Below are 55,834 nucleotides of genomic sequence, written 5' to 3'. Positions count from 1 at the left end.
GTGACGCGCCGCCCAGCAACAGGCCCACCATCGCCGCGTGTTCGAAACCGCCGATCGCGGCCAGGACGCCGATCGGGTCGGCCGGGTCCGGCTGGTGGAGTTCCAGGGCGCGGCGCACCACCTCGGTCTTGCGGGCGAGGGTATCGTCGTTGATGCCGGTGCCCCGGCCGGTGACCTCGGCGGGGTCGGCGCCGGTGAAGACGGAGATCAGGGCCGCGGACGCGGTCGTGTTCGCGATGCCCATCTCGCCGGTGAGGAGCGCCTTGTTGCCGGCGGCCACCAGGTCGCGGGCCGTCTCGATGCCCACCTCGATGGCCTGCTTGGCCTCCTCGCGGGTCATCGCGGGGCCGGTGGTCATGTCGGAGGTGCCCGTGCGGACCTTGCGGGGCAGCAGGCCCGGCGTGGCGGGCAGCTCGGCCGCGACGCCTACGTCGACCACGCAGACCTCGGCGCCCACCTGGCTCGCGAACGCGTTGCAGACCGCTCCCCCGCCGAGGAAGTTGGCCACCATCTGGGCGGTGACCTCCTGCGGCCAGGGGGTGACGCCCTGGGCGTGCACCCCGTGGTCGCCGGCGAAGATCGCGACGGCCGCGGGCTCCGGGATCGGCGGCGGGCACTGCCGGGACAGGCCGGAGAGCTGCGCTGAGATGATCTCCAGCATGCCGAGCGCGCCGGCCGGCTTGGTCATCCGCTTCTGCCGCTCCCACGCCTCGCCGAGCGCCTTGGCGTCCAGCGGGCGGACGCTGGCGACGGTCTCGGCGAGCAGGTCGTGCGGGTCCTCGCCCGGCAGGGCGCGACGGCCGTACGTCTCCTCGTGGACGACCCACGACAGCGGGCGCCGCTTGGACCAGCCGGCCTGCATCAGCTCGGGCTCGTCCGGGAACTCGTCGACGTAGCCCACGCACAGGTAGGCGATGACCTCGAGGTGCTCGGGCAGGCCGAGGGCGCGGACCATCTCGCGCTCGTCGAAGAAGCTGACCCAGCCGACACCGAGGCCCTCGGCGCGCGCGGCGAGCCAGAGGTTCTCGACGGCGAGGGCGGCGGAGTAGGGCGCCATCTGCGGCTGCGTGTGCCGGCCGAGGGTGTGGCGGCCGCCGCGGGTCGGGTCGGCGGTGACGACGATGTTCACCGGGGTGTCGAGGATGGCCTCGATCTTGAGTTCCTTGAACTGCTTCGCGCGGCCCTTGGGGAGGGACTTGGCGTAGGCGTCGCGCTGGCGCATGGCCAGTTCGTGCATCGAGCGGCGGGTGTCCGCCGAGCGGATGACGACGAAGTCCCAGGGCTGGGAGTGGCCTACGGAAGGCGCGGTGTGCGCGGCCTCCAGGACGCGCAGCAGCACCTCGTGCGGGATCGGGTCGCTGCGGAAGCCGTTGCGGATGTCACGGCGCTCGCGCATGACCTTGAGGACGGCCTCGCGCTCGGCGTCGTCGTAGGCGGGCGCGGCCGGGCCGGTGGACTGACGTGCTTCTGCCACGGGGGCCGTGCTCTCTTCCTGGTCGGCGGCCCTGGTGTCCAGGTCCTCCGCTTGCTGTACGACATCGGGGTGCTCCGGCAGCGGAGCGGGCTCGGCCTCACGCGGGGCGGGGACCGTCGCGGTCTGTTCGGGCGCTGCCGGTCCGCCCTGGTCCTGGCTGGGGAGGACCAGCGGGTGGGGCGGGGTGGGGGCGAGGTGCGGGGTGGTCGGCACCTGGCCGTCGACGGGGACGAACTCGCCGAGCGGCTGGTCCGCGGCCGGTTCCGCGGGGGCCTCCTCGGGGGCGGGCACCGAGCCCTGGGTCTGCGGGCCCGCGAGGGGGGCGTCGACCGGCTGGGCGAACTCGGCGAAGTGCGCCTCGGGGGTCTCGGACGGCGGCGGTACCACAGCGGCCACGGGTACGTCGGCCTCGGCGGGCGGGGTGACCTGCTCGCCCTCCTGGACGGCGGGCGTGAGGACCTCCGCAGGCTGGGACGGCTGGGGGATCTCGGCGGCGACGACGAGTGCGGGGGGCACCGGGGCGGACGCCTCGGCCGCGTACTCCTCGGGCTGCAGCGGCACGGCGGCCACCGGCTGGACGCCCTTTAGGGGTTCGGCAACGGCTGGCTCGGCCACGACCGGCTCTGCCACGACGGCCTCCACAGCCGGGACGGCCCCGGGCGCGACGGCCTCGGCAGCCGGGAGGGCCCCGGGCGCGGCGGCTTCCGACACGACGGCTTCCGGAGCGGCGGCGTCCGACACGACCGCCTCCGGTGCAACCCCCTCCGGTGCGACCGCCTCCGGTCCCACCGCCTCCGGTGCCGGACCCGGCTCGGGCACCCCGGCCTCCACGGCCTGCTCCGACCCCGCCGGCGCCACGGCCTGCTGCTCCGGCGCGGCCGCCAGGGCCTCGGCGGCCGTCTCCGGCTCCGCAGGCCGGTGCCCGGCCTGCTCTGGTACCGGCGGGACGCCGCCGTCCACGGCCGCGCCGGCGCCGGGAGCCTGACCGGTCTGCGGACCCACGGCCGCCACCGGAGCCGGCACCACCGGAGCCGCCTGCGCCGGCACCGCGTCCGGCCCGTGCGGAGCCTGCGGGACCTCGGCGGCTCCGGGAGCGTCCGGGAACTGCGGGACCTGCGCCGGCTGAGCACCGTCCGGCACCTCTACGGCCTGCGGCGCCGCCGGTACGGTCACCGGTTCGGCCACCGGCGCCGGAACGCCCCCGTCGACCTGCCGACCGACGCCGTACGGCTCGCCCGCGGTGCCCGTGGCCGTGGCGGCCGTGGTGAGGCGGGCGACGGCCGCCTGGGCGGCGCCGGCCTGGTCGGGAGTGCCGGGTTCATGGGCGGCCACGGGCTGCGGCTGCGGCTCGGGGGCCGCGGCGAAGGGAGCGGCCGCAGCGACGGGAGCGGCCGGGGCGGCGGGAGCCGCGACAGCGACCGGCTCCGGTGCCGTGCCGACCGGAGCAACCGTTTCGGCAGCCGGGGCCTGCGCGGCGACCTGTGCCACCGGAGCTGCCACCTGTGCCGCCTGCGGGACGGTCTGCGACGCCGTCTGAGGCGCCCCCCAGGGTGCGGCGGACGGCGGTACCGCCTCGTGGGGCGGCTGGACGTCGAGGTACTCGGGACCGGCCGCCGGTGCCCCCGGCTGCCGTACCGGTGCGCCGGTCGGGCCGCGGTCGGCGAGGGAGCGGACCGGGCTGGTGGAGGCGTCCGGGATCGGCGGGCCGAGGTGCAGCGGACGGCGCGCAACCGGGGCGGCCGCCGGGTCGTGCGGCACGGAGAGGATCGGGGACGCCGGTACCGAGCTGGGCAGCCGGACGGCGGTGAGGTCGACCGAGCCGCTGTCCCGGCCGCCCATCTCGTGCGGGCCGGGCTCGTGGACGGCCTCGACGACCGGCTCCGGGGCCGGCGGCGGCACTTCGTTCCCCCAGGCGCCCTGGGCGCCGGGGAGCAGCAGGTCCTCTTCGTCCTCGGCAGGCGACTCGGAGAGGTAGGTGTACGCGCCGTGCGCGGTGACGCCCGGCTGTTCCACCATGCCTGCGCTCTCCGGCAGTCCCTCGCCCGGGACCTGGCCGGTGTCCGTCATGCGTACCCCTCGCCCATCGGTTAGTGCCTTCTACGGCCAGCTCGCCCGGGACGGCGCACCGACCGCCCCGCAGTGAAGAACGAGCGTGCGTGCCCAGCGGCACGAACGACCCGCCGGAAAAGGCGACAAAGCCACTCACTGGCATTGTCCCGGCCGTTCGACCGTCGCGACAGCGTGATCCGCGACAGCCCGCTGTGGACTGCGCCACGTTGCGCGTCCCCGGTTATGCCGTACCACACCCGCCCCAAAAGAGGCGTGTTTTCCGGACATTGAGGAACAGATTTCCGGGCCACCGGTGCGGTGCAGCGATCGGCCAGCCTACCGCGCGCAGTATGACTACCGGATCACGGGGCACGCTCGGGCAGAACACCGCTGAGCAGGAACGCGACGTTCCGCTCGGTCTCCGTCCAGGCCCTGGTGTCGAGTTCGACGGACTGCAGCAGGGCGCACTCGACCTGGTATCCGTGCTCGGTCAGGTCTCGTCCGACGAGTTCGGCCGCGTCGCGGGTGGCGGCGTGGGTGACGATGCGCTGCGGGCGCCGGTCGGCGACCGCGTTCACCACCGCCGCTCCCCCGCCGCCGACCCGGACGACGTCGGGTTCGGGAAGGTTCTCCAGCACGTGCGGGGCAGCGCCGTTGACGATCTGGAGCTGGACACCGAACCTCCGGGCGGCCGCGTCGCTGCGCACGCAGGCCGCGAGGTCCCGGTCGACGGCGATGACGGCGGCCCCGGCGCGCGCGGCCTCCGTGGCGAACGCACCGCTGCCGCAGCCGATGTCCCAGACGAGGTCGCCGACCCGGGGCCCCAGCCGGGCGAGTTGGGCGGCCCGCAGCAGATCCGTTTCCCCTTCGCCGAGCGGGGCACCGTCGCCGTACTCCGCGTCGGGCAGCACCCAGCCGCGCGGGCCGGCGGCCGGATCGCGGCCGGCGATCCAGCCGCCGCCCTCGGGTGCCGGCACCGCTCCGGTCGTGCCGCCGATGACGATGACGACGTTGGGGTCGCGCCAGGCGTGGTCGGCGGCCTTGTCGGAGGTCACGACGTGGACCTGCTCGCGTTCGGTGCCGAGTTCCTCGCAGATGACGAAGGTGCGGTGGACGCCATCCATGAGGAGGCCGAGTTCGGCGGGCCCGGCGCCGGGCGAGGTGAGGACGGCGACCTTGGTGTGGGCGCGGCACACGTTCACCGCGCGTCGCAGGGTGCGCCGGTGTGCGACGACCACCTGTGCGTCGTCCCAGGGCATCCCGGCGCGGGCGAAGGCGGCGGCCACCGAGGAGACGGCGGGCACGACCTCGACCTCCAGGCCGAACTCGGGGGCGCGCAGGGTCCGTACCACGCCGAAGAAGCCGGGGTCGCCGTCGGCGAGCACCACGGCGGTGCCGCGGTGGCCGGCGATGCGGCGGGCGGCGAGGGCGACGCTGCCGAGGCGGATGCGTTCCGCGCCGGGCGGCACTTCGGGAAGGGCGAGATGGTGGGCCGCGCCCGCGACGAGCGTGGCGGCGCCGAGTGCGCCGCGCCCTGCGGCGGTCAGGGGCGAGCCGTCCCAGCCGATCACCGTGACCCGGTCGGCCATCGTCGTCAGTCTCCAGGGTTTTCGCAGGTCTGTGGGGTCCGGGCCCGGCGGACGGGCTCCGTGAGGGTACCTGGTGGAGGTGTACGGCGTGCGACGGGGTGAGTCCCGCCGCCGTCAGTTCCAGGAGGTGAAGCCGTCGCTGCCGGCGAGTTCCTCGCCCGCGCCCTCCAGGTCCTCCGGGAGCAGGCTCCACACGATGTAGTCGCTGCGCACGTCGGCCCAGGTGCCGTCCTCCGTGCGGACGTGGACTATGCAGGCATTGCGCAGCACGCCCTCGCTGATGCAGCCGATCTTCTGCGCCACCTGCTGTGCGGCGGCGTTGTCGGCGGCGGTGCGCAGTTCGATGCGCTCCAGCTTCTGGTCGCCGAGCAGCCACTGCGCGGTGGCGAGCGCGGCCTCGGAGGCGTAGCCCTCGCCCCGGGCCCAGGGGGCGATGATGTACGACAACTCGGTCGACCGGATGTGCCAGTTGGTCCTGGCGAGCCGGACGACGCCGACCAGGCGCTGGGTGAGGAACTCCGTGACGGCGAGGTCCAGGCCCCGGCCGGCGAGCCGTTCGGCCGGGGCGTGCTCGGTGATCCAGCGCCGGGCGGTGTCCTCGCCGTACGGCTGCGGGACGCTGGTCCAGGCCGCCACCTGCTCGTCGTTCATCATCTCGGCCAGCGCGGGCACGTCGTCCTCGTCGAGGGGACGCAGCACCAACCGCTCCGTGCTGATGGAGATGTTGGGGAAGGTGCTAGTCATGCGCCGCTCCGTAACCTTCGGAAATCCTTCAGGGCCTGCGAACTGCCCAGCATGCAGCATGAAACCACTGAACCGCACGACGGGGCCCACCCGTGGTGACCGAGTGGACCCCGTGCGTGGCGATACGCCGTATACGTGCCGTCAGAAGGACGGGATGACCGAGCCCTGGTACTTGTCCTCGATGAACTTCTTCACCTCGGGCGAGGTGAGCAGCTTGGCGAGCTTCTTCACCCGCGGGTCCTTCTCGTTGCCCTTCTTCACCGCGAGGAAGTTGCCGTACGGGCTGTTCTTCGCGGACTCCAGGACGAGGGCGTCCTTGGCGGGCTTGATGCCGGCCGAGATGGCGTAGTTGCCGTTGATGACCGCGGCGTCCACGTCGTCCAGGGACCGCGCGGTCTGGGCCGCCTCGACCTCCTTGAACTGGAGGTTCTTCGGGTTCTTGGCGATGTCCTGCGGGGTCGCCTCGCTGCCGGCGCCGTCCTTGAGGGTGATGAGGCCGTTGGCGGCGAGCAGCTTGAGGGCACGCGCCTCGTTCACGGCGTCGTTGGGGACGGCGATCGTCGCACCGCTCTTCAGCGCGTCGGCGCTCTTCACCTTGTGGGAGTAGAGGCCGAGCGGCTCCAGGTGGACCGTGACGATGGGCACGATGTGGGTGCCGCGCTTCTTGTTGAAGTCGTCGAGGTACGGCTTGTTCTGGAAGTAGTTGGCGTCCACCGAGCCGTCCTCGGTCGCCGTGTTCGGCGTGATGTAGTCGGTGAACTCCTTGACCTCCAGGTCGAGTCCGGCCTTCTTCGCCAGGTTGTCCTTGATGTAGTCGAGGATCTCGGCGTGCGGGGTCGGGCTCGCGGCGACGACCAGCGGTCCGCTGTAGTCGCCGGAGCCGGAGGCGGAGTCCTTGTCCGAGCCACAGGCGGTGAGCCCGAAGGTGAGGGCTCCGGCGGCGAGGACGGCGGTGGTGAGCTTGGCGGTGTTACGCACGAAAAGTGCCTTTCCTTAAGGGTGGAGCGGCCCCGCGGCGGGTGGTGCGGGGAGTTCTAAGGAGGGGTGGCTCAGACGGTCTTGCTCGTCGCGGTGGCCGCTTTGAGCAGCCGGAGCCTCGGCGCCGGGCCCGACTGACCGCCCCGGCGGTGCAGCGAGCGGGCCGCGTAGTCGCCGGCGAACTGGATGACCGAGATGACGACGGCGAGGATGGCGACCGTGATCCACATCAGTTCGGTCTCGAACCGCTGGTAGCCGTAGCGGATGGCGATGTCGCCCAGCCCGCCGGCGCCGACCGTGCCGGCCATGGCGGAGTAGCCGATGAGCGCGACGACCGTGGTCGTGGTGGAGGAGATGAGCGAGGGCAGCGACTCGGGCACGAGGACCTTCCGTACGACGGTCCAGGTGTTGCCGCCCATCGCCTGCACGGCCTCCACGAGCCCGCCGTCCACTTCGCGGACAGCCGTCTCGACGAGGCGCGCGAAGAACGGGATGGCGCCTATGGCGAGGGGCACGATGGCGGCCTCGCGGCCGATGGTCGTCCCCGTGATCCAGCGGGTGAAGTTCATCAGCGCGACCATCAGGATGATGAACGGCATCGAGCGGGCGACGTTCACGATCTGCCCGATGACCTTGTTGGCCAGCACGTTCTGGAGCAGGCCGCCCCGGTCGGTGAGGACGAGCAGGATGCCGAGCGGGAGGCCGCCGACGACGGCGATCAGCGTGGACCAGCCGACCATGTAGAGGGTGTCCCAACACGCCTGGGACAGCAGGGGCTGCATCTCGGACCAGGTCACTTGGCACCGTCCTTCACCAGCGCGGGCTCCTGGCCCAGTACGTCGATCTGCAGGCCCTGCTCGCGCAGGAAGCCGATGGGCACGACGTTGTCCTCGTAGCGGCCGGGCAGTTCGATGCGCATCCGGCCGACCTGGAGGCCGCCTACGGTGTCGATGGCGGCGCCGAGGATCGATATGTCGATGTTGTAGGTGCGGGAGAGCTGGGAGATGACCGGCTGGGTGGCGGCCTCGCCGTGGAAGGTGACGTCGAGGACGGTGCGGTCGTCGCCGGATGCCTCGCCGCCGACCGGGAAGAGCGCGGCGGCCAGTTCGGAGCCGGGGGCCGCGAGCAGTTCGCTGACGGTCCCGTGCTCGACGATGCGGCCGCGTTCCATCAGCGCCGCGGAGTCGCAGACGGCCTTCACGACGTCCATCTCGTGCGTGATGAGCAGGACGGTCAGGCCCAGTTGCCGGTTCAGGTCGCGCAGCAGCTGGAGGATGGAGCGGGTGGTCTCCGGGTCGAGGGCGCTGGTGGCCTCGTCGGAGAGCAGCACCTTGGGGTCGCCGGCCAGGGCGCGGGCGATGCCGACGCGCTGCTTCTGACCGCCGGAGAGCTGGGCGGGGTAGGCCTTCGCCTTGTCGGCGAGCCCGACGAGGTCGAGCAGCTCAAGAGCCTTCCGGGAACGTTCCTTCCCCGACGTGCCGAGGATTTCCAGCGGCAGCTCGACGTTGTCCTGGACGGTCCGGGAGGACAGCAGGTTGAAGTGCTGGAAGACCATGCCGATCCGGCTGCGCGCCTGCCGCAGCTCCCGGCCGGCCCGGGGGCCGCGTCCGGCGAGTGCGGTGAGGTCCTGTCCGTCGACCGTCACGGTGCCGCTGGTGGGGCGCTCCAGCAGGTTGACGCAGCGGATGAGCGAGGACTTGCCGGCGCCGGACTGTCCGATGACGCCGTACACCTCGCCTTCGCGGACGTGCAGGTCGACGCCGTCGAGGGCGGTGACCTCTCGGCCGCGGGTGCGGTAGACCTTGGTCAGGCCCGATGTGGTGATCACTGGGATTCCATCGCTGTCGAGTACGCGGGCGTGGGTGTGCCCTGGTACGGGAGGAAGAATGTGCGCGGGGCAGCCGGGTCACATACGGCTCAGGGCGTACGGACATACGGACAGGCCACGGCGGCTCGCTTCGGGGCGCGAGGCTCTGGGGTGGTGCGGGGGCCCTCTAGAAGGCGCACATTCGACACATACAACGAGCACCGGGCGTCATGGTCGCCTCGGTCGCAGGGGTGCGGTCGCTCGTCGTGGTCATGCGATCAGTAAACCAGACCTACGGTCCTGACAGGCCGCCGCTGTCCGCATGCTGGACAGCGGCGGACACGTTTCAGCCGCGGGGCGCTATCGCGACGCCGCGGTCGGTGACCAGCGCGGACAAGGCCGAGAGGTCCTTCACCACGAGGTCCGCGTCCAGCTCGTGCGCCTGGTGGGTTGTGGTCAACGCCACGGTGGTCATACCGGCCGCGCGGCCCGCCTGGAGGCCGGCGGGGGCGTCCTCGAAGACGACGCAGTGCGCCGGGTCGACGCCGAGCTGCCGGGCGGCGAGGAGGTACGGCTCGGGGTCGGGCTTGCCGCGGGTGATGTCGTCGGCGCAGACCAGCGTCTTCGGCCGGATCCCGACCGCCTCCAGGCGGGCCTCCGCGAGGCGGCGGGTGGCGGAGGTGACGACGGCCCAGCGGTCGGCGGGCAGCGAGTCCAGGAAGGCGGCGGTGCCGGGCAGCAGGTGGACGCCGTCATGGGGGACGTCCTCCACCTCCAGTTGTTCGACCCGGGCGACCGCTTCCGGCACGAGGTCCGGCGGGAGCAGGTCGGCGACGATGTCCGCGGCGGGCCGTCCGTGCAGTTCGACGCGGGTGAACTCCTCGGTCACGCCGTACTCCGCCGCCCAGCGGGTCCAGCAGCGGTCGACCGATGCGAGGGAGGACACGAGGGTGCCGTCGTTGTCGAACAGGAGGGCTTGTGCGTGGATCGTCATGGTCTCGACCCTACGGTGTACGGCAGGGGCGACGGCATCGGGCCGTTTCGGCCGTAATAAGGTCACCGCATGCTCAATGCCCTGCTGACGGTGACCGGAGTCGCCGCGCTGCTGCTCGCCGCGTGGTGCGGCTGGGCGGCGTACCGGGACCAGCCGACGAAGGACTGGCACTTCATCGGGATGGCCGTGGTGTCGGCGCTGGCGGTGATCCAGCTGATCGCCGGGATCGTGCTGTTGGCGCGGGGCGAGAAGCCGGACCAGGGGACGGTGATCTTCGTCGCCTATCTGCTGGGCGCGTTCGCGTGCGTGCCGGCCGCGGGGTTCATGTCGCTCGCCGAGCGGACCCGGTGGGGTTCCGTGACGGTCGCCGCGGGCGGTGTGGTGCTGGCCGTGCTGGAGGTGCGGCTCCATGACATCTGGGGAGGGTGAGATGACGGCCGTGGAAGAGAGGCCGAAGCGGCTGACCAGTGGGCCGGGGACGCTGCTGGTGTGGTTCTACGGCGTGATGGTAGTCGGGGCGGTGTCGCGATCTGCCTACCAGATCGCGACCGAGTTCGACCGGGCGCCGCTCGCGTACTCGTTGTCCGCCGTCGCCGGGGTGGTGTACGCCTTCATCACGTACACGCTGGTGCGGGGCGGCGAGACCGCGCGCAGGGTGGCGCAGGTGTGCTGCGCCGCCGAGTTGGCGGGGGTGCTGGTCGTGGGGACGTGGACCCTGGTCGACTCTTCCGCCTTCCCGGACGCGACCGTGTGGTCGGACTACGGGATGGGGTACGTGTTCATTCCCGTGCTGTTGCCGATCTCCGCCCTGTACTGGTTGCGGAAGGGCGCCCAGCGGGAAGCGGCTTGAGGAACCTGCGCGACTGCCGGTGCGTAGCGGCTGGTCGCGCAGTTCCTTCCCCAGCCTTCGGCCGGGAGTACCCCCAGCGCCCCTGGGTCAGTTGTCAGGCCGTAGTTGCATAAGTACTGGCCGGCTTTTCCAGGACGATCATCGGGACGCCGTCCGCGCCCTTGGAGGTGCCCACCGTCTCGTAGCCGACCCGGCGGTACAGGCGGAGGTTGCCCTCGCTGCGGTGGCCGGTGAAGAGGCGGAACCGCTTGGCGCCGCGCTGTTCGGCGAGCGCCTCCTCGGCCGCGCGCAGCAGGCGGGCGCCGATGCCGTGGCCCTGGAGACGGGGGTGGACGCAGAGTTTGCCGATGGCGGCGGCGCCGTCCTCGGTGACCGAGCCGCGGACCGAACCGACGACCTCCTCGCCGAGTCGGGCGACGAAGACGCAGTCGGTGGCGAGCTCCTGGCGGACCGAGTCGAGGCTCTGGACGAGCGGGTCGATCCGGTAGTTGCCGTACAGCGCCGCCTCACCCTGGAAGCACAGGTACTGGAGCCTGAAGATCTGCTCTGCATCCTGCTCGGTCGCCACCGAGATGGTCACGCTCATGCCCATGTGCGCACGCCTCCCGCTCACCTGATCGCCTGTCGTTCTCACTCCTATCCCCGCCCTTCGCGGGGCGCAACCTCCGGCGTCAACAATCGCCGCAGACAACCAAGACATCTGGAACGTTCCGGGCCGAGACTGCCCTGTGAGATACCCAACTCCCCCGCGATTTCCCGGTATGTCAGGTCCTTCGGTGAGAGCAGGGCCTGCAGGAGCCGGGGGCAGCGGCCGGGGAGGCGGGCGACGGCCTCGCGCACGGCGCGGTGGCGGGCGGTGGTGAGGACGCGTTGTTCGGGGGTGGGGGTGGTGGGGTCGGCCGGATCGGCGGTGTACGGGTGTTCCCGGCGGGCGGTACGGCGGGTGCGGCGGGACTCGGCTCGGACCGCCCTGCGCAGCCAGTCCTCCGGAGCCCTGGGCGGGCCGTGGGTCTCCAGGCGCTCCAGGAGGCGGACCCAGACGGTCTGCTCCAGGTCGCGCGGGTCGCTGCCGCAGGCATGCGCCTCGGCGGCGGCCTCGGCGGTGAGCAGCGGGCGCAGGGCGGCGACCAGGTCGTTCGTCATATGCGGAACGACGCGGCCGCCCCGGCACGGGTTGCCGGGGCGGCCGGGAGACACCCCGAACGGGGTGCGTCGGCTCAGCCGTTGACGAAGTCGGCGCGGGCCAGCAGGGCGGTGTCGGCGTTGTCGGTGAAGACACCGTCGATGCCGGTCTCGAAGTACTTCCGGAAGACCGGGAAGACGTTGCCGTAGGCGTCCGCGTCGCTGCCGACGCGGTAGGCCGGCGGCAGGAAGGGGTTCTCGTTGCGCATGGTGTACGGGTGCAGGATCAGACCCACCTTGTGCGCGTCCGCGACCAGCGTGCTCGGCGTGCTGAAGTTGCCGTTCGCGTCCTTCGGGATGATCAGGTCCACGGTCGGGCCGATGCCCTGCGCGTAACCGGCGATCTCCCGCAGGCCCTTCGGCGTGATCAGGTCGGCCACCGTGCGCGGGTCGCCCGTCGCGACGAAGTCGTAGGGCTGGGTGTTGGCGGCGGAGAGCAGCACGACCAGCGGGTTGTCTATCAGCTTGTTGAGGCGCTGGATGCTGGTCGGCTCGAAGGACTGGACGAGGACCGGCGAGTTCCGCTTGTCCTTGCCGTACTTGCGCAGCAGCTTGGCGATCCGCTCCTCGACGCCGAGGCCGAGCCTGCGGAAGTACGTGGGGTGCTTGGCCTCCGGGTAGATCCAGACCTGCTTGCCGCGCCTGCGGGTCTGCTCGTCCTGCCACTTGAGGACTTCCTCGAAGGTGGGGATCTCCCAGCGGCCGTTGTAGAGCATGTTGTGCGGGCGGTTGGCCGGGATGCGCTCGATCGCCCGCAGCGTCTTCAGCTCGGCGAGCGTGAAGTCCTCGGTGAACCAGCCGGTGGTGGGGACGCCGTCCAGCGTCTTGGTGGTCTTGCGGTCGGCGAACTCGGGATGGTCGGCGACGTTCGTGGTGCCGCCGATCTCCGGCTCGTGGCGGCAGACCAGGTGGCCGTCCTTGGTGGGGACGAGGTCGCCGGCCTCGACGATGTCGGCGCCGAGGTCCAGGGCGAGGTCGTAGGAGCCGAAGGTGTGCTCCGGGCGGTAGCCGCTGGTGCCGCGGTGGCCGATGATCGTCGGCTTCGGCAGGCTCTGCAGGCCGCCACCGTGACCGGCCTGACCGGCCTCGGCCGCCCTGGCCGCGCCCGGCAGTCCGAGGACCGCGCCCCCGGCGCCGAGCACCGCGGCGCCGAGCAGCGCCCGCCGTCCGGTCGTACCGTTCGTCCGCGTTCGCTCGTTCGAGTCATGCGCGTCCATGAGCGCCCTCCTGACCTTCGCCGTCTGATGCCGGCTGATCGTAGGACTGCACAGGTGACCGAAGGGAGGCCGCCGGCCCAACAGCCGGGTGACGCCGTATGGCTGATGGACGGCGGGTCATGACGGTCCGTCGGCGACATCCGTCACACCGCCCGAACTCGTGACGGCCCGATTTCGGGACGTCACCGCAGGTAAACCAGCGTCAACAGTACGTAAGACCTCGGTGAACCGGCCACTCCCGATGTGCGCTTCCCGTGGAGCCGCGAGTAATGTCCTCACCTGCACAGACTCATACCGCCCCTCGACATCGGAGGACCCGTTGTCCCGCTTCGCGCTCATCAAGGCAGTGCTCGGACCGATCATGCGCCTGATGTTCCGCCCCCAGGTGGAGGGCGTGGAGCACATCCCGGGGGACGGGCCGGTCATCCTCGCCGGCAACCACCTCACGTTCATCGACTCGATGATCCTGCCGCTCGTCAGCAAGCGGCAGGTGTTCTTCATCGGCAAGGACGAGTACGTCACCGGGAAGGGCTTCAAGGGCCGGCTGATGGCCTGGTTCTTCACCGGAGTCGGCATGATCCCGGTGGACCGGGACGGCGCGAGCGGTGGCGTCGCCGCCCTGATGACCGGCAAGCGGATCCTGGACGAGGGCCGGATCTTCGGGATCTACCCAGAGGGCACCCGCTCCCCCGACGGCCGGCTGTACCGGGGCCGTACCGGCATCGCCCGGCTGACGCTGATGACCGGCGCGCCGGTGGTCCCCTTCGCGATGATCGGCACGGACAAGCTGCAGCCGGGCGGCGCGGGCATCCCGCGGCCCGGCAAGGTCACCGTCCGGTTCGGCGAGGCCATGGAGTTCTCCCGGTACGAGGGGATGGACCGGGACCGCTACGTGCTGCGGGCCGTGACCGACTCGGTGATGGCCGAGGTGATGCGGCTGTCCGGGCAGGAGTACGTGGACATGTACGCCACGAAGGCGAAGGCCGCCTGACGGAGAGGGACGGCGCGGCACTCGTTCGGCGCAAGGGCGTGGACCGGTGGTCCGCGCCCTTCTGTCTGCCATCCGCCTGACGCCCGTTCGGCGTCCGCCTGCCGGTGGAATCTGCCCCGACACATCGCCCTTTCATTCACATTTACCGGCCATATGAGCACACAGCATGTCTTATTCAGACATGCAGAAACCTTCTCGGCGTACCCTGCTCCGTGCTCCGTTCGCTGCCGCCGGCGCCGGACTCCTCGCGGCATGTACCGACTCGGGCTCAGAACCCCGTTCCGGCCCGCAACACACGGCCGTCACCTCGGCGTTCGTCCCGCAGGGGCCCAAGGGGTTCGTCAACCCGTCGGACCCGGAGGTGCTCGCGGCCGAGCGGAAACGCGGGTCCGGCCCCGTCCGCATGATCAGGTTCACGGCGGCCAGGAGCATGCTGGACCTGGGCGGGCGCACGGTCCACAGCTGGGCGTACAACGAGTCGGTCCCCGGGCCGCTGGTGCGCGTCACCGCCGGTGACGTCCTCAGCCTGACCCTCTCCAACCAGCTGGCCGAGAAGACCTCGCTGCACGCGCACGGGGTTCGCCTGCGCTGCGACATGGACGGCGTCCCGGACCTGACCCAGCCGGCCATCGCGCCGGGCACGGACTTCATCTACCGCTTCGTCGCCGCCCACCCGGGCACGTACCTGCTCCACTCGCACGTCGGCATGCAGCCCGACCGGGCTCTCTACGCGCCGTTCATCGTCGACGACCCGAAGGAGCCGCTCGCCTACGACCAGGAGTGGGTCGTCGTCCTGGACGACTGGGTCGACGACATCGACGGCTCCAACCCCGAGCACGTGCTCGACCAGCTCAAGCCGGGCGGGTCCATGGCGATGCACATGGGGATGGGCATGGGCCCCGGCCCCGGAAGCCCGAGCCCGCACGGCTCGGCGCATGCCTCCCCGTCGCCGTCCAAGTCCGCGTCCAAGGGCAAGTCGAAGACGACGACCGGCCCCGACCGGGTGCTGCGCAACTCCCACAGCCAACTGCTGCACGGCGAGGGCGGCAACGTCGCCTACCCGCACTACCTGGCCAACGGGCGGCTGCGCACCGACCCCTCGGTCTTCCGCTGCCGCCCCGGCGACCGGGTCCGGATCCGGATCATCAACGCGGGCTCCGAGACGGCGTTCCGGGTGGCGCTCGGCGGCCACGAGATGACCGTGACCCACACCGACGGCTACCCCGTGCAGCACAAGAGGACCGACGCGCTGCTGATCGGCATGGCCGAGCGGTACGACGTCCTCGTCACCGTCAAGGACGGCGTCTTCCCGCTCGTCGCGCTCGCCGAGGGCAAGCCGGGCAAAGCGCTCGCGATCCTCCGCACCGACAAGGGGAGAAACCTTCCGGCGCCGGATGTCAGGCCGGCCGAGCTGGACCGCGAGATCGTGCCGGCGCGCCGCCTGCTGCCGGCCGAGTCCGTCGCCATGGACGACCGCGTCCCCGACCGTGACCTGCTCATCCGGATCACGGGCACGATGCAGAGGTACGACTGGGGCTTCGACCACAAGCAGTACGACGTGCGGCAGCGGCATGCGGTGCGGGCCGGCGAGCGGGTGCGGCTCACGCTCGTCAACGCGACCGACATGTGGCACCCGATGCATCTGCACGGGCACACGTTCTCGGTCACCGGGATCAGCTCGGCGGGGGCGCGCAAGGACACGACGATCGTGCTGCCGCACCGCAAGCTGGTGCTCGACTTCGACGCCGACAACCCCGGGTTGTGGATGCTGCACTGCCACAACCAGTACCACTCGGAGAGCGGGATGATGACGGTGCTCGGTTACCAGAAGTGATGCGGGGTGCTTCGGCGGTCCTGCGGGCGCGGGTGCGTCGTGGTTGCTCGCGCGGTTCCTCCCCCAGCCTTCGGCCGGGGGTGGCCCCAGCGCCCCTACGGGGCGCTCTCCAACCGTTGGTTCCGGAGCAGGAACCAGGCTGCCGCCGCCGTTGCCAGGAGGACCGCGGCGCCTGCGCCCGAGGCCAGGTGGAGGCCGTGGGTGAAGGAGTCGCGGGCCGCTGTCAGCATGTCGGCCGCCGCGGGTGCGGGCATGGTCCTCGAGGCCTCCAGGGCCGCGCCGAGTGATTCGTGGGCGGCGGCCGGGGTGCCCGGCGGGGCCGTGAAGCCGCGGTACACGCCCGTCACGATCGAGCCCAGCAGGGCGATGCCCAGTGCCGCGCCCAGTTCGTAGGCCGTCTCGGAGACCGCCGAGGCGGCACCGGCCTGGTCCTTGGGGACGCTGGAGAGGATGACGTCGGCCGTGACCGTGAAGGAGAAGCCCGCGCCGACGCCGACCACCAGGAGGGCGGCGCCGAGGACCGGGTAGCCGGTGGGCCGCGAGAGGGTGGTCAGGACCGCGAGGGCCACGCCCACGGCCGTCAGGCCGCCGGAGACCATCGCCCGTACCGAGTAACGGCGGGCCGCCCGGCCGGCCACCAGGCCCGCCGCCACCGCGCCGGCCGCGGCCGGGATCTCGGCGAGGCCCGCCTCGAACGGGTGCCTGCCCTGGACCAGTTGCAGGAACTGGGAGAGGAAGAACACCAGCCCCGACATGCCGAGCACGGTCAGCAGGTCGGCCAGGACCGCGCCGCTGAAGCCGCGGTTGCGGAACAGCCGCATGTCCAGCAGGGGCCTGGGCATGGTGAGCTGGCGGCGGACGAAGCCGTACAGGGCCGCGACACCGAGGAGGGCGGCGGCCGCGGTCACGCCGGTGAGGCCGTGGGTCGCGGCCTCCTTCACCGCGTACACGACGGCGATCATGCCGACCAGTGACAGGACGACGCTGCTCAGGTCCCAGGGGCCCGGGGCGGGGTTGCGCGACTCCGGGAGCGTCCGGAGGCCGACGAGGACCAGGACCACCATCACCGGCAGGTTGATCAGGAAGACCGAGCCCCACCAGAAGTGTTCGAGCAGGAAGCCGCCCACGATCGGGCCGACGGCCGTGCCGGCGGAGGCCGCGGCGCCCCAGATGCCGACGGCGAGGCTGCGCTCGCGCGGGTCGTGGAAGAGGTTGCGGATCAGCGCGAGGGTGGCCGGCATCAGGGTCGCGCCCGCGACGCCCAGCAGGGCACGGGCCGCGATCAGCATTCCGGGGGTGGTCGCGTACGCGTTCAGGACGGATATCGCGCCGAACGCCGTCGCGCCGACGAGCAGGATCCGTTTGCGGCCGATGCGGTCGCCGAGGCTGCCCATCGAGACCAGCAGGCCGGCGATGACGAACGAGTAGACGTCGCCGATCCAGAGCACCTGGGTGCCCGAGGGGTTGAGGTCCTCGCTGATGTAGGGGGTCGCCAGGCCGAGGACGGTCGCGTCGACGGCTACGAGGAGCACAGCGAGCACCAGCACCGTGAGCGCGGCCCAGCGGCCAGGCCGCCTCTCCTCCGCCTCCGCCGGGCGCGTCGGCCGCACGGTGCTGGTCATGGTTCCTCTCTTCGTCGTGCGCCGCCGAGCAACAGCTCGACGATCATGTGGGTGAAGTCCTTGGGGGCGACGCGGCCCTCGGAGACCGCCCAGGCGGCGGAGGCCAGCAGGCCGTACAGCGCCTCGGTGAGCCAGGCGGGCGTGAGATCGATACGGAACTCGCCGGTCTGCTGGCCACGTCTGAAGAGGGCCGCGATGCGGTCGTCGATCCGCGTCCAGCCCTGGTTCTGCCCGTCGCCCTCGAACAGCTGGTTCTCGGTGTAGAGGAAGGCGAGCAGACCGGCGGCCGGCTCGATCTCGCGGACCAGGCGGTGTACGGCGCCGGCAGCGGGCCCCTCGGCCAGGCGGGCCGCGTCGAGGGCCGCCTCGCACTCGGCGATGCCGAGCGCCTCCAGCGCGCGGACGAGCGCGTCGCGCCCGGCGAAGTGCCGGTGCAGGGTGGCCCGGCTGATCCCGGCGGCCCTGGCGACCTCGTCCATGGTCGCGGTGGATTTCCGGGTCAGCAGGGCGGCTGCGCTGCGCAGGACGTGGTCGCGATCGAGGGCCATGAGACAAGAGTAAACCAAGTGAGACATGCTTGTCTCACGCGCGGCGTACGCGTATCAAGGGCGGTGACCTGTGTGCAGATTTGTTGCGTTAAGTGCATTTCTGGGACGTTACGCCCGGTTCTGTGTCAGTGCCACGGCAGGCTGCCGCGGTGCTCCCAGTAGGCGCGCGGCTCCTCGGCCAGGGTGGCGAGGCGGCTGAGCTGGTCCGGGGCGAGGTCGACCACGGCCGCGTGGAGGTTGGAGGCGAGCTGGGCGACGGTCGCGGCACCGGAGAGGACGACCCCGGCCCAGGGCTGCCGGAGCACGACCGCGAGGGCGACCGCGTCGCAGCCCAGGCCGGTCTCCTCGGCCACGGTCCGCAGGGCGTCGGGGGCGTGCGGGGCGGCCAGCCTGCCGTTGGCCATGCCCTCCTTCACGATCACCGTGAGTCCGGCGTCGTGTGCCTCGGCGAGGGCCGGGCCCGCCGAGGTCTCCAGGGCGTTGTACGTCGACTGGACGGTACGGAAGAGGGGTTCGCCGTCGACCGTCACGGCGAGGGCGGCGCGGATCGCGTCGGCCTGGGCGGGGCCACTGGTGGAGAAGCCGACGGTGAGGCCGCCGGCCGCCGCTTCGGCGAGGCGGGCGTGGAGTTCCTTGTCGGTGAGGGCGGGGCTGTCCGGCGTCACCGAGTGGATCTGGTAGAGGTCGAGCCGGTCGCCGAGGAGCTCGGCGGTCTCGGCGCGCTGCCGGTCGTACGTCTGCGGGCTGTGGTCCTTGACCTCGTGCGTCTCGGCGTCCGCCGACCAGCCGGCGGTGTAGGTGTAGCCCCACTTGCTGCCTACGACGACGTCCTGGATGTCCGGGTGGGCGGTCAGCCAGTCGGCCAGGAACTCCTCGCTGCGGCCGTAGGAGCGGGCCACGTCGAAGTAGCGGACGCCCTGGGCGTAGGCGGCGTCCAGGAGTTCGTGCGTGCGCGTGCGGAGGGCGCCGACGCTGCGGTCCTCGCCGAGGTCGGCTTCGCGGCCGAGGTTGATGTAGCCGGGGCGGCCGACTGCGGCGAGGCCGAGACCGATGTGGGCGGTCGGCGTGGTCGCGGTCGCCAGGCGGGCGAAGGGCATCGCGGGCTCCGTTGGGGTCGGCTGCGTCGGGCTATTGACCAACGTAACCCGCGATGCCCTGTGGTTCGCCGTTCAGCTCGGGGGGGGTGTGGTGCGTCCGCGAGTGCGGGTGAGCGGGGGTCGCTCGCGCAGTTCCCCGCGCCCCTTGCGGGGCGCGGGGAAGTTCTACTTCTTCGCGTCGGCCCACTCGTGCTGCCGGGCCACGTCCGCCTTGACCTCGGTCAGTTGTACCGCGACCGCGCTCGGGGCCGTGCCACCGCGCCCGTTGCGGGAGGCGAGGGCGCCGGGGACGTTGAGGACCGTGCGCACCTCCGGGGTCAGGTGGGCGGAGATCTTGGCGAACTGGTCGTCCGTCAGCTCGTCGAGTTCCTTGTTCTCGGCCTCCGCCGCCTTGACGCACTCGCCGGCCACCTCGTGGGCGACACGGAACGGGACGCCCTGCCTGACCAGCCACTCGGCGATGTCGGTGGCGAGGGAGAAGCCGGCCGGGGCCAGTTCCGTCATGCGCTCGCGGTGGACGGTGAGGGTGGCCATCATGCCGGTGAAGGCGGGGAGCAGGACCTCCAGCTGGTCGCAGGAGTCGAAGACCGGCTCCTTGTCCTCCTGGAGGTCGCGGTTGTAGGCGAGCGGGAGGGCCTTGAGGGTGGCCATCAGACCGGTCAGGTTGCCGATCAGGCGGCCGGACTTGCCGCGGGCCAGCTCCGCGATGTCGGGGTTCTTCTTCTGGGGCATGATCGACGACCCCGTGGAGAACGCGTCGTGCAGGGTCACGAAGGAGAACTCCTTCGTGTTCCAGATGATGACCTCCTCCGCGATCCGGGAGAGGTTCACGCCGATCATCGCGGTGATGAAGGCGAACTCGGCGACGAAGTCGCGGGAGGCGGTGCCGTCGATGGAGTTCGCGGAGCTGCCGTGCTCGAAGCCGAGATCCTTCGCCACCGCCTCCGGGTCCAGGCCGAGGGAGGAGCCCGCGAGGGCGCCGGAGCCGTACGGCGAGACGGCCGTGCGCTCGTCCCACTGCCGCAGCCGCTCGGCGTCCCGGGTCAGGGACTGGACGTGGGCCAGGACGTGGTGGGCGAAGAGGACCGGCTGGGCGTGCTGCAGGTGGGTGCGGCCGGGCATCGCCAGGTCCGGGTGGGCCTCGGCAAGGCCGATCAGGGCGTCCTGGAGGTCGGCGATCAGGCCGCCGATGATGCGGGCGTGGTCCCGCAGGTACATCCGGAAGAGGGTCGCCACCTGGTCGTTGCGGGAGCGGCCGGCCCGCAGCTTGCCGCCGAGGTCGGGGCCGAGGCGCTCCAGGAGGCCGCGCTCCAGGGCGGTGTGGACGTCCTCGTCGGCGATCGTGCCGACGAAGGAGCCGTCGGCGACGTCGGCTTCGAGCCGGTCGAGGCCGACGATCATGCGCTGGAGTTCGTCCTCGGTGAGCAGGCCCGCCTTGTGCAGCACGCGCGCGTGGGCACGCGAACCGGCGATGTCGTAGGGCGCGAGCCGCCAGTCGAAGTGGACGGACGCGGACAGCTTCGCCAGGGCCTCGGCGGGACCGTCCGCGAAACGGCCGCCCCAGAGCCGTACGTCACCGCTGTTGCTGCTCACTTGCGTTGCTCCTAGAGAGGGTTGACGGGTAGCGCAGATCCTTGCAGATCTATGCCTGGTCTACGTCGGGCTGTGCCCGCAGATGGCGCTGCGCGGCGATCTTCGACGACAGGCTGTAGATGTCGATGAAGCCCTTGGCCGCGGCCTGGTCGAAGGTGTCGCCGGTGTCGTAGGTGGCGAGGTTGAAGTCGTAGAGGGAGGAGTCGGAGCGGCGGCCGGTGACGACCGCGCGGCCGCCGTGGAGCGTCATGCGGATGTCCCCGGTGACGTGCCGGTTCGCCTCGTGGACGAAACCGTCCAGAGCGCGCTTGAGCGGGGAGAACCACAGGCCGTCGTAGACGAGTTCGCCCCAGCGCTGCTCCACCTGCCGCTTGTAGCGGGCGAGTTCGCGCTCCACGGTGACGTTCTCCAGCTCCTGGTGGGCCGTGATGAGCGTGATCGCGCCCGGGGCCTCGTACACCTCGCGGGACTTGATGCCGACGAGTCGGTCCTCGACCATGTCGATGCGGCCGACGCCCTGGGCGCCCGCGCGCTCGTTCAGTTCCTGGACCGCCTGGAGGACGGTGACCGGCCTGCCGTCGATCGCCACCGGGGCGCCCGCCTCGAAGGTGATGACCACCTCGTCGGGTTCGCGCGGGACGGCCGGGTTTTGGGTGTACTCGTAGATGTCCTCGATCGGGCCGTTCCAGATGTCTTCCAGGAAGCCGGTCTCGACGGCGCGGCCGAAGACGTTCTGGTCGATGGAGTACGGGGACTTCTTGGTGGTCGCGATCGGGAGCTTCTTCGCCTCGCAGAAGGCGATCGCCCGGTCCCGGGTCATCGCGTAGTCGCGGACCGGGGCGATGCAGGTCAGGTCGGGGGCGAGGGCGCCGATGCCGGCCTCGAAGCGGACCTGGTCGTTGCCCTTGCCGGTGCAGCCGTGGGCGACCGTGCCGGCGCCGTGCTTGCGGGCGGCGGCGACCAGGTGCTTGACGATCGCCGGGCGGGAGAGGGCGGAGACCAGTGGGTAGCGGTCCATGTAGAGGGCGTTCGCCATGATCGCGGGGAGGCAGTACTCCTCGGCGAACTCGTCCTTGGCGTCGGCCACCTCGGCCTCGACCGCACCGCACGCGAGGGCGCGTTTGCGGATGACGTCCAGGTCCTCGCCGCCCTGGCCGACGTCCACCGCGACGGCGATGACCTCGGCGCCCGTCTCCTCGGCGATCCAGCCGATGGCGACGGAGGTGTCGAGACCGCCGGAGTAGGCGAGTACGACGCGCTCGGTCATGGGTCCCTCCTCACGTACACCCGCTCGCTATGCATGATTATGCAGAGCTCTGCATGATTCGTCAATCTGCCGGGGTTCGGCCGACCGATAGGAAAAAGGGTTGAACAAACGAAACCGCTTACCCGTACCCATCCCTGAACGCCGGCGCCGCGTTGGTAAACCCACCCCTGACCCAAGTGAGGCATCCGCATGTCCAGGGCTCTTCCGAAGCACAACAAGCGTCGTGTCGCGTTCATCGGCGGTGCCGCCGCCGTGGCACTCTCCGGCGCGGTCATCGCCGGTACGGCCCTCGCCGGTACGCCCGACAAGACCAGTGGCACCGGCAACGCGCGCACCCTCGCCGCCTCCCCCGGCACCATCACCTGCCCGGACGTCGCCTCCCGGCTCCCGGCGATCCCCGCCTCCGCGAAGGCCGAGGTCGACAGAAACCTCACGCTCCTCCAGACGCAGATCCAGGAGGCCGACAAGCGGCTGGCCGACACGGTGGGCCAGGGCGGACCGAACTTCGTGAACAACGCGATCCTCGGCCCCCTCAAGGACAAGCGGGTGGCGACCGTCAACCGGATCGCTACCGCGATCGGCCGTACGGCCGCCAAGCCGACCGGCCTGGACTCCCTGGCGCCGTGCACCCTCAACGCGACCGGGACGGGCACGAACACCGGCAGCGGCACGGCGACGGGCGCCGCCTCGGCCACGCCGAGCAAGGCGGCGGCCCAGCAGCAGTCCACGGGCACCGGCGGCACGAACACGAACACCGGTGCCGTCGGCTCGATCACCTGCCCGGACGTCGCCTCCCGGCTCCCGGCGATCCCCGCCTCCGCGCAGGCCGAGGTGGACCGCAACCTCACCCTGCTCCAGACTCAGATCTCCGAGGCCGACAACCGGCTCCGGACCACGGTCGGCCAGGGCGGCCCGAACTTCGTCCAGAACGCGATCCTCGGCCCCCTGGCGGACAAGCGGAAGTCGACCATCGACCGGATCGCCATCGCGATCGGCCGGACCACGGCCAAGCCGACCGGTCTCGACTCCCTGGCCGCCTGCACGCTCACCAAGTGACGTGACAGGCAGCTGTGGCCGCCCCGTGTACAGCGCCGGCCGGGGCGGCCACAGTGGGGCCTCATGGGAAAGACCTACGAACGCATCGACGGCAGGCTCCGCACGTTCATCGAGGAGCAGCCCCTGTTCTTCACCGCCACCGCCCCGCTCGCGAGCGACGGCACGGTCAACCTGTCCCCCAAGGGCCTCCGGGGCTCCTTCGCCGTACTCGACGAACTCACCCTCGCCTACCTGGACTTCGCCGGCTCGAACGCCGAGACCATCGCCCATCTGCGGGAGAACGGCCGCATCACCCTGATGTGGTGCGCCTTCCAGGGCCCCCCGAACATCGTGCGGGTGCACGGGCACGGCGAGGCGGTCTTCCGCGACGACCCGCGCTTCGCGGAACTCCTCACCCGTTTCCCGGACATCGACCCGTCCCTGCACGGCCTGCGCGCGGTCGTCGTCGTCCACGCCGAACTCATTCGCGACAGCTGTGGTTACGCGGTCCCCTACATGGCCTACGAGACGGACCGTGACCTGCACGGGAAGCGCTTCGCGCGCGAGGACGACGCCACGCTGAGCGCGTACTTCGAGAAGAAGGACCACATCGCGGTGAGCCTGGACGGCCTACCCGGGCTGCCGTTGCCGCTGCCTCCGTCTAGCGTCTGAGCCATGCGTCGAGGCGTTGTCATCACTCTTGTGTCCGCGTCCCTCCTGCTGCTCGGTGCGGCGCCGGGAGCCACGGACCCGCAGCCGCTGCCCGCTCAGCTGGCCGACACGGGCGGCGGCAGCCAGCTGATCACCGCGGAGGCGTCCGCGCCGAGCTCCACCTCGGGGACTCTCACCTGGTGGGAGCGCCGGGACGGGCAGTGGACGCAGGTGGGGTCGGCCGCCGCGCGGTTCGGGGCGAAGGGGCTGGTGGAGGGGGCCAAGCGGCAGCAGGGTACGAACACGACGCCGACGGGACTGTACGACCTTCCGTTCGGGTTCGGGCTGCAGGCGGCGCCGGCCGGGACCGCGGTCGAGTACCGGCCGGTGACGGCCGACTCGTGGTGGTGCCAGGACAACGACTCGGCCTCCTACAACCGCTGGGTCGAGCCGTTGCCCTCCGACTGCCGGGCCGCGGAGTCGGAGAAGCTGTCGTCGTACACGACGCAGTACGGGTACGCGCTGGTGATCGGGTTCAACTACGCGCAGCCGGTGCGGGGACGGGGGGCCGGGATCTTTCTGCATGTCAACGGCGCGGGGGCCACGGCGGGGTGCGTGTCGGTGCCGGAGGACGCGATGCGGAGGATTCTGCAGTGGGCGGATCCGAAGAAGTTGCCGCACATCGCCATCGGGACGACGGGCGGGGATACGGCTCTCACCCGGTATTGAGGTCGCGTTGCGCCGCAGGCGCTCCTAGGCGGGTGTCCCTGGCCGGAGCCGCACGGTGAACGTTGTCGCACCCGGGTGGCTCTCCAAGGTCACCGTCCCGCCATGCGCCTCCACCACCGCCGCCACGATCGACAGGCCCAGGCCCGCACCGCCGCCGGAGGCGTCCGGGCGGCGGCGGTGTTCTGCCCTGGTGAATCGTTCGAAGACGCCCGGCTGGATGTCCCTCGGGACGCCGGGGCCGTCGTCGTGGACCTGGAGGACCGCCTCCGTGCCGTCCGTCTCCAGGGTCACCGTGACCTTCGTGCCGTCAGGGGTGTGCAGGCGGGCGTTGGCCAGCAGGTTGGCCAGGACCTGCTGGAGGCGGTGGGTGTCGCCGGTCACCGTCACCGGTTCCTCGGGCAGGTCCAGGGTCCAGTGGTGGTCGGGGCCCGCGGCTCGCGCGTCCGTGACCGCGTCCAGGACCAGGTGGGTGAGGTCGACCGGGTCGTTCTCCAGGGGACGACCCGCGTCCAGGCGGGCCAGGAGGAGGAGGTCGTCGACCATCGCGCCCATCCGGGAGGACTCGGCGGCGATGCGCTCCAGGGCCCGGGTGACCTCGGGGGGTACCGGACCCGGGTGCAGCAGCGCCAGTTCCGCGTGGCCGCGGACCGAGGCGACCGGGGTGCGCAGCTCGTGGCTGGCGTCGGCCGCGAAGGTGCGCAGGCGTTCCTCGCTGGCGTGGCGCTTGGTGAGCGCGTCCTCGACGCGGCCCAGCATGCGGTTGAAGGCGGCGGCCATCCGGCCGACCTCGCTGCGGGGGTCGGACTCGGGGGCTCGGGAGGGCAGGGCCACCTCGCCGCTGGCGAGCGGGAGCTCGCTGACCCGGGTGGCCGTCGCCGCGACCCGGCTCAGGGGGCGCAGGGACCAGCGGACCCACAGGGCGCCGGCCACCCCGGCCGCGGTGAGGGCGAGGCCGAAGACGGCGGCAGAGACCAGTTCCAGGCGGTGCACGGTGGCACGGACCGGTTCCAGCGGCAGGCCGGTGACCAGGACGTCGCCGTCGCGGCCCGGCCAGGCCAGCAGCCGGTAGGCGCCGATCGAGTCGAGGCGGACCGTGTGGCCGCGGCCGTCCACCGGCAGTTCCGCGAGGGCCACGCGGTCCCGGGCCGTGACGGCGACGGTCAGGTCCGGGTCGTCTCCGGAGGGGACCAGGGCCGCGTTGGTGACCCGGCCCTCCAGCAGGCGGACGCCGAAGGTGCCGGCGGCCTGGCGGCGGGTGTCGCCGTGTTCGTCGCCGTCTTGGTCGCTCGGCTTGTACGTGCCGTGTTCGAGGGACTGCGGGAAGCTCGGGCCGGTCTGCTGGAGCTGCTGGTCCAGGCGGCCGGTGAGGAAGCCGTCCAGTTCCACCACGGCCGCGACGCCGACGGCCGCGCAGCTCACCGCGAGCAGCACGACCAGGCCCGCGGTGAGGCGGGCGCGGAGGGTGCGGAGACGGGGCAGGTGTAGCCGTCGTGGCAGATTCACGTGGTCACCTGGTCACCGGCTTGAGGACGTAGCCCGCGCCGCGGACCGTGTGGATCATGGGTTCGCGGCCCGCGTCCACCTTCTTGCGCAGGTAGGAGATGTACAGCTCGACGACGTGGGCGCGGCCTCCGAAGTCGTACGACCACACCCGGTCGAGGATCTGTGTCTTGCTGAGGACACGGCGCGGGTTGCGCATGAGGAAGCGCAGGAGTTCGAACTCGGTCGGGGAGAGTTCGATCAGCTCGCCCGCCCGGGTGACCTCGCGGGCCTCCTCGTCCATGGTGAGGTCGCCCACGACGAGGCGGGGGCCGTCCTCCTGCTGGCGGGCCATGCCGGCGCGGCGCAGCAGGCCGCGCAGCCGGGCGACCACCTCCTCCAGGCTGAAGGGCTTGGTGACGTAGTCGTCGCCGCCCGCGGTGATGCCGGCGATCCGGTCCTCGACGGCGTCCCGGGCGGTGAGGAAGAGCACACAGACGTCCGGCTGGACCTGGTGCAGCGAGCGGAGCACGGCGAAGCCGTCGGTGTCCGGGAGCATCACGTCGAGGATCACCGCGTCCGGCAGCAGCTCCCGGGCCACCGCCAGCGCGCTCGCGCCGTCGCCGGCCGCGCGGACCTCCCAGCCCTCGTAGCGCAGGGCACCGGTGAGGACCTCCGCGAGGTCGGGGTCGTCGTCGACGACGAGGACGCGGAGCTGGGTGCCGTCGGGGCGGGTGAGGGCGGGGCGGCCGGAGCGGGTCGTGTTCATCGCGTGTACCAGCATCCATCCTCCCGACGGCGGCGTGTGGCCGTCCTCGCTGTGAGTTTCCTCTGAGCACGCGCGGAGGGTCCCGGTTCAGAAGGTGCTCAGAGGTTCGGGTTGCACAGTGGCGACCTGGCCGGAGAAAGGACCCGACTCATGACGACCGTGGACGAACGGCGCAGGGCACCCGCCGTGCCCGTGGGCACGCGCCGCTCCCCCGCCGCCGTGGTGCTCGCCGCGCTGTGGGCCGGCGCCGGGGCCGTGCTCCTGCTGTGGTGGTCGGACACCGGCTCCGTCGTGGGCGCGGCGGGCTGGCTGACCGGGGCCGGGCGGATCGCCGGCCTGCTGTGCGGCTACTCCTGCGCGGTGCTCGTCGGCCTGATGGCCCGGGTGCCGCTGCTGGAGGTGCGGGTCGGCTCGGACCGGGTGGCCCGCTGGCACGCGATGGCCGGCCGGTACACGGTCTGCCTGCTGGTCGCGCACGTCGTGCTGATCCTGACCGGGTACGCGGCCCAGGACCACGCCTCGGTCGTCCGCGAGACGCTGAACGTCGTCCTGGACTATCCCGACATGCTCAAGGCGACCGCCGGCACGGTGATCCTGTTCGCCGTCGGCATCACGTCGGTGCGGGCCGCGCGCCGCCGGACCAGCTACGAGTTCTGGTACTACGTCCATCTGCTCACCTACGCGGCCGTCTTCCTCGCCTTCTTCCACCAGCTGACGCTGGGCAACGACCTCAACGGCAAGCCGGTCGCCACCGCCTTCTGGTACGCGCTGTACCTCGGGGTCGCCGCCCTGGTGCTGTGGTTCCGGATCCTGGCGCCGGTGCGGCTCAACCTCCGCCACCGGCTGCGGGTGCACTCCGTGCAGCAGGAGGCGCCGGGCGTGTACTCGGTTGTCGTCCAGGGCCGGCGGATCGGGGAACTGGGCGCACAGGCCGGCCAGTTCTTCCGGTGGCGGTTCTTCGGCGGCGACGGCATGGGCTGGACGTCGACCCCGTACTCGCTCTCGGCACCGCCGCGCGGCGACCTGCTGCGGATCACGGTCAAGTCGCTCGGCGACCACAGCGCGGCCGTGTCGCTGCTGCGCTCCGGCACCCGGGTGTGGGCGGAGGGCCCGTACGGCGGCCTCACCGCGGACCGGGCCACCAGCCACCGGACCCTGCTGATCGCGGCGGGCGTCGGCGTCACCCCCCTGCGGGCACTCTTCGAGACGCTGCCCGGCGACGTCACCCTGCTCTACCGGGCGCGCACGGCCGCGGACCTGGCGCTCGGCGGCGAGCTGGAGGCGATCGCGCGCTGGCGCGGCGCGCAGGTGCTGTACGCCCTCAACGGCCCGCGGGGCGAGCGCCCCGCCCTCACGGCGGAGTCGCTGCGGGCGACCTTCCCGGGCCTCGCCGGCTACGACGTGTACATCTGCGGTCCGCACGGCTTCGCCCAGGAGCTGTACGGGGCGCTGCGCGCGGCCGGGGTGCCCGACCGTCGCATCCACCACGAGTCATTCGAACTGTGAGAGCTGTGAGGCCCCCGTCGTGCACGCACTGAACAAGAACCGGCCGCTGCGGCGCATCGTGCTCGCGAGTGCCGTCACCGTCTCCGGAATGGTGATGCTGCTGGCGCTGAAGCCGCACACCGCCCCCACCGTGGTCACGGACTCCGCGGCCCCCGCCCCGTCGGCGTCGGCGAGCGCCTCCCCGGGCGCGACCGGCGGCTCCGGCAAGTCCGGGAGCCGCAGCACCGGCACCAGGACCGTCACCGGGGACACCGTCCAGACCCGCTGGGGCCCGGTCCAGGTGAAGGTGACCATCAAGAACGGCAAGATCACCGACGTCACGGCGGTCCAGTACCCGACGGACAACTCCAGGGACCAGGAGATCAACCAGTACGCCCTGCCGCAGTTGCGCACCGAGGCGCTGGCGGCACAGAGCGCGAGCATCGACACCGTCTCCGGGGCCACCTACACCAGCCAGGGTTACCAGCAGTCGCTCCAGTCCGCACTGGACTCCGCGGGACTCTGAACGCTCAGGCAATGCGACACGTACCTGTGGGCCAAGGGTCAAGTCCCTACGGAGGAACCGTGACCACCACGCTCGCAGGCGGACGTGCCGCCCGCCGCCAGACGATGCGCCGCATCCGCCCGCGCCGCTCCCCGGCCGTACCGCTGCTGCTCGCCGTATGGGCGGGCGCGGCGGCCGTGCTCTGGCTGTGGTGGCAGAACACCCCGTCCATCGCCGACCAGAACGGCAAGATCCTCAACGCGGGCCGGATCACCGGCCTGCTGGCCGGCTATCTGATGGCCCTCGTGGTCCTCCAGATGGCCCGGGTGCCCGCGCTGGAGCGGCGGGTCGGCTCCGACCGCGTCGCCCGCTGGCACGCGATGAGCGGCCGCTACACGCTCTGCCTGGTCTTCGCGCACGTCTTCCTCATCATGTGGGGCTACGCGCTGCAGGCCGGCAAGACGCTCAACGACATCGTCCAGCAGACCATCGACTCCGTGAACCAGCTGCCCGACATGGGCAAGGCGGCCATCGGGACCGGACTGTTCGTCGTCATCGGCCTGACCTCGATCGGGCCGGTGCGGCGCCGGATGCCGTACGACACGTGGTACCACGTGCACCTGCTGACGTACGCGGCGGTGTTCCTGACGTTCTGGCACCAGATCACCACCGGCAACGACTTCGCCCTCACACCGACGGCCAAGACCTTCTGGTACGGGCTGTACGGGGCCGTGACCGCGCTGGTGGTCTGGTACCGGATCCTCACCCCGATCCGGCTCAACCTGCGGCACCGGATGCGGGTCGAGGCGGTCATCGAGGAGACGCCGGGCATCGTGTCCGTGCTGATCGGCGGGCGCAAGCTGCACCGGATGGGCGCGGAGGCCGGCCAGTTCTTCCGCTGGCGGTTCATGGCCCCCGGGATGCGGTTCAGCTCGCACCCGTACTCCCTGTCGGCGGCCCCGCGCCCCGACATGCTGCGGATCACCGTCAAGGCGATCGGCGACCACAGCGCGCGGCTGCGGGAACTACGGCCCGGGACCAAGGTGTGGGCCGAAGGGCCGTACGGGGCGATGACCGCGTCCCGGCGCAGCCGCGGCAAGGTCCTGCTGGTGGCGGGCGGCGTCGGGATCACGCCCATGCGGGCGCTGTTCGAGACGCTGCCCGGCGCCGCGGGCGACCTGACCCTGCTCTACCGGGCCAACACCACGCAGGACCTCGCCCTGTGGGACGAGCTGGCCAAGATCGCCAAGGAGCGCGGGGCCCGGCTGATGTACGCGGTCAACAGCCCGGAGGGCGAGCGTCCGGACATCTCCGCGGAGAACCTTCAGCGGAAGATCCCGGACATCGTCGACCACGACGTCTTCATGTGCGGCCCGCCCGGGTTCGCGCAGGGCGTGTACGAAGCACTGCGCGGCGCGGGGGTTCCCGCCCGCCGCATCCATCACGAGTCGTTCGAGATGTGAGCGACGGGACCACACGGGAATCCAGGGAATCGGGAGTTCGTAAGCGATGAGGAAGAGTCACCCCATCAGGCGTGTGGTGCTGGCCACCGCGGCGACCGTGTCCGGTGTCGTGCTGCTGCTGTCGCTGAAGCCGTCGTCGGACCCCGCGTCCGCGTCGGCGGCGGGCGCGGCCCCGTCGGCCGCGGCGGCCGGGCAGGAGTCGCCGCAGGGCGGCACCGGAGCCGCAGGCACCACGACGGTGGACGGGAACGCGACCCAGACGCAGTACGGGGTCGTCCAGGTCCGGCTGACCGTCGCGGGCGGGAAGATCACCCAGGCCCAGGCGATCCAGGCACCCAAGGGCGGCACCAGCGACCAGAAGACCGCGCTGTCGGTGCCGCAGCTGAACAAGGAGACGGTGGCGGCACAGAGCGCGAACATCGACTCCGTCTCCGGGGCGACGTACACGAGCACCGGCTACAAGCAGTCCCTGCAGTCGGCGCTGGACAAGGTGAAGGCGGCCGGCGCGTCGAGCTCTGCGGGCTCCTCTGCGGGCTCCTCGTCCTCCTCCGGGTCCGCGCAGGCGCAGGCCAAGACGGTGACCGGGCAGGTCGCGCAGACCCAGTACGGGCCGGTCCAGGTCCGGATCACCGTCTCCGGCGGGAAGATCACCAAGGCGGAGGCGGTACAGGCGCCCAAGGGCGGCACCAGCGACCAGAAGACGGCGCTCTCCGTCCCGAAGCTCAACCAGGAGGCGGTGGCGGCACAGAGCGCGAACATCGACTCCGTCTCCGGGGCCACCTACACCAGCACCGGCTACAAGCAGTCCCTGCAGTCGGCGCTGGACCAGGCCGGTGGCTGAGGCCGTGGCCGAGTCCGCGGAGGCTCCCGCCGCGGTGCGTCATGCGGAGGAGGTCATGGGGACCGTCTTCTCCTTCGACGTCCGCGGCGGGGATCCGGATGCCGTACGGGCGGCCCTCGACGAGGCGGTCGCCGGGCTGCACCGGGTCGACGAGGTGTTCAGCACGTACCGCGAGGACAGCCAGGTCTCCCTTCTCGCACGGGAGGAGATCGGCGTCGGCGACTGCGACCCCGAGGTGGCCGAGGTGCTGGAACTGGCCGCCGAGGCGGAGCGGGTGAGCGAGGGCTGGTTCAGCACGCGCTACCGGGGGCGGCTCGATCCCACCGGGATCGTGAAGGGCTGGTCGGCGGAGCGGGCGGCGCGGACGCTGGCGCGGGTGCCCGGAGTGCGGGGCGTGAGCGTGAACGGCGGCGGCGACGTCCAGATGTTCGGCGCGCCCGATCCGACGCGGGCGTGGCGGGTGGGGATCGCCGACCCGTTGCGGCCGGGCGGGCTGGCGGCGGTGATCTCGGCGGCGGGGGTGGCGGAACTGGCGGTCGCCACGTCCGGCACGGCGGAGCGGGGCGCCCACATCGTCGATCCGCGGACCGGGAAGTCGGCGGTGACGGACCTGGTGGCGGTGACGGTGGTGGGGCCGCGGCTGACGTGGGTGGACTGCTGGGCGACGGCGGCGTTCGCGATGGGGTCGCGGGCCGGGTTGGCCTGGCTGGAGTCGCTGCCGGACGTGGAGGGCCTGTTGATCACGGCGGGGGACGAGGTGCGGTGCACCGGGGGGCTGGCCGCACGTCTGGGCTGAGGCCGGCGGGTGGGGGCACGTACCGGCGCTCGCAGGGTGCCGCCGCACCCACCCGGAGGCAGGGGGAGGAACCGCGCGACCAGCCCCCACCGGCCCGGCGCCGAAAATTTCTCGGGATTTATCCCGTAAAGGGCCATCCCGATCCCTTTCTCGGCCGTACCCCCTGTGACGCAAGTTTCGGGAGGAACTCCATGGCAGTCTTCAGCAACCTGATGTCGTTCAGGAACCGCCGCGACCACGATCACGACGACCGGCGCGGTGACCGGCACGACCACGGTCACGACCACGACCGGCACGACCGGCGCGGTCACGACCACGACCACGACCGGCACGACCACGACCGCTACTGACCACACCGAGGGCGGGGCGGACCGGTTCCGGGTCAGCCGGTCCGCCCCGCCGGTGTTCTCCGAGGACCCCTCTCATGGCGCAACTGGTCACGGCCGCTCCCCCGGTCCCCCCGCGCGAGGTCTTCCGGCGGTTCTGGCCGTACACGCGAGGCGGCCGCCGCTGGCTCGTGCCGCTCGTCGTGCTGAGCCTGACCGGCCCGGCCGTCGACGCCGCCGAGCTCTGGCTCTTCAAGTTCGTCGTCGACGACGTGCTCGTCGGCCGGGAGTTGCGGCCCTTCCTGTGGATCGCCCCCGCCTACCTCGGTCTCGTTCTCTGCTCCGGCATCCTCGGCTACGCCGACGACGTGACCTCCACCTGGGTCGGCGAACGCTTCCTGCTCGCCCTGCGCGCCGACGTCTTCCGGCATGTCCAGGGACTCTCGCTCGGCTTCTTCGAGCGCCGGCGGCTCGGCGACGTGCTGTCGCGGGTGACGGGCGACGTCGACGCGGTGGAGACGTTCCTGCTCTCGGGTGTCGCGGACGCCCTGTACTACGTGATCAGCCTGGGCGTCTACCTCGGCCTGCTGTTCTACCTGCGCTGGGACCTGACCCTGCTCGCCCTCGTCGTCGTGCCGCTGTTCTGGGGCGCGGCCCGGTACTTCTCGCGGCTGGTCAGGGAGGCCTCACGGGAGCGCAGGCGGCGCGGCGGGGCGCTCGGCGCGATCGCCGAGGAGTCGCTGGGCAACGTCGTACTGGTGCAGGCGTACAACCGGCAGGCGTGGGAGGCACGCCGGTTCGACCGGGAGAACACCGGCCGGTTCCGGGCGGCGATGGCCTCGGCGCGGATCCGTGCCGTGTACGCGCCCGCGGTCGAGTTCGTGGAGGTGACCGGCGGCCTCGCGGTGCTGGCCCTCGGCACCTGGAAGCTGGCCCAGGGCCAGCTCACGCTCGGCGGACTGCTGGTCTTCCTCGCGCTGATCGGCAAGCTGTACACCCCGGTCCACGGGCTGTCCGGGCTCGGCACCACCTTCTACACGGCCTCCGCCGCCGCGGAACGGATCATCGAACTGCTCGACGAGCGGCCCCAGGTGACCGAGCGAGCCGGCGCGCGCCGGCTCCACCGGGCACGGGGCACGGTGGAGTTCGACGGGGTCTGGTTCCGCTATCCCGGTACCGCGGCCTGGGCGCTGTCCGACGTGTCGCTCCGGGCGGCTCCCGGGGAGACGCTGGCACTGCTCGGGGCGAGCGGCTCGGGCAAGTCCACGCTCGCGAAGCTGCAGTTGCGCTTCTACGACCCCGACCGGGGGGCGGTCCGCCTGGACGGGACCGACCTGCGCGAGCTCAGCCTGACCGACGTCCGGGAGAACGTCGCGGTGGTGCTGCAGGAGACCCTCGTCTTCCACGGCACCGTGCGCGAGAACATCGCCTACGGCCGGCCGTCGGCGACGGAGGCGGAGATCGTCGCGGCGGCGCGGGCCGCGGACGCCCACGAGTTCGTCGAGCGGCTCCCGGACGGCTACGACACGCTCGTCGGACAACGCGGCCGGACGCTCTCCGGCGGCCAGTGCCGTCGGCTGGCGATCGCCCGCGCGATGATCCGGGACGCCCCGGTGCTCCTGCTCGACGAGCCCACCGCCGGGCTGGACGTCCGCTCGGCGCGGCGGATCATGGAGCCGCTGCGCCGGCTCATGGCCGGGCGGACCACCGTGGTCGTCTCGCACCAGCTGCCGGCCGTCCGCGACGCCACCCGGATCGTGGTGCTCGACCACGGCCGGGTCGTCGAGGACGGCGCGCCCGCGGACCTCCTCGGGCGCCAGGGGCCGTACGCCCTGCTGCACCGGCTCGGCTCGGGAGCCGCGCCGTCATGACCCCTTCGGGGTCACCACCTTGCCCTTCTGCAGCTGGGCGGTGGCGAGGACGGTGCCGTCGGCGGAGGTGAGGCGGGCGGCGGAGTACCTGGTGAGGTCCACGGGGACCGCCACGCCCCAGTTGCCGCGTCCGCCCCGCAGGGGGAAGTCGCCGATCCGTGTGGTCGTGCCGTCGCCGCGTGCCAGGAGGCAGGTGACCCTGTCCTTGTAGGGGGTGCCGGGGAGGGCCACGGAGACGAACATCCAGGCGGGGGTGCCGGGGTGGGCGTAGATCTCGCCGACGGGCTCTCCGCCGCCGGCCGGGATCATGTCCCCGGCCAGCACGGGCTCGGACTCGACCGCGGGCGCCGAGGCGGTGACCGCGCCCTCGACGGCGCTGCCGATCGCCCAGCCGGCGAAGCCGATCGCGACCGCGGCGGTGGCGGCGACCGCGGCGAGCCGCAGCCTGAGGCGCCGGACGCGACCACGCCGGACCCGGGCGGTGTAGGCGGGCCGCCGGGCTCCCTCGGCCCCTGCCGCCTGCTCGGCCAGGCTGCGCGCCACCCGGGTCTCGAAACCGGGCGGCGGATCGCTCTCCGGCAGCAGGCCGACCAACCGGTCGCCGATCCCGGTGAGCCGGCGCACGTACTCCCGGCAGTCCGCGCACCCGTCCAGGTGGGCGACCGCCTCCGCCCGCTCGCGGCCGGGCAGGACGCCCAGCGCCAGTTCGGCGCCGACCTCGTGCAGCTTCGCGCAGTGCGCGTCACCGGACATGGTCGCCTCCCTTCGGGCACACGAGCGCGGCGCGGAGTTTCGCCATCGCCGCTCTGATCCGCGTCTTGGCCGTGCCCAGCGGGATCCGCTCCGTCTCGGCGACCTGCTGGGCCGTCATGCCGTAGATGCCGGCCATCATCAGGGCCCTGGCCTGTTCCCGCGGCAGCCGGGCCAGCGCGGCCCGGAGCTGGCTGGAGGCCTCGTCGGCCAGCGCCCACCGCTCGGGGGTCTCGGTGACGGCGTCGAGGAGCGGATCGAGGTTTTCGGGCGCCATCGGTTCGGTCCGCCGGGCGCGGACGGCGTCGACGGCGAGGTTGTGGGCGATGGTGGTGAGCCAGGTCCCGACCGAGCCGCGGCGCGAGTCGTAGATCTGGGCATGCCGCCACGCGCGCTCGAACGTCTGCTGGGCGACGTCCTCGGCGAGTTGCTGGTCCCGGGTGACGGCCATCGCGACCCCGAAGACCCGGTGCTGAAATCTCCGTACGAAGACCTCGGCCAGCTCCGGGTCTCCGGTGGCCAACCCGGACAGCAGAGCCTCGTCCGGGAGACGGCCGACAGGGCACCTGAATCCCGACACACCCCTGTGTACGTTCGACGGCCGCCAGGGGATTGCCCGCCCGCCTGACCGCTCGCCGCGGAAGATCACACGGCCATTGTCCGTCGCCGGACCGGGCCCCGCACGCTGGTCAGCGGCCGGCCAGAGGCCGTGCGGTCAGTGGCCGTTCTGGGCGAGCCGCAGCAGGTGGTCAGCGAGGGCCTGGCCGCCGGTCGGCTCCCTGCTGATGAGCAGCACCGTGTCGTCGCCGGCGATGGTCCCGAGGATGTCGTGCAGCTCGGCCTGGTCGATCGAGGACGCGAGGAACTGGGCCGCGCCGGGCGGGGTGCGCAGGACGACCAGGTTGGCGGAGGCCTCGGCCGAGATCAGGAGTTCCTGGGAGAGGCGGCGCATCCGCTCCTCCTTCGCCGACTCCCCCAGCGGGGCGCGCGGGGTACGGAAGCCGCCCTCGCTGGGTACGGCGTAGATCAGCTCGCCGTCGGTGTTGCGGATCTTCACCGCGTTCAGCTCGTCGAGGTCCCGGGAGAGCGTCGCCTGGGTCACCGTCAGCCCGTCGTCGGACAGCAGTTTCGCGAGCTGGCTCTGCGAGCGCACCGGCTGCCGGTTGAGGATGTCCACGATCCGGCGGTGCCGTGCGGTCCGGGTCTGCGGCACCGCAGCCCCCGTCCCGCCGGACTGGTCGAACTCCTGCGCCTGGCTCATCGTCGTCTCATTCTCCGGATCGTCCGTCCCCGCTCGCTGCGTCGAGGATGCCGGGCAGGGCACGCAGCAGCGCGTCCGCCTCGGCGTCGCGGAGGTTCAGCGGCGGCATCAGCCGTACGACGTCGGGAGCGGGCGCGTTCACCAGGAACCCGGCCTCCTGAGCCGCCTGCTGCACCTGCGCTGCCAGCGGCTCGGTGAGCACGATACCCAGGAGGAGGCCCGCGCCCCGGACATAATCGATCAACCGGTGGCCGAGACCCTCGATTCCGTCCCGCAGCCTCCCGCTCTGCCGCTTGACGTTCTCCAGCAACCCCTCGTTCTCGATGGTGTCGAGGACGGCGAGGCCGGCGGCGCAGGCGACCGGGTTGCCGCCGAAGGTGGTGCCGTGGTGGCCGGGCTGAAGGAGTTCGGCGGCGCGGCCGAAGGCCACGGTCGCGCCGAGCGGCAGCCCGCCGCCGAGCTGCTTGGCGAGGGTGACGACGTCGGGCAGCACGCCCTCGTGGGCCTGGTACTCGAACCAGGTGCCGGTACGGCCGATCCCGGTCTGCACCTCGTCGAGGACGAGCAGCGCGCCGGTGGCGGCGGTGATCGCACGGGCCGCCTTGAGGTAGCCGGGGGGCGGTACGACGACGCCGTTCTCCCCCTGGAGGGGCTCGATGATCACCAGGGCGGTGTCCTCGGTGACCGCCGCCGCCAGCGCCTGCGCGTCGCCGAAGGGCACGTGGGTGACGTCCGCGGGCAGCGGGCGGAACGGGTCCTGCTTGGCGGGCTGTCCGGTGAGCGCGAGGGCGCCCATCGTCCGGCCGTGGAAGCCGCCGTCGGTGGCGACCATGTGGGTCCGCCCGGTCAGCCGGCCGATCTTGAAGGCGGCCTCGTTGGCCTCGGCGCCGGAGTTGCAGAAGAAGACCCGGCCCTCCCGGCCGAAGAGCTGGAGGAGCCGTTCGGCGAGGGCGACGGTGGGCTCGGCCATGAAGAAGTTGGAGATGTGGCCGAGGGACGCGATCTGACCGGTGACGGCCTCGACGATCGCGGGGTGGGCGTGACCGAGCGCGTTGGTGGCGATGCCGCCGACGAAGTCGAGGTACTCGTGGCCCTCGGTGTCCCACACCTTCACGCCCTCGCCGCGCACGAGGGGCAGGCGCGGGGTGCCGTAGTTGTTCATGAGCGCGCCCTGCCAGCGCGTGGTCAGTTCCTGGTTGCTCATGACTCCCCCTCCTGGTCCGGCACGACCATCGTGCCGATGCCTTCGTCCGTGAAGATCTCCAGCAGGATCGAGTGCTGGACCCGGCCGTCGATGACGCGGGCGGTGGTGACGCCGTTGCGTACGGCGTGCAGGCAGCCCTCCATCTTCGGCACCATGCCGGAACTGAGGTCCGGCAGCAGCTTCTCCAGCTGGGAAGCGGTGAGGCGGCTGATCACCTCGTCGGAGTTCGGCCAGTCCTCGTAGAGGCCCTCCACGTCGGTGAGGACCATGAGGGTTTCGGCGCCCAGAGCAGCAGCGAGTGCCGCAGCCGCCGTATCAGCATTGACGTTGTAGACATGTCCGTCGTCCTGGGAGCGGGCGATCGAGGAGACGACCGGGATCCGGCCGTCGGCGAGCAGGGCCTCGATCGCGCCCGTGTCGATCGAGGTGATCTCGCCGACCCGCCCGATGTCGACGAGTTCGCCGTCGATCTCGGGCCGGTGCTTGGTGGCGGTGATGGTGTGGGCGTCCTCGCCGGTCAGTCCGACGGCGAGCGGCCCGTGCTGGTTGAGCAGGTTGACCAGCTCGCGCTGGACCTGCCCGGCGAGCACCATCCGTACGACGTCCATGGCGTCCTCGGTGGTGACCCGGAGGCCGGCCTTGAACTCGCTGACGATGCCGTGCTTGTCGAGGGCGGCGCTGATCTGCGGGCCGCCGCCGTGCACGACGACCGGCTTGAGGCCGGCGTGGTGCAGGAAGACGACGTCCTGGGCGAAGGCGGCCTTCAGGTCCTCGTCGATCATGGCGTTGCCGCCGAACTTGATCACGACGGTCCTGCCGTTGTGACGGACCAGCCAGGGCAGCGCCTCGATGAGGGTCTGGGCCTTGGGCAGCGCGGTGTGCTTACGCGTGGTGCTCATGACGAGTACGCGCTGTTCTCGTGGACGTAGTCGGCGGTCAGGTCGTTGGTCCAGATGGTGGCGGTCTCGGAGCCCGCGGCGAGGTCGGCGACGATGTGCACCTCGCGGTAGCGCATGTCGACCTTCTCGCGGTCCTCGCCGACGCCGCCGTTCTTGCAGACCCAGACGCCGTTGATGGCGACGTTGAGCCGGTCCGGTTCGAAGGCGGCCTTGGTGGTGCCGATCGCGGAGAGGACGCGGCCCCAGTTGGGGTCCTCGCCGTGGATGGCGCACTTGAGGAGGTTGTTGCGGGCGATGGAGCGGCCCACCTCGACGGCGTCGTCCTCGGAGGCGGCGTTGACCACCTCCACCCTGATGTCCTTGCTGGCGCCCTCGGCGTCCCGGATCAGCTGCTGGCCCAGGTCGTCGCAGACGGCGCGGACGGCCTCGGCGAACTCCTCGTACCCCGGGGTGACGCCGGCGGCGCCAGAGGCGAGCAGCAGCACGGTGTCGTTGGTGGACATGCAGCCGTCGGAGTCGACGCGGTCGAAGGTCGTCCGGGTCGCGGTCCGCAGCGCCTTGTCGAGCACCTCGCTCTCGACGACCGCGTCCGTGGTGAGGACGACCAGCATGGTGGCGAGGCCGGGGGCGAGCATGCCGGCACCCTTGGCCATCCCGCCGACGGTCCAGCCGTCCTTCGTCACGACCGACGTCTTGTGCACGGTGTCGGTGGTCTTGATGGCGATGGCGGCCTTCTCGCCGCCGTGCTCGCTGAGGGCGGCCGCCGCGGTCTCGACCCCCGGCAGCAGCTTGTCCATGGGCAGGAGCACGCCGATCAGGCCGGTCGAGCAGACCGCGACCTCGATGGCGCCGCGCCCGAGCACCTCGGCCACCTTCTCGGCGGTCGCGTGGGTGTCCTGGAAGCCCTTGGGGCCGGTGCAGGCGTTGGCGCCGCCGGAGTTGAGGACGACGGCCGAGACCTGGCCGCTCTTGAGGACCTGCTCGGACCACAGCACCGGCGCGGCCTTCACGCGGTTGGAGGTGAAGACGCCCGCGGCGGCACGGCGGGGCCCGGTGTTGACCACGAGGGCCAGGTCCGGGTTGCCGTTCTCCTTGATCCCGGCGGCGACGCCCGCGGCCGTGAATCCCTTCGCTGCCGTCACGCTCACGGCGCAACTCCGATCGTGGTCAGCCCGGTGGTCTCGGCGAGCCCCAGGGCGAGGTTCATGCTCTGGACGGCACCGCCGGCGGTGCCCTTGGTCAGGTTGTCGATGGCGCTGATCGCGATGATGCGGCCCACCGACTCGTCGTACGTGACCTGCACCTGAACGGCGTTGGAACCGTGGACGGACGCCGTGGCGGGCCACCGTCCCTCGGGGAGCAGGTGGACGAAGGGTTCGTCGGCGTAGGCCTTCTCGTAGACCGCGCGCACGGACTCCGCCGTCACCCCGGCCGCGGCCTTGGCGCTGCAGGTGGCGAGGATGCCCCGGGGCATCGGGGCGAGCGTCGGCGTGAAGGAGACGGCGACCCGCTCCCCCGCCGCCGCGCTCAGGTTCTGGATCATCTCGGGGGTGTGCCGGTGGCCGCCGCCGACGCCGTACGGCGACATGGAGCCCATGACCTCGCTGCCGAGCAGATGCGGCTTGGGCGCCTTGCCCGCGCCGGAGGTGCCGGACGCGGCGACGATCAGCGCCTCGGGCTCGGCGATCCGGGCCGCGTAGGCCGGGTAGAGGGCGAGGGAGACGGCGGTGGGGTAGCAACCGGGCACCGCGATGCGCTTGGACCCCTCCAGCGCGGCGCGGGCACCCGGAAGTTCGGGGAGGCCGTAGGGCCAGGTGCCGGCGTGCGGGGAGCCGTAGAAACGCTCCCAGTCGGCCGGGTCGGCCAGCCGGAAGTCGGCGCCCATGTCCACGACGAGGACGTCAGGACCGAGCTGCTCGGCGACGGCGGCGGACTGCCCGTGCGGGAGCGCGAGGAAGACCACGTCGTGCCCGGCGAGGGCCTCGGCGGTCGTCTCCGCCAGCACCCGGTCGGCCAGCGGCAGCAGATGCGGCTGGAGCGCGCCGAGGCGCCGGCCCGCGTTGGAGTTGCCGGTCAGGGTGCCGATCTCGACCTCGGGGTGCGCAAGGAGCAGCCGCAGGACCTCTCCGCCCGCGTACCCGCTCGCTCCGGCCACCGCCGCACGTACCGCCATGTCCCATCCTCCTCTGGATGGCATGACTATACGGTCCGCTGCAGTTTTATGCAACGCACGCCCCGATCATGCCCATGCGGCGACGTCGCGGCTACGCCGCCTCCACCTTCGGCAGCATGACCCACCGCGACACCACGAACGTCACCGGAATCGCCGCCGCCGACGCCATCAGCGGAGCGAACCTGCTTCCCGCGTGCAGCACGTCGACGATCACGTACACCCCCACGGTGGTGATCACGAAATTCGTGGCGTTGGTCAGCGGGAACAGCAGGAATTTCCGCCAGGTGGGACGCGTCCGGTAAGTGAACTTCGCATTGAGAAAAAATGAGCCGATCATGCTCAGGAAGAACGCGAGAACATGCGCCGCCAGATACGGCAGGTACCCCAGGAAAAGCAGGTAAAGGCCGTAGTACGTCGCGGTGTTGACGACGCCGACCACCGCGAAGGTGATGATCTGCCCGGATATCGGGCGAGTGGGTCCGGTGGCGGTCGACAGGGTGGCGTTCGGCATCAGGGGATGAGGTCCTTCGTCGTGCCGCGGCTGCGGTCTTCCGTTCGGTCCACGTTCGTCGCCTTCACCAGGAAGTGCGGGCGCCCCTTGACCTCGTAGTAGATCCGGCCGGTGTACTCGCCGATGACCCCGAGCATGATCATCTGTACGCCGGCCAGGGCGGTGACGGCTGTAATGATGGTGACATAGCCGGGTGTCTGGACACCGTTGATCATCGCGCCGCCGACGATCCACGCCGTGTACGCGCCGGCCAGGGCCAGCAGGGTCAGGCCGAGGTGGAGCGCGGCGCGCAGCGGGCGGTTGTTGAAGGAGAGCAGCCCGTCGAGGCCGTAGTTGAGCAGGCTGCGGAACGACCAGGAGCTGCTGCCGTGTTCGCGCACCGCGTTCTCGTACTCGAAGGTGGTGCTGGGGAAGCCGACCCAGGCGAACAGGCCCTTGGAGAACCGGTTGTACTCGGTGAGGCTCACGATCGCGTCCACCACCCGGCGCGACATCAGCCGGAAGTCGCCCACGCCGTCGACGAGTTCGACGTCGACCATGCGGTTGATGAGCCGGTAGTAGAGGCGGGCGGTGAGGGTGCGGGAGACGCGGTCGCCCTGCCGGGTGCGCTTGGCGATGACCTGGTCGTAGCCCTCGCCGCGCAGCTCGACCATGCGCTTGATCAGCGCCGGCGGGTGCTGCAGGTCGGCGTCCATGACGATCACCGCGTCGCCGGTGGCGTGCTTCAGGCCGGCCAGCAGGGCCGCCTCCTTGCCGAAGTTGCGGCTGAAGGAGACGTACCGGACGCGCGAGTCGCCGTCGGCGATCTTGCTGAGCAGGGGCAGGGTGCGGTCGCGGCTGCCGTCGTCGGCGTACACGAACTCCATGTCGTGGCCGAGCGGCAGCAGTTCGTCGGCGACCTTCTGGACCTGCTCGTGGAAGCGCACTATGACGTCTTCCTCGTTGTAACAGGGCGCGACGATCGATATCAGCATGGGATTCTCTCCCTGGGGACGGCTCAGTGGGCGGTGGACGGGAGGCCGGCGGAGCGGACGGCGGTTCTGCGGCGGAGGGCCGGGACGGTGCCGAGCAGGATCAGGGTCAGCAGCGAGACGCCACCGACGGCTGCCCCCAGGCGCAGGCCGGGCGGGTGGAAGGTGCAGGTGAGGCTGGTGGCGGAGGCGCCCAGCGGGACGGCGATCAGGCCGTAGAACTCGCCCGCCGCCACCTCGGCGCCGCCGGCCGAGCAGCGCCAGCCGGCGATCCGGGGAGCGGCCACGACGGCGGTCCCCTTGCTGCCGGCGGGCAGCTGGGCGTGCACGGTGCCGTCGGAGACGGTCACCTTGGTCGCACCGGTGGACTTCAGATGCTGTACCGCGGTGCGCAGGTGCGCGGTGTCGAGGCAGCCGACCGGGCCCTGCGCCGGGACCCGGCCCGGCTGGTTGGGGGTCAGCTCGATCCGCACCTCGCCGGAGGCGGGAACCGTGCCGAGCGGCTGCATCGCGGCGCGCTTCGAACCCTCGAGGTCCGAGCGGAACAGCTTCTGCGGGCCGTCGGTCCCGAGCCGTGCCGTACCGGCGTACTGCGGGGCCCACAGGAACACCTCGCTGCCGGCCCGGCAATGGGCGGTGAGGGTCTGCTTCCCCCGGACGGGCAGCCCGCGCACCTCGTCGCCCTGCTGCTCCCCGCCGGGGGTGGTGGTGGGCAGGGTGTAGACGCGGGCGCCGAGCAGCAGCTCCTGGTTGCGGTACGGCGACTTGCCGAAGGCGGCCGGCGTGGTGTGCGGGGCGTTCGCGCGCACGGTCACCAGCGGCGGGACGTCCTCGCGGGTCACGGTCGAGGGGCCGCCGCCCTGGGGCAGCCACGTCTGGTGCGGGTCCGGCGGGTTGTGCACCCGGGCGCCCACCGAGAAGACCGCGTCGGTGACCGGGTTGTCGAGGCTCTGCAGGCTGCGCCCGTGCGAGGTCCAGCCGCCGCCGAGGGCGGCGAGCGTGCGGCCGAGGACGTCGGAGGTGAGGCTGCTGTAGTACTGGGAGCCCTGGCCGCCGACCATCATGGGGTCGTTGGCGACCGTCTGGTCACGACCGGGTTCGGTGCGGTACGCGGGCCAGTCGTCGGCCGACGCGACCGCGTCCGCCTGCCGCTGCTGGCGGTCACCCCAGGTGGCGTAGTCGTCCATCATGTTGAGGCGGACCCGGGTGGACACGGCGGCGGTGGCGGCGGACTCGCCGAACTGCGCGCCGATCAGCAGCATCGCGGCCAGTCCGACCAGCGCGGGCCTGCCGTTCTTCACGGCGAGCAGCGCAAGTCCGGCCAGGGCGCCCGCGACGGCGAGCAGCACCACCGGCCAGGTGTGGTGGGTGTGCTGCTGGGTCATGACGCTGCGGCTGGCGACGGCGGCGACGAGGGCGAGGAGTACGGCTGCGGCGCCCAGGGCACGCCAGTTCGGCGGCCCGTAGGCCAGGGCATGCCAGCCGGCTATGACGAGGAGGGCGCAGAGCACGAAGGCCTGGCGGTAGGAGCTGCCGTTGGGGACGGCGAAGGCGTGCCAGGCCAGGCTGGTCGGCGCCCACTGGAGGGAGAGGGCCACCGCGAGCACCAGCGCCGTCCAGCCGGCCCGCACCCGGACCGGGACGGCCCGGTGGAACGGCAGGGCCAGGGCGAGCAGCAGCGCGGCCATGCCGACGTAGAGGCCCGGGGAGCTGTAGTTGTAGGTGGTCGGCAGCAGCCGGGCGAGCAGGTCGCGGGTGGTGACCGGGACGAACTGGCTCTCGCGGCCCGGGTAGGAGTGCTTGGTGCCGACGTACACGACGACCACCAGGGGCGCGGCCAGGCCGATGCCGAGCGCCACGGTCAGCGCGGCCCGGCCCACCACCGCCAGCGCGCGCCGCCACGGCACCTCGGCGAGCACCAGCCGGAGCAGCAGCACCAGCGCGGCGCCGAGGGTGGCCATGTAGGCGGTGTAGAAGTTGGCGATCCAGGCGAGCGCCACGATCAGCACGCTGAGCAGCGGCCGCCGGCCGGCCGTCGCCCACTCGCCGACCAGGCAGAACAGCGGGAGCGCGATCAGGCCGTCGAGCCACATCGGGTTGAACGTGGCGAGGGCGAGGCTCCAGCCGCACAGCGCGTAGGAGGCGCCCAGCAGCCCGGCCCCCCACCAGCGGCCCCTGCGCAGGCTGAGCAGCAGCCAGGCCATGGCGGCGCCGGCGACCGCTGTCTTCAGCACGGTGATCGTGTACACCGCGAGGTCGATCTCGTCGCGCGGGAACACGGCGACCAGCAGGGCGAACGGGCTGCTGACGTACGTACCGAGGTCGGGCAGGAAGCTGGAGCCGTAGCCGGACTGCCAGTTGACGAGGAGGCCGCCGTCGGCCCGGCCGTGCAGCAGGTCCCAGAGGTGGGCGTGGAAGGGGACGTACTGGTTGCCCAGGTCGTTGACGTTCCGGGTACGGGGGCCGAAGGGGTAGCTGCGGGCCACCACGTCGGCGGCGCAGAACGCGACGGTGGTGAGCACCGCCGCGAGCTGGGCGGCCGCCCAGCGCGGATCGACGCTGCGCCGTCTCACCGGCCCGGCCTCCCGCTCGTCGCCCCGTGCCGGATTCACACCCTGTTCCCGTCCGGTCAGGGTCGTGCGATTCATTCTGCGGGACTCCCAGAGAAAATACGGGGGGCTTTACTCCCCCCAGGCCGGTGTTTCGCCGACTTAGACGGGTAGGGATCCCGGACGGTTGTGCTCCGGCTGTGAATTAATAGACCTAATTCCGGATGCCCGCGCCCTTTTGGAAAGAATAGGCGGCAAGAAAAGGAACGAAGGATTTCCGGAAAATGAAGGCCGGGTTAACTCGCCTTTTCAGGGGCCTGACCGACCCCTTGTCCGGCCACCTCACGGGCGACCGCCGGGGGAACGGCACGATGGGCGCGTTCGACGGTTTGCCCCCAGTATGTTCCGGCGACGATCAGCGTGGCACCGAGGACGGAGAGCGCGGTGAGGCGTTCGCCGCCGAGGCCGAGGCCGGCCAGCAGGGCCCACACCGGTTCGGTGCCCAGCAGGAGCCCGGCCCGGGTCGCGGAGGTGCGCTGGACCGCCCAGGTCTGGGCGAGGAAGGCGAACAGACCGCAGAAGAGGGCCAGGTAGAGGAGCTGGGCCCAGGTGGCGGCGCCGGTCCGGGCGAGGGTCGGCAGTCCGGAGGCCGCGGGCAACAGGAACAGGACGGCGCCGACGGCGCACTGCACGGCGGTCAGCTGCAGCGGGCGCAGGGCTCGGCCCGCGGTCACCCGGCCGACCAGCACCACGTGACCGGCGCGTACCACGGCCGCGGCGAGTATCAGCAGGTCACCGACTCCGGGGGCACGCAGCCCGTGTCCCGAGACGAGCAGTCCGACACCCGCCAGGCACACCCCGGCCGCGAGGAAGAACCGTCCCGGCAGTCCGACCCGGTCCAGGACCGGGGTGAGGACGAGGGTGAGGCTGATGATCAGGCCCGCGTTCCCGGCGCTGGTGTGGGCGACGCCGTACGTCTCCAGGACGAGGACGGCGGCCTGGGTGAGGCCGAGCAGACCGCCGTAGACCTTCTCGTCCCGCGTGAGGCGGCCGGCCGTGCCGTGGAACCGGAGCAGCAGGACCGCGCACGCGAACGCGGCGACGGCGTAGCGCACGAAGAGGACGGTCGGCACGGGCAGGGCGTCCGTGGCCGTCTTCGCCGTCAGATAGCTGGAGCCCCAGACGACGGCGACGGCCAGGAGCACCACGTCGATGCGGCGGGTGGTCGGCATGCCGTTCACGATCCACGCCCCGCACGTTGAAGTAAATGACGACCTTCTCAATCAACCTTTTAGCGAAGCTACACTCACACCGTGGACGAACGTCAGCTGCGGGTCCTGCGGGAGCTGGGCGAACTGGGCAGCGTCACGGCGGTCGCCGAGGCGCTGCGGGTCACGCCCTCGGCCATCTCGCAGCAGTTGCGGCTGCTCCAGCGCTCGATCCCGGTCCCGCTCACCGAGCGGGCAGGCCGCCGGCTGGTCCTCACACCGGCCGGGCAGGCCCTGGCGGACGCGGCGATCGGCGTGGAGACCGCGCTGGCCCGGGCCCGCCACACCGTCGACGCTTACGTCGCCGAACCCGACGGCACGGTGTCGCTGGCCGCCTTCCACAGCGGAGCCGCGGCCTTCTTCCCCCTCCTGCTGCGACGGCTGCGCGGGCCGGGATCCCCCCGGCTCGCCCTGCACGACGAGGACGTGGCCCAGGCCGACTTCCCGCCCCTGACCCGCGCCTACGACCTGGTCCTCGCCCACCGTCTGGACCACGCCCCGCCCTGGCCCCGGACCGCCGCGGCCACCCCGCTGCTGCGGGAACCGCTCGACATCGCCCTGCCGGCGGGCCATCCGCTGGCCGCACGGGACGCCCTGACCGCGCACGACGTCGCCGACCAGCCATGGATCACCGTGCACGACGGCTTCCCGCTGCTGGCCACGGTCGAGGCCATCGCGGCGGCGGCCGGGCGCCGGGTCGACATCGTGCACCGGGTCAACGAGACCGCCGTGGTCGCCGAGGTGGTCGCCGCGGGCGGCGGCATCGCCCTGATGCCCCGCTGGACCTCCCGCCCGCACCCGGACGTCACCCTCCGCCCCCTCGCGGGCATCGAGGCCCACCGCCACATCGACGTCCTCCACCGCCCCGAGCGCACGGCCCGCAGGGCGGTGCGCACCGTGCTCGGCGAGCTCGTCGCCGCCGCGGAGGTCGTCCGCGGCGCGTCGAGGTGACCGTGCCCGCCGGCTTGACCTGAAGTGCGCTCCAGCTCCTAGCGTTCGTGTGCTGACCGTTTACGAAGAGACCTTTTCCGAAGAGACCGTGTCCGCAGAGGACGTTCCGCAAGGGACGTGTCCGCAGAGGACGTTCCGCAAGGGACGTGTCCGCAGAGAACGGAAGAACCGACATGAGCGAGAGCACCACCCGCGAGGAGCGTTTCACCCGCGGCCTCGAGGTCCTGGGCCAGATCGACGGCGGCGCCGGGCAGCGCGTCCTGGACACCCTGGCGGACATCAGCCCCGAGCTCAGCCATCAGGTGGTCGCCTGGGGATTCGGGGAGATCTACTCCCGCCCGCAGCTGGTGCCCAGGGACCGGCAGTTGGTGACGCTGGGCATGCTGACCGCGCTGGGCGGCTGCGAGCCCCAGCTGGAGGTGCACATCAACAACGCCCTCAACGTGGGGCTCACGCCCGAGGAGATCGTCGAGGCGCTGCTGCACTCCGCCGGGTACTGCGGTTTCCCGAGGGCGCTCAACGCCACCTTGGTCGCCAAGAAGGTGTTCGCCGAGCGCGGGCTGCTGCCGGTCGGCCGGCAGCCCGCGCCGGACGCCACTTCTGACTGATCCGCAGGAAGGTGACCCAGTTCGCCGGGAAGGTGTACGTGAGACCGGCGGCGAGCAGGAAGGCGCCTGCCCCCAGGCCGCGTCTCAGCCCGGTGCGCATGGTGCGTGACATGGATATTCCGCGGCTGGCGAGGGCGTCATGAGCGGGCCAATGGGGCGGGGTACCGCGAACCCGGGCGGCGTAAGGTGTTGGGCCGGCGAAGGGATGACCGTGGGCGAGTTCTGGCCGGTGGCGGACGTACTGGCCCATCTGGCCGGGCAGTGGCGGGTGGAGCGGACCGTGCGCGATCTGGCGAGCGGGGCCGAGGGCCGCTTCGAGGGAGCCACGCTCTTCAGCCCCTTGGACGGCGGCGGCCTGCTGCACGAGGAGTCGGGCACGTTCACCTGGCAGGGCGTGGCCCGCCCCGCCGAACGCACCCTGCGCTTCCTGCCCGGCCCGCACCCCGGCACAGCGGACGTACGCTTCGCCGACGGCCGCCCTTTCCACGACCTGGACCTGACATCGGGCCACCACATCGCCGACCACCCCTGCGCGGCCGACCTCTACCGCGGCGAGTTCACCGTCCAGGACGCCGACCACTGGCGCACGGTGTGGCGCGTGGCCGGCCCGGCAAAGGACCTGCTTTTGACGACCGGCTACGTGCGCAAGGGCTGAGAGACGGCTCGGCAGCACCCCGTAAGGGGCGCTGGGGGTGCCCCCGGCCGAAGGCTGGGGGAGGAACTGCGCGACCAGCCACGACGAAGCCGCAGCCGGCCGGCGACCCAGGCCGGCCCCTCCAGCGGAGCGTCTACGCGCGGGAGGCCTGAGCCGACGACGGGTCGAACCGCAGGTTCCAGCGGCCGCCCCGGCCCGTCACCGTGGTCGTCGAGAGCGGGCGGACATCGATGTTCCAGTAGGTCGCGGGCGGCGCCTTGAGGGTGTAGACGAGGGCGGCCCGGATCACCGAGGGCTCGGCGACGGCGACGATGCGGTCACCGTCGCCCACCGGGCGGGTGTCGAGCCAGCCGCCGACCCGGGTGATGAACGCCAGCAGCGACTCGCCGCCGTGCGGGGCGCCGAGCGGGTCGGACAGCCAGGCGTCCACCTGGTCCGGCTCCCTGGCCATCGCCTCGCCCAGCGTCAGCCCGCGCCAGCGGCCCATGTCGCAGTCGCGCAGCGCGAGCTGGACCAGCGGGGCGTAGCCCAGGGCGTCGCCGGTCGCGCGGCTGCGCGGCGTGGGCGAGCAGTAGCGCAGCTCGGCCGCCGCGAGCGGCAGGAGCTCAGCGGCGACGCGCTGCACCTCTTCCCAGCCCGCCTGGTCCAGCGGGCGGTCGTCCTGGAAGCGCTCCGCGAGCAGCGGTGAGCTGCGCGCGGCCGCGACGAACGTGACCCGAAGTGGCATGCGGCGATGGTGTGACGCACATGTGCGCAGGTCAAGGGCGATCGGGCGGTGAGTTGGCGGACGTGGAGGAAACGTTACCCAAGGGTCAGGAGGAGTCCGACAAGTCAGCCGGAATGTCACTCGGGCGACGTGTAGTAGAACGCCATCCACTGGTCCGGGTGTTCGAGCGGGGCGAATCCGAGCTTCTCGTAGACCCCGTGGGCGTCATGGGTCGCCAGCAGCACGCGCCGCACGCCGGAGGGCCGCAGGTGCTCACGGACCGCGCTGACCATCGCAGTGCCGACGCCCTTGCCGCGCACCGAGGGGTCGACGTAGACGTCGCAGAGCCACGCGAACAGCGCCTGGTCGGTCACCACGCGCGCGTACGCCACCTGCTCCCCGGTGACGGTGTCGTAGACCCCGAAGTTGAGCGAGCCCGCCATCGCACGCTCGTGCCGGTCCAGCGGGCGGCCGGTCGCCCAGTAGGCGTCGGTGGACAGCCAGCGGTGGACGCGCTCGACGTCCACACGGTCGGTGTCGGCGGAGAACTCGTAGCCCTCAGGGAGGCCGGGTGCGTCGCTCATGCGGGGATCCTCGCCGGTCGGGCGGAGCGCCGTCGACCGGATTTCAGGGTCTGGGACGCAGCACCTCGTCACACGCCGCCCGCAGCCGTCGTACCCCCTCCAGGATCTCCCCCGTCCCCGCGACCGCGGCGAAGCTCAGGCGGACGTGGGCGGCCGGGGCCTCGGCGCTGAAGTACGGGCGGCCCGGGGTGATGGCGACGCCGGCGCGGAGGGCGGCGGCGGTCAGGGTGGTGTCGTCGGTGCCCTCGGGCAGGCGCGGCCAGAGGTGGTAGCCGCCGGAGGGGATGTACGGGAGGGCGAGTTCGGGGACGTGGTGGGCGAGGGCGCCGGCGAGGGCGTCGCGCCGGGTCTTCAGCTCGGCGGCGAGGTTGCGCAGGTGGCGGGGCCAGGCCGGGGAGCCGACGAGTTCGAGGGCCGCCTCCTGGAGGGGGCGGGGGACGAAGAAGGTGTCGACGATCTGGATGGCCCGCAGCCGTTCCAGCACCGGCCCACGGGCGGCCAGGGCGGCCACCCGGAAGCTCGGCGAGGTGGCCTTGGTGAGCGAGCCGACGTGGACGACGACTCCGTCGGGGTCGTCGGCGGCCAGCGGGCGGGGCAGCGGGCCCGCGTCGGCGTGCACCAGGCGTCGTACGTAGTCGTCCTCGATCACGAACGCGCCTGCCGCGCGGGCGATGCGCAGCACCTCGGCACGGCGGTCCGGGGCGAGGACGGCGCCGGTCGGGTTCTGGAAGAGGGGCTGGCAGACGAACACCCGGGCGCCGGTGGCCCTGAAGGCGTCGGCGAGGAGGGCGGGCTTCACGCCCTCGGGGTCGACCGGGACCGGGACCGGGCGGAGGCCGGCCGCGCGGGCGATGGCGAGCATGCCGGGGTAGGTGGGCGACTCGACCAGGACCGGGGCACCGGGCGGGGCGAGTGCGCGCAGGGCGGTGGCCAGGGCGGACTGGCCGCCGGACGCGATCAGCACCTCGGCGGCGGTGACCGCGCCGCCGATGTCGCGCGCGAACCACTCGCGCAGCTCGGGGAGGCCCTCGAGCGGGGGCCGGCCCCAGGCGCCGGGGCGGCGGCCGGCCCGCGCCAGGGCCGCCGCCATCGCCCGCTCGGGCTCCAGGGAGGCGTGCAGGTAGCCGCCGCTGAGCTCCAGCACGCCGGGCGGCGGGGCGGCCAGGCACACGGTGACCCCGGACGCGTCGACGGTACGCGGGACCACGTCGAGGGCGCCGTCGGCGCTGAGCGACACCTCCTGCCAGGAGGTGTCCCCCACCGGCCCGGCCGTGGCGCGCGGCGGGGCCTTGAAGGCGCCGGCGCCGGGCCGGGTGACGACCAGCCCCTCCGCGACCAGCTGGGCCAGCGCCCGGGAGACGGTCACCGGGGACACCCGGAACCGCTCGACGAGGGCCCGACTCGAGGGGAGCTTTCCACCTGTTGAGTAGCGGTCGAGGTCCCGTCGCAGCTGTTCCGCCAGTTCCACGACACTGCTACGCTCATGCATGAGAGCAGAGAGTAGCGCTACCAACCCGACTTCGATAGCGGTCGGCACGCCACCGGCCGACGCCCCGCCTCCTTCCCCGGCCCCTTCCCCCGCCGCCGGCTCCGCCCACCGGCTCGGCACTCTCCAGGCCGCGCTCGGCGTCGTCGCCTTCTCCCTCACCTTCCCGGCCACGGCCTGGGGCCTGGAGGGCTTCGGGCCGTGGGCGCTGGTGGCGGTGCGGAGCGTGCTCGCGGCGGCCATGGCGGGCTGCTGCCTGCTGTTCCTGCGGGTCCGGCTGCCCGAGCGGCGGCACTGGGCGGGGCTGGCGGTCGTGGCGGCCGGGGTCGTGCTCGGTTTCCCGCTGCTGACCACGCTCGCCCTGGAGACCTCGACCACCTCGCACGCGGCCGTCGTGGTGGGCCTGCTCCCGCTGACCACCGCCCTCTTCTCGGCCCTGCGCACGGGCATCCGCCCGTCCCGTACCTTCTGGGCGGCGGCCCTGGCGGGGGCGGTGGCCGTGCTGGCGTTCACGGTCGCGCAGAGCGGCGGTGCGCTCACCGCGGCCGACGGCTGTCTGTTCGCGGCCCTCGTGGTGTGCGCGGCCGGGTACACCGAGGGCGGCCGGCTGGCCCGGATCATGCCGGGCTGGCAGGTCATCGGCTGGGCGCTGGTGGGCTGCCTGCCGCTGACCGTGCCGGCCGCCGTGGTCGCGCTGTCGTACGAGCCGGTGGTCTGGAACGCGCACGGAGTGGCCGGGGTGCTGTGGGTGGCGGCGGGTTCGCAGTTCCTCGGTCTGGTGGTCTGGTACCGGGGGATGGCGGCCGTCGGCATTCCGAAGGCCAGCCAGTTGCAGTTGGCCCAGCCGCTGCTCACACTGGTGTGGTCGGTGCTGCTGCTGGGCGAGCACCTCACCGCGGCCGCTCCACTCACGGCCGCCGCCGTGCTCGTGTGCATCGCCGTCACCCAACGATCGCGATCGTGAGGAGGCCCTGGAGATGCGTGCATCCGCGGGCGACCAGCTTGTCCAGCACGGCAGGGTGGTCGGACAGCACGACCAGGTCTCGGAAGTCGTCCAGGTACTCGGTCCCGAGGGCAACCCGCCCTACCGGGTCCGTTTCGAGGACGGCCACGAGGCCATCATGTCCCCCGGTCCCGACTGCCAGGTCAGGCACCGGGAGATCCACGAACAGCACTAGGCGCTCCGCCGGTCAGGCCGTTCATCCACCGCGGGCCGGTGGGGCTGGGCGCGCGGTTCCCCGCGCCCCTCGCGGGGCACGGGGGACCGTCACGGACGTGTCAGCTCGGTGGGGTCGCCGGCTGCTGGTAGTGGTCGGCGACCACCCGGGCGAGCGCGCCGATCCTGTCGGCGGCCACCTCCTTGGCCGCGAAGTACACGTGGCCGCCGACCTGCGGGTACCTGCCGGCCAGGGTGAGGTGCCGGGACAGCTCGGCCGGGTCCTGCCAGGCCGCTGCGGCACCGTCGGCGCCCGCCTGGTAGAGCGCCTCGCCGATGTGGAGCCGGGTCCCGGACCCCTTGGCCACGCCCGCCCACCAGTCGACGACCTTGGCGTAGTCGGCGGCGGAGTTGCCGATCTGCCAGTACACCTGCGGAACGATGTAGTCGATCCAGTTCTTCTGCACCCATTTCCGGGTGTCCGCGTACAGGTCGTCGTACGTCTCGACGCCCGCCTTGGTGTCGGAGCCGCGGGAGTCCGTGGCGGCGTTGCGCCACACGGCGAACGGGCTGATCCCGAACCGGGTGCCGGGCCGCAGCTTCTTCACCCCGGCGGCGGTCTCGGTGACGAGCTTGTCGATGTTGTCCCGCCGCCAGGCCGCCCGGGACGAGAAGTCGCCGCCGTGGGTGTCGTACGCGTCGTCGTCGTCGAAGGTCTGGCCCGCTACCGGGTACGGGTAGAAGTAGTCGTCGAAGTGGACCGCGTCCACCGGGTACTTGGCGACCGCGTCGAGGATCGCCTGCTCCACGAAGGCGCGGACGGCCGGGATGCCCGGGTTGTAGTAGAGCCTGCCGCCGTACCGCACGACCCAGTCCGGGTGCTTGCGGGCCGGGTGGGAGGCGACCAGCTTGCCGGGGTCGGTGTGGTTGGCGATCCGGTACGGGTTGAACCAGGCGTGCAGCTGCAGGCCCCGGGCGTGGGCCTCCTTGACCGCGGTGCCCAGCGGGTCCCAGCCGGGGTCCTTGCCCTGGGTGCCGGTCAGGTACTGCGACCAGGGCTCGTACGGCGAGGGCCAGAACGCGTCGGCGGTGGGCCGTACCTGGAACATCACGGCGTTGAGCCGGTGGTCGACGGCCTTGTCGAGGAGGGTGGTCAGCTCCTTGCGCTGGGCGGACGCCGACAGTCCGGTGCGGGAGGGCCAGTCGCGGTTGGAGACGGTCGCGAGCCACATGCCGCGCATCTCGGTGACGGCCCGGCGGGGCGGCCGTCCCGCCGGCGCGGCCACGCCGGGTGCGGCCGAGGCCAGCACGGCCAGGGCCGCCGACGCGAACGCCCTGCGAGACACTCGTGCCATCGTGGGACCCTCTCACTCTCCGGATCCGCGTGTTCACGGATCGCTTCGCGGCCCAGGATGCCCGCACCCGGACGATCGATCATCGATACTTACGGGTAACGTGCTCGAACGGAGCAGGCGCCGGATCCGGAGGTCCTGCCGGCCGCTCGTAGATCAGCGAAGGGGACGATGTGACCGACATCGAGAAGGTCGGAGTCGTGGGCTGCGGCCAGATGGGAGCGGGCATCGCCGAGGTCGCCGCCCGCGCCGGTCTGGACGTGAAGGTCGCCGAGACCACCGGCGAGGCCCTGGAGATCGGCCGCACCCGGCTGCACAGCTCCCTGGCCAAGGCCGCTGAACGCGGCAAGATCAGCGAGGAGGAGCGGGACGCCACGCTCGCCCGGCTGAGCTTCACCACGGACCTCGGCGAGTTCGCCGACCGTGACCTGGTGATCGAGGCCGTGGTCGAGAACGAGCAGGTGAAGACGGAGATCTTCCAGGTGCTCGACCAGGTGGTGACCCGTCCGGACGCGATCCTGGCGTCCAACACCTCCTCGATCCCGCTGGTCAAGCTGGCGGTCGCGACCTCCCGTCCCGACCACGTGATCGGCATCCACTTCTTCAACCCGGCCCCGGTGCAGCAGCTGGTCGAGCTGATCCCTGCGCTCACCACGTCCGAGGGCACCCTCAGCCGCGCCCAGATGTTCGCCGAGAAGGTGCTCGGCAAGCACGCGATCCGGGCCCAGGACCGCTCCGGCTTCGTGGTCAACGCGCTGCTGGTGCCGTACCTGCTCTCGTCCATCCGGATGTTCGAGTCCGGCATCGCGAGCCGCGAGGACATCGACAACGGCATGGAGATGGGCTGCGCCCACCCGATGGGCCCGCTGAAGCTGTCCGACCTGATCGGCCTGGACACCATCGTCTCCATCGCGAACAGCATGTACGCCGAGTACAAGGAGCCGCTGTACGCCGCTCCCCCGCTGCTCCAGCGCATGGTCGAGGCCGGCCGGCTGGGCCGGAAGACCGGCTCGGGCTTCTACACGTACGGCTGATCACCCCCGGTTGGTCACAGGCAGCGATGTTCCACGGGCCCGGCACCGTCCTCGGTGCCGGGCCCGTGTGTTTCACACACCGTGTGCGCCCCGGGCCCGCATATGCCCGTCGCACACTCTCCCCACGCGCTCACCAGGCGAGTTCACTCTTCATGCGCATGCAAGGGACACGGAACGACCCATTCGACTACGCAAAGGAGCGGACCCGTGGCCACCGAACCAGAGCATCCCGTGGTCCAAGGAGAACTCGCAGAGTTACGCCGTCGCCTCGATGTGGCCTACGCACAGGTCGAGGGAGGGCTGAACCTTCTGAGCCACCGCACGAGGGAGACGGCCAAGGAACTGGACGACCTGAACACCCGCCTCGCCTCGCTGGAACACGCCCGCTGGCCCCTGCCCTCGATCGCCGCGCTCACCGCACTGGGCGCCCTCGTCGTCACCGTCTGGCAGACGCTGGCCCACTAGTCTTCGCTGAGCCTCATGTGGTGCAGCAGGAGTAACGCGGCCGCCATGTTGGCGGCCGGGACCTCCCCGCGGGCGATCATGTCCGGGACGAGCTTGAGGGGGACCCACTCCCGGCGGTCCGACTCGAAGTCGTCCACGGGGTGTCCCACGTACTCGCCCTCCTCGGACCAGTAGATGTGGTGCCGGGCGTCGGTGAGGCCGTTGGACGGCTCCACGGTCATCAGATGGCGCAGGGTTCCCGGCCGCCAGCCGGTCTCCTCCTCCAGTTCCCTGGCGGCCGCCACGGCGATGTCCTCGCCGTCCTCGACGACTCCCGCCGCGAGTTCCCAGCCCCAGCTGTCGGTGATGAAACGGTGCCGCCACAGGAGGAGGACCTCGTCCGCCCGGTTGACCACCGTCGCCACGGCCACGGGCCGCAGCCGTATCAGGAAGTGGTCGAGGTGCCGGCCGTCCGGCAGCTCGACATCAGCGAGATTCACGCTGAACCAGCGGTTTTCATACACAGTTTGTTCGTTCTGTTTCGTCCACTGCACGGTTCTGCCACCTTCCGCCGAGTAAGTGGCAATATCGCAGCAGCGGCTTCGAAGGCCTACCGCACCTGGAGCGGTACGCGCAGTGCACCGTCGATCAGCTCGGCGGCCTCGGCGGTTCCGGCACCGCCGCTGCGCACCAGGTGCTCGCGTACCGCGCGGAGTCTGTCGCGCAGGCGCTGCGACTCCATCCCGCGGGCCTGCTCGGCCATCTGCACGGCCGTGGCCACCGCGTTCTCGGCGTCTCCCTGGCGCAGTTCGATGGTGCTCAGCATGGCGAGCCGGTGCACCCGCCCCCGGTCGTGGGCGGGGTTGTCGACGGCGGCCGCCGCATGCTCCCGGGCGGCGGCGAGCTCGCCGAGGCTGAGCAGCGCCTCGGCCACCTGTACGTTGACCAGGCCGGGCTGGACATAGCCGGTCTCGTCGGGTTCGTGGCCGCGCCGGATGCGTTCGGCGGCCGACTCGGCCCGCCGGATGCAGGACAGCGCGCTCGTGCCGTCGCCGAGGTGGGCGTACGCCTTCGCCTGCATCGCGTAGAGGTCGGAGGCGAGGGCGGGAGTGATGTGCTTGCCCGCGGTGCGCAGCGCGGCCTCCGCGAAGGCGACGGCCTGCCGGAACTCCCGCATGAACAGCGCCTGGTTGACCAGGAGCGCGATGACGTACGCGCCGAGTCCCCGGTCGCCGCTGGCCTTGGAGAGGCGCAGCGCCTGGTGGAAGTAGCGCTGGGCGAGGCCGTGGGCGTCGGAGTCGTAGGCGCAGATGCCGGCGATCGCCACCAGTCCCCCGGTGGCACGGTGCAGTTGACGGCCCGTGGCATCCGTGTAGCTGCCGCGCAGCAGCGGCGCCGCCTCGGCGTTGAGGAAGCCGACGATCCGGGTGCGGGTGGCCATGCCGCCGGCCTTGCGGTACATCTGCTCGTAGTGTGCCCGGGCGGC

At 71.9% G+C, this 55,834-nt stretch carries 55 protein-coding genes (2 of these 55 only partly in view); 21 read left to right on the top strand and 34 right to left on the bottom strand.

Annotation, left to right across the window (positions count from 1 at the left end; genetic code table 11):
* The 7 genes from cobT to BLW82_RS34835 form a co-directional block, all read right to left on the bottom strand.
* Window positions 1-3,541, bottom strand: partial view of a nicotinate-nucleotide--dimethylbenzimidazole phosphoribosyltransferase gene (gene cobT / locus BLW82_RS34865; protein WP_093505263.1) — the 5' portion only. It extends 284 nt beyond the left edge of the window; 3,541 of the gene's 3,825 nt are visible here — the first part of the coding sequence; the start codon lies at window positions 3,539-3,541; its stop codon lies off the left edge, out of view.
* A gap of 344 nt (window positions 3,542-3,885) precedes the next feature.
* Window positions 3,886-5,112, bottom strand: a complete 1,227-nt coding sequence (gene cbiE / locus BLW82_RS34860) for a precorrin-6y C5,15-methyltransferase (decarboxylating) subunit CbiE (protein WP_093505261.1) — start codon at window positions 5,110-5,112, stop codon at window positions 3,886-3,888.
* Between the two features lie 114 nt (window positions 5,113-5,226).
* Window positions 5,227-5,856 (bottom strand): GNAT family N-acetyltransferase, encoded by a 630-nt coding sequence (locus tag BLW82_RS34855; RefSeq protein ID WP_093505259.1) that lies wholly within the window; start codon window positions 5,854-5,856, stop codon window positions 5,227-5,229.
* Between the two features lie 141 nt (window positions 5,857-5,997).
* Entirely contained in the window at window positions 5,998-6,834 is an 837-nt protein-coding gene (locus tag BLW82_RS34850) for a MetQ/NlpA family ABC transporter substrate-binding protein (protein WP_093505257.1), read from the bottom strand.
* 71 nt (window positions 6,835-6,905) lie between these two features.
* Window positions 6,906-7,631 carry a methionine ABC transporter permease gene (locus BLW82_RS34845; protein ID WP_093505255.1) on the bottom strand — a complete coding sequence of 242 codons (726 nt, stop codon included), beginning with the start codon at window positions 7,629-7,631 and terminating at the stop codon, window positions 6,906-6,908.
* On the bottom strand, window positions 7,628-8,662 hold the full coding sequence (locus tag BLW82_RS34840) for a methionine ABC transporter ATP-binding protein (RefSeq protein ID WP_093505253.1): 1,035 nt from the start codon (window positions 8,660-8,662) through the stop codon (window positions 7,628-7,630). The genes BLW82_RS34845 and BLW82_RS34840 overlap by 4 nt, the downstream gene beginning before the upstream one ends.
* A 325-nt stretch (window positions 8,663-8,987) precedes the next feature.
* A complete protein-coding gene (locus BLW82_RS34835; RefSeq protein WP_093505251.1) occupies window positions 8,988-9,635 on the bottom strand; it encodes an HAD family hydrolase in 648 nt (215 codons plus the stop codon).
* 69 nt (window positions 9,636-9,704) lie between these two features.
* On the opposite strand from BLW82_RS34835, the gene BLW82_RS34830 reads away from it, so the two are divergent.
* Window positions 9,705-10,064 carry a hypothetical protein gene (locus tag BLW82_RS34830; protein ID WP_093505249.1) on the top strand — a complete coding sequence of 120 codons (360 nt, stop codon included), beginning with the start codon at window positions 9,705-9,707 and terminating at the stop codon, window positions 10,062-10,064.
* Entirely contained in the window at window positions 10,045-10,485 is a 441-nt protein-coding gene (locus BLW82_RS34825) for a hypothetical protein (RefSeq protein ID WP_256216050.1), read from the top strand. The genes BLW82_RS34830 and BLW82_RS34825 overlap by 20 nt, the downstream gene beginning before the upstream one ends.
* 94 nt (window positions 10,486-10,579) lie before the next feature.
* Here the strand turns inward: BLW82_RS34825 and BLW82_RS34820 are convergent, their stop codons facing one another.
* The 3 genes from BLW82_RS34820 to BLW82_RS34810 all read right to left on the bottom strand — a co-directional run bounded on the left by BLW82_RS34820 (window position 10,580) and on the right by BLW82_RS34810 (window position 12,884).
* Window positions 10,580-11,077, bottom strand: a complete 498-nt coding sequence (locus BLW82_RS34820; RefSeq protein ID WP_093505245.1) for a GNAT family N-acetyltransferase — start codon at window positions 11,075-11,077, stop codon at window positions 10,580-10,582.
* A gap of 44 nt (window positions 11,078-11,121) precedes the next feature.
* Complete coding sequence (locus tag BLW82_RS34815; RefSeq protein ID WP_093505243.1) at window positions 11,122-11,628, bottom strand: RNA polymerase sigma factor; 507 nt, start codon at window positions 11,626-11,628, stop codon at window positions 11,122-11,124.
* A gap of 74 nt (window positions 11,629-11,702) precedes the next feature.
* Window positions 11,703-12,884, bottom strand: a complete 1,182-nt coding sequence (locus tag BLW82_RS34810; RefSeq protein ID WP_093505241.1) for a glycerophosphodiester phosphodiesterase — start codon at window positions 12,882-12,884, stop codon at window positions 11,703-11,705.
* Between the two features lie 319 nt (window positions 12,885-13,203).
* Between BLW82_RS34810 and BLW82_RS34805 the strand changes: the two genes are divergently transcribed.
* Window positions 13,204-13,875, top strand: coding sequence for a lysophospholipid acyltransferase family protein (locus BLW82_RS34805; RefSeq protein WP_093505239.1), 672 nt, complete (start codon window positions 13,204-13,206; stop codon window positions 13,873-13,875).
* 181 nt (window positions 13,876-14,056) lie between these two features.
* Entirely contained in the window at window positions 14,057-15,709 is a 1,653-nt protein-coding gene (locus BLW82_RS34800) for a multicopper oxidase family protein (protein ID WP_093505237.1), read from the top strand.
* 95 nt (window positions 15,710-15,804) lie between these two features.
* Here the strand turns inward: BLW82_RS34800 and BLW82_RS34795 are convergent, their stop codons facing one another.
* From BLW82_RS34795 to BLW82_RS34775, 5 genes are all read right to left on the bottom strand, one after another.
* Window positions 15,805-17,331 carry an MFS transporter gene (locus tag BLW82_RS34795; RefSeq protein WP_093505235.1) on the bottom strand — a complete coding sequence of 509 codons (1,527 nt, stop codon included), beginning with the start codon at window positions 17,329-17,331 and terminating at the stop codon, window positions 15,805-15,807.
* Complete coding sequence (locus tag BLW82_RS34790) at window positions 17,328-17,879, bottom strand: TetR/AcrR family transcriptional regulator (protein WP_256216049.1); 552 nt, start codon at window positions 17,877-17,879, stop codon at window positions 17,328-17,330. Before BLW82_RS34790 ends, BLW82_RS34795 begins: the two co-directional genes overlap by 4 nt.
* A gap of 125 nt (window positions 17,880-18,004) precedes the next feature.
* Window positions 18,005-18,976: an aldo/keto reductase gene (locus BLW82_RS34785; RefSeq protein ID WP_093505232.1), complete on the bottom strand. Its 972-nt coding sequence runs from the start codon at window positions 18,974-18,976 to the stop codon at window positions 18,005-18,007.
* Between the two features lie 165 nt (window positions 18,977-19,141).
* A complete protein-coding gene (gene argH / locus BLW82_RS34780; RefSeq protein ID WP_093505230.1) occupies window positions 19,142-20,569 on the bottom strand; it encodes an argininosuccinate lyase in 1,428 nt (475 codons plus the stop codon).
* Between the two features lie 49 nt (window positions 20,570-20,618).
* A complete protein-coding gene (locus tag BLW82_RS34775) occupies window positions 20,619-21,836 on the bottom strand; it encodes an argininosuccinate synthase (protein ID WP_093505228.1) in 1,218 nt (405 codons plus the stop codon).
* Window positions 21,837-22,025: 189 nt separating this feature from the next.
* Between BLW82_RS34775 and BLW82_RS34770 the strand changes: the two genes are divergently transcribed.
* From BLW82_RS34770 to BLW82_RS34760, 3 genes are all read left to right on the top strand, one after another.
* A complete protein-coding gene (locus BLW82_RS34770) occupies window positions 22,026-22,892 on the top strand; it encodes a hypothetical protein (RefSeq protein WP_093505227.1) in 867 nt (288 codons plus the stop codon).
* A gap of 63 nt (window positions 22,893-22,955) precedes the next feature.
* Window positions 22,956-23,543 carry a pyridoxamine 5'-phosphate oxidase family protein gene (locus BLW82_RS34765; protein ID WP_093505225.1) on the top strand — a complete coding sequence of 196 codons (588 nt, stop codon included), beginning with the start codon at window positions 22,956-22,958 and terminating at the stop codon, window positions 23,541-23,543.
* 3 nt (window positions 23,544-23,546) lie between these two features.
* Window positions 23,547-24,251: a L,D-transpeptidase family protein gene (locus BLW82_RS34760; protein WP_093505223.1), complete on the top strand. Its 705-nt coding sequence runs from the start codon at window positions 23,547-23,549 to the stop codon at window positions 24,249-24,251.
* Between the two features lie 24 nt (window positions 24,252-24,275).
* Here the strand turns inward: BLW82_RS34760 and BLW82_RS34755 are convergent, their stop codons facing one another.
* Window positions 24,276-25,754 (bottom strand): sensor histidine kinase, encoded by a 1,479-nt coding sequence (locus tag BLW82_RS34755; RefSeq protein ID WP_093505221.1) that lies wholly within the window; start codon window positions 25,752-25,754, stop codon window positions 24,276-24,278.
* 4 nt (window positions 25,755-25,758) lie between these two features.
* Window positions 25,759-26,499, bottom strand: coding sequence for a response regulator transcription factor (locus tag BLW82_RS34750; protein ID WP_093508439.1), 741 nt, complete (start codon window positions 26,497-26,499; stop codon window positions 25,759-25,761).
* 150 nt (window positions 26,500-26,649) lie between these two features.
* Here BLW82_RS34750 and BLW82_RS34745 point away from each other — a divergent pair, with 150 nt between their 5' ends.
* The 7 genes from BLW82_RS34745 (at window position 26,650) to BLW82_RS34720 (ending at window position 33,786) form a co-directional block, all read left to right on the top strand.
* Complete coding sequence (locus BLW82_RS34745; protein WP_093505219.1) at window positions 26,650-28,005, top strand: ferredoxin reductase family protein; 1,356 nt, start codon at window positions 26,650-26,652, stop codon at window positions 28,003-28,005.
* 19 nt (window positions 28,006-28,024) lie between these two features.
* Window positions 28,025-28,510, top strand: a complete 486-nt coding sequence (locus BLW82_RS34740; protein ID WP_093505217.1) for an FMN-binding protein — start codon at window positions 28,025-28,027, stop codon at window positions 28,508-28,510.
* A gap of 59 nt (window positions 28,511-28,569) precedes the next feature.
* Entirely contained in the window at window positions 28,570-29,952 is a 1,383-nt protein-coding gene (locus BLW82_RS34735; protein WP_177233168.1) for a ferredoxin reductase family protein, read from the top strand.
* 46 nt (window positions 29,953-29,998) lie between these two features.
* Window positions 29,999-30,793, top strand: coding sequence for an FMN-binding protein (locus BLW82_RS34730; RefSeq protein ID WP_177233167.1), 795 nt, complete (start codon window positions 29,999-30,001; stop codon window positions 30,791-30,793).
* A gap of 55 nt (window positions 30,794-30,848) precedes the next feature.
* Window positions 30,849-31,589 carry an FAD:protein FMN transferase gene (locus BLW82_RS34725; RefSeq protein WP_371131516.1) on the top strand — a complete coding sequence of 247 codons (741 nt, stop codon included), beginning with the start codon at window positions 30,849-30,851 and terminating at the stop codon, window positions 31,587-31,589.
* A 191-nt stretch (window positions 31,590-31,780) separates the two neighbouring features.
* Window positions 31,781-31,939: a hypothetical protein gene (locus tag BLW82_RS44685; RefSeq protein ID WP_177233166.1), complete on the top strand. Its 159-nt coding sequence runs from the start codon at window positions 31,781-31,783 to the stop codon at window positions 31,937-31,939.
* Window positions 31,940-32,013: 74 nt separating this feature from the next.
* Window positions 32,014-33,786, top strand: a complete 1,773-nt coding sequence (locus tag BLW82_RS34720) for an ABC transporter ATP-binding protein (RefSeq protein WP_093505215.1) — start codon at window positions 32,014-32,016, stop codon at window positions 33,784-33,786.
* Here the strand turns inward: BLW82_RS34720 and BLW82_RS34715 are convergent.
* The 11 genes from BLW82_RS34715 to BLW82_RS34665 all read right to left on the bottom strand — a co-directional run bounded on the left by BLW82_RS34715 (window position 33,781) and on the right by BLW82_RS34665 (window position 45,336).
* Window positions 33,781-34,539 carry a zf-HC2 domain-containing protein gene (locus BLW82_RS34715; protein ID WP_093505213.1) on the bottom strand — a complete coding sequence of 253 codons (759 nt, stop codon included), beginning with the start codon at window positions 34,537-34,539 and terminating at the stop codon, window positions 33,781-33,783. The two genes, BLW82_RS34720 and BLW82_RS34715, sit on opposite strands and share 6 nt — an antisense overlap.
* Window positions 34,529-35,116 (bottom strand): RNA polymerase sigma factor, encoded by a 588-nt coding sequence (locus BLW82_RS34710; protein ID WP_093505211.1) that lies wholly within the window; start codon window positions 35,114-35,116, stop codon window positions 34,529-34,531. Before BLW82_RS34710 ends, BLW82_RS34715 begins: the two co-directional genes overlap by 11 nt.
* Window positions 35,117-35,251: 135 nt before the next feature.
* Complete coding sequence (locus tag BLW82_RS34705; protein WP_093505209.1) at window positions 35,252-35,797, bottom strand: arginine repressor; 546 nt, start codon at window positions 35,795-35,797, stop codon at window positions 35,252-35,254.
* Between the two features lie 7 nt (window positions 35,798-35,804).
* Window positions 35,805-37,001: an acetylornithine transaminase gene (locus BLW82_RS34700; protein WP_093505208.1), complete on the bottom strand. Its 1,197-nt coding sequence runs from the start codon at window positions 36,999-37,001 to the stop codon at window positions 35,805-35,807.
* The gene (gene argB / locus BLW82_RS34695) at window positions 36,998-37,900 is read right to left on the bottom strand and encodes an acetylglutamate kinase (RefSeq protein ID WP_093505206.1); all 903 of its coding nucleotides are present in this window, start codon (window positions 37,898-37,900) and stop codon (window positions 36,998-37,000) included. The genes BLW82_RS34700 and argB overlap by 4 nt, the downstream gene beginning before the upstream one ends.
* A complete protein-coding gene (argJ, locus tag BLW82_RS34690; RefSeq protein WP_093505204.1) occupies window positions 37,897-39,048 on the bottom strand; it encodes a bifunctional glutamate N-acetyltransferase/amino-acid acetyltransferase ArgJ in 1,152 nt (383 codons plus the stop codon). Before argJ ends, argB begins: the two co-directional genes overlap by 4 nt.
* A complete protein-coding gene (gene argC / locus BLW82_RS34685) occupies window positions 39,045-40,073 on the bottom strand; it encodes an N-acetyl-gamma-glutamyl-phosphate reductase (RefSeq protein WP_093505202.1) in 1,029 nt (342 codons plus the stop codon). Before argC ends, argJ begins: the two co-directional genes overlap by 4 nt.
* A gap of 91 nt (window positions 40,074-40,164) precedes the next feature.
* Window positions 40,165-40,584: a GtrA family protein gene (locus BLW82_RS34680; protein ID WP_093505200.1), complete on the bottom strand. Its 420-nt coding sequence runs from the start codon at window positions 40,582-40,584 to the stop codon at window positions 40,165-40,167.
* Window positions 40,584-41,558 carry a glycosyltransferase family 2 protein gene (locus BLW82_RS34675; RefSeq protein WP_093505198.1) on the bottom strand — a complete coding sequence of 325 codons (975 nt, stop codon included), beginning with the start codon at window positions 41,556-41,558 and terminating at the stop codon, window positions 40,584-40,586. Before BLW82_RS34675 ends, BLW82_RS34680 begins: the two co-directional genes overlap by 1 nt.
* 23 nt (window positions 41,559-41,581) lie before the next feature.
* Complete coding sequence (locus tag BLW82_RS34670) at window positions 41,582-44,203, bottom strand: YfhO family protein (RefSeq protein ID WP_093505196.1); 2,622 nt, start codon at window positions 44,201-44,203, stop codon at window positions 41,582-41,584.
* Between the two features lie 197 nt (window positions 44,204-44,400).
* Window positions 44,401-45,336, bottom strand: coding sequence for a DMT family transporter (locus tag BLW82_RS34665; protein WP_093505194.1), 936 nt, complete (start codon window positions 45,334-45,336; stop codon window positions 44,401-44,403).
* Window positions 45,337-45,417: 81 nt separating this feature from the next.
* Here BLW82_RS34665 and BLW82_RS34660 point away from each other — a divergent pair, with 81 nt between their 5' ends.
* From BLW82_RS34660 to BLW82_RS34650, 3 genes are all read left to right on the top strand, one after another.
* Complete coding sequence (locus tag BLW82_RS34660; protein ID WP_093505192.1) at window positions 45,418-46,323, top strand: LysR family transcriptional regulator; 906 nt, start codon at window positions 45,418-45,420, stop codon at window positions 46,321-46,323.
* Between the two features lie 173 nt (window positions 46,324-46,496).
* Window positions 46,497-46,931 (top strand): carboxymuconolactone decarboxylase family protein, encoded by a 435-nt coding sequence (locus tag BLW82_RS34655; RefSeq protein ID WP_093505190.1) that lies wholly within the window; start codon window positions 46,497-46,499, stop codon window positions 46,929-46,931.
* 211 nt (window positions 46,932-47,142) lie between these two features.
* Window positions 47,143-47,586 (top strand): DUF6314 family protein, encoded by a 444-nt coding sequence (locus tag BLW82_RS34650; protein WP_093508435.1) that lies wholly within the window; start codon window positions 47,143-47,145, stop codon window positions 47,584-47,586.
* Between the two features lie 133 nt (window positions 47,587-47,719).
* Here the strand turns inward: BLW82_RS34650 and BLW82_RS34645 are convergent, their stop codons facing one another.
* The 3 genes from BLW82_RS34645 to BLW82_RS34635 form a co-directional block, all read right to left on the bottom strand.
* Window positions 47,720-48,313: a histidine phosphatase family protein gene (locus BLW82_RS34645; RefSeq protein WP_093505189.1), complete on the bottom strand. Its 594-nt coding sequence runs from the start codon at window positions 48,311-48,313 to the stop codon at window positions 47,720-47,722.
* Window positions 48,314-48,429: 116 nt separating this feature from the next.
* Complete coding sequence (locus BLW82_RS34640) at window positions 48,430-48,876, bottom strand: GNAT family N-acetyltransferase (RefSeq protein ID WP_093505187.1); 447 nt, start codon at window positions 48,874-48,876, stop codon at window positions 48,430-48,432.
* 43 nt (window positions 48,877-48,919) lie between these two features.
* Window positions 48,920-50,365 carry an aminotransferase-like domain-containing protein gene (locus tag BLW82_RS34635; protein ID WP_093505185.1) on the bottom strand — a complete coding sequence of 482 codons (1,446 nt, stop codon included), beginning with the start codon at window positions 50,363-50,365 and terminating at the stop codon, window positions 48,920-48,922.
* On the opposite strand from BLW82_RS34635, the gene BLW82_RS34630 reads away from it, so the two are divergent.
* A complete protein-coding gene (locus BLW82_RS34630) occupies window positions 50,364-51,326 on the top strand; it encodes a DMT family transporter (RefSeq protein ID WP_093505183.1) in 963 nt (320 codons plus the stop codon). The two genes, BLW82_RS34635 and BLW82_RS34630, sit on opposite strands and share 2 nt — an antisense overlap.
* A 13-nt stretch (window positions 51,327-51,339) precedes the next feature.
* Window positions 51,340-51,540 carry a DUF1918 domain-containing protein gene (locus BLW82_RS34625; protein ID WP_093505181.1) on the top strand — a complete coding sequence of 67 codons (201 nt, stop codon included), beginning with the start codon at window positions 51,340-51,342 and terminating at the stop codon, window positions 51,538-51,540.
* A 100-nt stretch (window positions 51,541-51,640) separates the two neighbouring features.
* Here the strand turns inward: BLW82_RS34625 and BLW82_RS34620 are convergent, their stop codons facing one another.
* Complete coding sequence (locus tag BLW82_RS34620) at window positions 51,641-52,873, bottom strand: glycoside hydrolase family 10-like protein (RefSeq protein WP_093505179.1); 1,233 nt, start codon at window positions 52,871-52,873, stop codon at window positions 51,641-51,643.
* 170 nt (window positions 52,874-53,043) lie between these two features.
* Between BLW82_RS34620 and BLW82_RS34615 the strand changes: the two genes are divergently transcribed.
* On the top strand, window positions 53,044-53,904 hold the full coding sequence (locus tag BLW82_RS34615) for a 3-hydroxybutyryl-CoA dehydrogenase (protein ID WP_093505177.1): 861 nt from the start codon (window positions 53,044-53,046) through the stop codon (window positions 53,902-53,904).
* Between the two features lie 207 nt (window positions 53,905-54,111).
* Window positions 54,112-54,369 carry a hypothetical protein gene (locus BLW82_RS34610; protein WP_093505175.1) on the top strand — a complete coding sequence of 86 codons (258 nt, stop codon included), beginning with the start codon at window positions 54,112-54,114 and terminating at the stop codon, window positions 54,367-54,369.
* Here BLW82_RS34610 and BLW82_RS34605 read toward each other — a convergent pair.
* Both BLW82_RS34605 and BLW82_RS34600 read right to left on the bottom strand, forming a co-directional pair.
* On the bottom strand, window positions 54,366-54,902 hold the full coding sequence (locus BLW82_RS34605; protein WP_093505173.1) for an NUDIX hydrolase: 537 nt from the start codon (window positions 54,900-54,902) through the stop codon (window positions 54,366-54,368). The genes BLW82_RS34610 and BLW82_RS34605 overlap by 4 nt on opposite strands.
* A 56-nt stretch (window positions 54,903-54,958) precedes the next feature.
* Window positions 54,959-55,834, bottom strand: partial view of an NsdA family TPR-like regulatory protein gene (locus BLW82_RS34600; RefSeq protein ID WP_093505171.1) — the 3' portion only. It continues 474 nt past the right edge of the window; 876 of the gene's 1,350 nt are visible here — the last part of the coding sequence; its start codon lies beyond the right edge, outside the window; its stop codon occupies window positions 54,959-54,961.

Origin of the sequence: Streptomyces sp. Ag109_O5-10 (assembly GCF_900105755.1) — a bacterium.
Lineage (GTDB): Bacteria > Actinomycetota > Actinomycetes > Streptomycetales > Streptomycetaceae > Streptomyces.
The sequence above is the reverse complement of the archived record's forward strand: the minus strand, read 5'-3'. Positions and strand labels throughout refer to the sequence as shown.

Coding starts and splice junctions, on each gene's coding strand:
- cbiE (WP_093505261.1), bottom strand. CDS start 5,112: ATGGCCGACCGGGTCACGGTGATCGGCTGGGACGGCTCGCCCCTGACC.
- BLW82_RS34855 (WP_093505259.1), bottom strand. CDS start 5,856: ATGACTAGCACCTTCCCCAACATCTCCATCAGCACGGAGCGGTTGGTG.
- BLW82_RS34835 (WP_093505251.1), bottom strand. CDS start 9,635: ATGACGATCCACGCACAAGCCCTCCTGTTCGACAACGACGGCACCCTC.
- BLW82_RS34830 (WP_093505249.1), top strand. CDS start 9,705: ATGCTCAATGCCCTGCTGACGGTGACCGGAGTCGCCGCGCTGCTGCTC.
- BLW82_RS34825 (WP_256216050.1), top strand. CDS start 10,045: ATGACATCTGGGGAGGGTGAGATGACGGCCGTGGAAGAGAGGCCGAAG.
- BLW82_RS34820 (WP_093505245.1), bottom strand. CDS start 11,077: ATGGGCATGAGCGTGACCATCTCGGTGGCGACCGAGCAGGATGCAGAG.
- BLW82_RS34815 (WP_093505243.1), bottom strand. CDS start 11,628: ATGACGAACGACCTGGTCGCCGCCCTGCGCCCGCTGCTCACCGCCGAG.
- BLW82_RS34810 (WP_093505241.1), bottom strand. CDS start 12,884: ATGGACGCGCATGACTCGAACGAGCGAACGCGGACGAACGGTACGACC.
- BLW82_RS34800 (WP_093505237.1), top strand. CDS start 14,057: ATGCAGAAACCTTCTCGGCGTACCCTGCTCCGTGCTCCGTTCGCTGCC.
- BLW82_RS34795 (WP_093505235.1), bottom strand. CDS start 17,331: ATGACCAGCACCGTGCGGCCGACGCGCCCGGCGGAGGCGGAGGAGAGG.
- BLW82_RS34790 (WP_256216049.1), bottom strand. CDS start 17,879: ATGGCCCTCGATCGCGACCACGTCCTGCGCAGCGCAGCCGCCCTGCTG.
- BLW82_RS34785 (WP_093505232.1), bottom strand. CDS start 18,976: ATGCCCTTCGCCCGCCTGGCGACCGCGACCACGCCGACCGCCCACATC.
- BLW82_RS34775 (WP_093505228.1), bottom strand. CDS start 21,836: ATGACCGAGCGCGTCGTACTCGCCTACTCCGGCGGTCTCGACACCTCC.
- BLW82_RS34770 (WP_093505227.1), top strand. CDS start 22,026: ATGTCCAGGGCTCTTCCGAAGCACAACAAGCGTCGTGTCGCGTTCATC.
- BLW82_RS34765 (WP_093505225.1), top strand. CDS start 22,956: ATGGGAAAGACCTACGAACGCATCGACGGCAGGCTCCGCACGTTCATC.
- BLW82_RS34760 (WP_093505223.1), top strand. CDS start 23,547: ATGCGTCGAGGCGTTGTCATCACTCTTGTGTCCGCGTCCCTCCTGCTG.
- BLW82_RS34750 (WP_093508439.1), bottom strand. CDS start 26,499: ATGAACACGACCCGCTCCGGCCGCCCCGCCCTCACCCGCCCCGACGGC.
- BLW82_RS34745 (WP_093505219.1), top strand. CDS start 26,650: ATGACGACCGTGGACGAACGGCGCAGGGCACCCGCCGTGCCCGTGGGC.
- BLW82_RS34730 (WP_177233167.1), top strand. CDS start 29,999: ATGAGGAAGAGTCACCCCATCAGGCGTGTGGTGCTGGCCACCGCGGCG.
- BLW82_RS34725 (WP_371131516.1), top strand. CDS start 30,849: ATGGGGACCGTCTTCTCCTTCGACGTCCGCGGCGGGGATCCGGATGCC.
- BLW82_RS44685 (WP_177233166.1), top strand. CDS start 31,781: ATGGCAGTCTTCAGCAACCTGATGTCGTTCAGGAACCGCCGCGACCAC.
- BLW82_RS34720 (WP_093505215.1), top strand. CDS start 32,014: ATGGCGCAACTGGTCACGGCCGCTCCCCCGGTCCCCCCGCGCGAGGTC.
- BLW82_RS34715 (WP_093505213.1), bottom strand. CDS start 34,539: ATGTCCGGTGACGCGCACTGCGCGAAGCTGCACGAGGTCGGCGCCGAA.
- BLW82_RS34705 (WP_093505209.1), bottom strand. CDS start 35,797: ATGAGCCAGGCGCAGGAGTTCGACCAGTCCGGCGGGACGGGGGCTGCG.
- BLW82_RS34700 (WP_093505208.1), bottom strand. CDS start 37,001: ATGAGCAACCAGGAACTGACCACGCGCTGGCAGGGCGCGCTCATGAAC.
- argB (WP_093505206.1), bottom strand. CDS start 37,900: ATGAGCACCACGCGTAAGCACACCGCGCTGCCCAAGGCCCAGACCCTC.
- argC (WP_093505202.1), bottom strand. CDS start 40,073: ATGGCGGTACGTGCGGCGGTGGCCGGAGCGAGCGGGTACGCGGGCGGA.
- BLW82_RS34680 (WP_093505200.1), bottom strand. CDS start 40,584: ATGCCGAACGCCACCCTGTCGACCGCCACCGGACCCACTCGCCCGATA.
- BLW82_RS34675 (WP_093505198.1), bottom strand. CDS start 41,558: ATGCTGATATCGATCGTCGCGCCCTGTTACAACGAGGAAGACGTCATA.
- BLW82_RS34670 (WP_093505196.1), bottom strand. CDS start 44,203: ATGAATCGCACGACCCTGACCGGACGGGAACAGGGTGTGAATCCGGCA.
- BLW82_RS34665 (WP_093505194.1), bottom strand. CDS start 45,336: ATGCCGACCACCCGCCGCATCGACGTGGTGCTCCTGGCCGTCGCCGTC.
- BLW82_RS34655 (WP_093505190.1), top strand. CDS start 46,497: ATGAGCGAGAGCACCACCCGCGAGGAGCGTTTCACCCGCGGCCTCGAG.
- BLW82_RS34645 (WP_093505189.1), bottom strand. CDS start 48,313: ATGCCACTTCGGGTCACGTTCGTCGCGGCCGCGCGCAGCTCACCGCTG.
- BLW82_RS34640 (WP_093505187.1), bottom strand. CDS start 48,876: ATGAGCGACGCACCCGGCCTCCCTGAGGGCTACGAGTTCTCCGCCGAC.
- BLW82_RS34630 (WP_093505183.1), top strand. CDS start 50,364: ATGAGAGCAGAGAGTAGCGCTACCAACCCGACTTCGATAGCGGTCGGC.
- BLW82_RS34635 (WP_093505185.1), bottom strand. CDS start 50,365: ATGCATGAGCGTAGCAGTGTCGTGGAACTGGCGGAACAGCTGCGACGG.
- BLW82_RS34625 (WP_093505181.1), top strand. CDS start 51,340: ATGCGTGCATCCGCGGGCGACCAGCTTGTCCAGCACGGCAGGGTGGTC.
- BLW82_RS34620 (WP_093505179.1), bottom strand. CDS start 52,873: ATGGCACGAGTGTCTCGCAGGGCGTTCGCGTCGGCGGCCCTGGCCGTG.